This is a genomic window from Streptomyces sp. NPDC057854, assembly GCF_042797055.1.
Classification (GTDB): domain Bacteria; phylum Actinomycetota; class Actinomycetes; order Streptomycetales; family Streptomycetaceae; genus Streptomyces.
On the sequence record NZ_JBHVMF010000014.1, the window covers coordinates 13,196 to 70,866 of the forward strand.

The following is a 57,671-nucleotide window of genomic DNA, read 5'->3' on the forward strand; positions in this document are numbered from 1 at the left end:
GCCGGAAATCCGGCGGGTACGCCCCCGGCCGCCACGTCGCCCGCCCGGACCCCGGGCCGGGCCCCGCGGAAGCGGGCACGGGCCGGTGTGGCGCGCCCCGGACCGGTGTCCGGGGCGGGTGGTTCAGACGAGGGGCCGGTAGTCGAGGTTCGGGAAGTAGTCCTCCCGGCCGCCCTCGCGCCGCACGTCCCAGGTGGCGCAGTGCAGCGAGCCGCCGTACTCGAAGACGTTCCGGAACGGCACCGGGAAGACCTCGAAGCCGAGGCCGTCCAGCATGTCCTGGAGCGGCTTCTCCTGCGCCTCGCAGATCACCTTGGTCGGCGAGATGCTGAGCACGTTCATCGACAGCCACTTCGACGACTGGCAGTACTCCGGCATCTCCTCGTTGGTGAGGACCGGCTCCGGCACGTCGACCAGCTTCCAGTCGTTCTCCAGGAACATCCGCTCCTCGCCCTCGCGCAGCGGCCGGTCCGGGTTGGTCAGGATCAGGCCCGGGCGCAGCGGCACGAAGGTGCAGTCGATGTGCGAGGGGAAGAAGTCCAGCGGGAAGTGCACCGGGTGCACCCGGAAGCCCTTGGGCTCCAGGTGCCGCTTCAGCCAGCGGATGCCGGCCCGGTTGGTGGTCATCGACTCCTGCACGAGGACGTCGCGGCCGAACCGGCTCATGTCGGCCGCGTCGAAGATCACCTCGTCCTGGTTCACGCAGAACTCGAAGCTGTGCATCCGGGCGTGCCGCTCCTCCAGCGGCCAGTCCCAGAACTCCTCGCGGTACATGCCGTCCGCCATCGACGGCTTCGGCGCCGTCGTCCACTGCACGCGCGGGTCGGCGTTCCAGTACTCGTAGACCAGCGTGCGGTACGGCCGGTACTCGAAGTACCGGGCCCTGCGGGACATGGTGGCCTCGACGATCTCGTTGCCGAGGGTGATCATCACGTCGCGCGGGCAGACCGCGCAGTACTGGTTCTCCACCTCGAAGTCGGGCGTCGTCACCGGGGTGGAGAAGTCGTGGGTGTCGGGCCGGCGGACCGTGACGCCCTGCCCTTCGAGGACCTTCACCAGGCCCTCCAGTTCCTCGTTGGCCAGGTCGACGGCCTCCTTGGACTTCGGGCCGGTGGGGAAGGGCACTCCGGGACGGTTGCGGATGCCCGGTCGGCTGCCGGGCTCCACGGGCTCGAACTGGGCGTTGTCGGCCGAGCCGACCACGATCTCCTCGAGCGGGTCCCACTCGTTCCACGAGTTGACCTGGGGAACACTCTGCTGCATGGGTGGCTGCCTGTCTGTGGGGTGCTGACGGGGAGCAAGATGGGGGGTGTGCAGGAGTAGGTACGGGGGAGCGGGGCCCGCCGCGGGACGGCGCGCCGGTGGATCAGGACGGGCCGGCGGTCAGGAGGAGAGGTCCGAGCCGAGCTTCAGGGGACGGTTCTGCTCGTCGACGAAGACGACCTTCGGCTCCAGCTTCGCGGCCTCCGCGTCGTCGACGTGGGCGTAGCCGATGAGGATGACCAGGTCGCCGGGGGAGACCAGGCGGGCCGCCGCGCCGTTGAGGCAGATGACGCCGGAGCCGCGCTCGCCCTCGATGACGTACGTCTCCAGCCGGGCGCCGTTGTTGATGTTGACGATGTGGACCTGCTCGCCCACGAGGAGGTCGGCGGCGTCCATCAGGTCGGCGTCGACCGTCACGGAACCGATGTAGTTGAGGTTGGCCTCCGTGACGGTGGCGCGGTGGATCTTGGACTTGAGCATGATGCGCTGCATGGGGTGAGTGCTCTCCTTGACGGCGGGGTGGCCCCGGGGGTCGGTCAGACGGCGTCGGCGAGGCTCGCCGGGCGCATGTCGGTCCAGTGCGTCTCGATGTAGTCGAGGCAGCTCTTGCGGTCGGTCTCGGTGACGACGACGGTCCAGCCGGGCGGCACCACGGCGAAGGCGGGCCACAGGCAGTGCTGGCGCTCGTCGTTGACCAGCACCAGGAAGGTGCCGTCCTCGTTGTCGAACGGGTTGGTCATGGCGTTCTCGTCCTTGTCGTCCGTGTCGGTGTCGGTGGCGGGGTCGGTGGTGGGGTCGGTGGTGCTCAGGCGGTACGGGGGCGGGCCAGGGCCGCGGCCAGGGCGCGCGGGGTGCGGGCGCGGTAGACGGCGGCGACGTCCACGGGGCGGTCCAGCTCGGCCTCCAGCCGGCCGGCGAGCCGCAGCGCGGTCAGCGAGTCGCAGCCCAGGTCGAAGACGTCGTCGTCGGTGCCGACGGCGTCCCGGCCCAGCACCTCCGCGACCAGCCCCGCGACCCGCCCGCGCAGCGCGCCGTCCGGGTCCGGCTCCGGCGCCAGGAACCGCGCCACCGGCTCCGCCGCCGCCCCCGGCAGCGCGTGCAGCAGCTCCCGCAGCAGGCCGGCGACCTCCGCGGCGACCTCGTCGCCGACCAGGTCCGGGCGGTGGCCCAGCTCCAGCCGCAGCCGCTCGCCGGGCACCACCATCAGCTTCAGCGGGTAGTGGTACGCGTCGTGGCCCGACACCTCCACCACGCGCAGCGTGTCGTCGGGGTCACCCGGCAGCGCCTCGGCGTCCGGGAAGTTCTCGAAGACCACGCAGGTGTCGAAGAGCGGCCCGCGGCCCGCCACCCGCTGCACGTCCGGCAGCGGCACGTGGTGGTACGGCAGCAGCTCCGCGTGCTCCTCCTGGAGCCGGCCGAGGAGCGCGGCGACGGTCTCCTGCGGCTGGAGCCGCACCCGTACCGGCAGCGTGTTGATGAACTGGCCGACCATCGACTCGACGTCGGGCAGCTCCGCCGGACGCCCGGAGACGGTCGCGCCGAACACCACGTCGTGGCCGCCGGTCCGGCGGTGCAGGCACAGCGCCCACGCGGCCCGCACCAGGGTGTTGACGGTGACGCCGTGGGCGCGGGCCGCGCCGTGCAGGGCCGCGGTCCGCTCCTCGGAGAGCTCCACGACCGTCGTCCGGGGCAGCGCCCGCACCCGCGCGGTCTCGTCGGGCGCGGCGAGCAGCGTGGGCTCCCGCAGCCCGGCCAGCGCCGACGTCCACGCCGACAGGACCTCGGCCGGGTCCTGGCCGGCCAGCCACGCCAGGTAGCGGCGGTAGTCCGGCGGTTCGGGCAGGGCGGCGCCCTCGGGGTCGTCGTACAGGGCGAGCAGGTCGCGCAGGACCAGGGAGGTCGTCCAGCCGTCCACCAGCAGGTGGTGGAGGGTCAGCACGAGCTGCCGGCGGCGCGGGGCCAGGTCGATCAGGGTGCAGCGGATCAGCGGCGGCCGGGCCGGGTCGAAGCGGTGGTGCCGGTCCTCGTCGAGGAGCGCGGCCAGCCGGTCCTCCCGCTCCCCGGGGGCGAGGCCGGTCAGGTCGTGCCGGTGCCACGGCATCCGGGTCTCGGCCGGGATCGCCTGCACGGGTTCGCCGGACCGCAGCTGGACGAAGCCGGCCCGCAGCATGGGGTGGCGGCGCAGCAGCGCGTCGCAGGCCGCCCGCACCCGGTCCGGGTCCAGGTCGCCGTGGACCTCCAGCACCATCTGGACGGTGTACACGTCCAGGGCGCGGCTGTCGTAGCGGGCGTGGAAGAGCAGCCCCTCCTGGAGCGGGGTCATCGGCAGCACCTCGGTGACCGGCAGGCCGGTGCGGGCGGTGAGCCGCGCCAGTTCCACCGGGCCGGCGTCGACGGTGCCGGACGGCAGCCGCCGGGCGCGCACCGTCTCGGCGTGCCCGACGAGCGCGCGGAGCGCCGCCGACCACAGCCGGCCCAGCTCGGCGGTCTCGGCGTCGGTCAGGTGCAGCCGGGCCCACAGCCAGTGGGCGACGAGCCGGGGGCCGGTCGGGGAGTCGTCGATGGCCGCGTTCACCTCGACGACGTGCGTCATCGGCATCCGCGGATCGGCGCCGAGCGGCAGCGCGTCCGACTCGGGGGCCACGCTCCAGTCCTCGTCGCCGTCCTCCGAACCGCCCTGGCGGCCCAGGTAGTTGAAGCCGATCTGCGCGGCGGGGCAGGCGGCCAGCTCGGCGGCCGTCTCCCGGTTCAGGTGGCGCAGCAGCCCGAAGCCGAGGCCGCTCTCCGGCACCTCGGCCAGCTGGGCGGCGACCCGGCGCACGGCGGCGCCGAGCCGCGGGTCGGCCGGGTCGCCGTCCGCCGTCCAGCCGTCGGTCCCGGCGTCGACGCGCACCGGGTACATCGAGGTGAGCCAGCCGACGGTGGCCGACAGGTCGGTGGTGTCGTCGAGCGGTTCGCGCCCGTGCCCCTCGACGTCGACCAGGACGGCGGTGGTGCCGCCGGCGCCGGTCCCGCGCCACGCGGAGACCGCCAGGGCGAGACCGGTGAGCAGCACGTCGACGGTCCGCACGCCGAAGGCGGCGGGCACGGTCGTCAGCAGCGGCGACGTCAGCTCGGACGGCAGGGTGAGGACGAGCTCGCCGGCCGTCGCGTAGATGTCGTGGGCGGGGGACAGCCGGGCCTCGCTGAGCGGCACGGAGCCCGCGCCGAGCGTCCGCCGCCAGTACGGCAGCTCCCGCAGCACCTCCGGGCTGTGGGCCGCCGTCTCCAGCCGCCGGCTCCAGTCGCCCAGCGGGCACGGCACCGGGTCGAGGACGGGCGCGGCGCCCGAGGCGACGCTCCGCCACGCCGTGTACAGGTCGGTGAGCAGGATCCGCCAGGACACGGCGTCCACGGCCAGGTGGTGGATGGTGACGAGGAGCCGGCCGGGCCGGGCGGGGCCGAGGTCGAACCAGGTCGCCCGGACCATCGCCCCGCGCCGGGGCGCGAGGGCGGCGGCGTCCTGCCGGGCGTGCACCGTGAGGGTGGCGCGCAGCGCCTCCTCGGTGAGGCCGGAGGCGTCGACGCGGCGCACCGCCTCGCGGATCGCGGCCTCGTCCACGGGCTCCACGACCAGGTCGCCGGAGGCGTCGAGCCGGCCGCGCAGCGACTGGTGGCGTTCCGTCATGGCCTGGACGGCGGCGGTCAGGTGCTCGATGCCGAGGCCGGGCGGGACGCGCAGCAGCGTCGACTGGTGGAAGGCGTCGACGGCGCCGCCGGTCTCGTGCAGCCAGCGCATGATGGGCGTCGCGGGGACGGTCTCGGCGGGGGCGGTGCGGGCGGGCGGCGGCGTGCTCTGCGTGGTGTTCTGTGTCGTGCTCCGCGGCGCGTTCCGGGCGTGCTGCGCCCCCTGCGCCTTGTTCTGCGCGGGCTGCGCGTTCTGTGCGTTCTCGCGGAGGAAGTCGGCGAGGGCGGCGGCCGTGCGGTGGGTGAAGATGTGCTTCGGGGTGAGGCGGATGCCGGCCTTGCGGGCGCGGGCGACGAGCTGGATGGCGGTGATGGAGTCGCCGCCGAGGCTGAAGAAGTCGTCCCCGGCCTGGGCGCGCTCCAGGTTGAGCACCTGGCCGAACAGGTCGAGCAGGGTGGCGATGGTCGCGTCCACCTCGTCGGCCTCGGCCGGCCGGTCCGCCGCCTCCGGCTCCGGCTGCGCCTGCGCGGCCCCGTCCGCCTTCCCGGCGGCGGGCGCGGCGGGTTCGGCGGCCGGCGGCGGGGTGGGGGCGTTCTGCTGGAGGAAGGCCGCCAGCGCCGACACTGTGCGGTGGGTGAAGACGTGCTTGGGGGTGAGGCGGATGCCGGCCTTGCGGGCGCGGGCGACGAGCTGGATGGCGGTGATGGAGTCGCCGCCGAGGGTGAAGAAGTCGTCGCCGTCCTCGGCGCCGTCGCGGTTGAGCACCTGCCCGAACAGCCGGGCCAGGGTCTCCTTCACGGACGGGGCGGGTTCCGGCTCCGGCTCGGGAGCGGGCTGCGGCTCCGGCTCCGGTTCCGGAGCCGTCTCCGGCGCCGTCGCTTCCGGGGCTCCGGGGCGTACCGGGTCCTGCTCGTGCTCGGGGCCGGGGGCGGGCAGCGCCGCCCGGTCGACCTTGCCGTTACGGGTCACCGGCAGCTCGGCCAGCGGGACGAAGGCGGCCGGCACCATGTAGGCGGGCAGCCGCCGGGCCGTGCGCTCCGCCAGGCCGGTCAGCTCCGCGTCCCGGCCCGCCGCCGGCACCACGTACGCGACCAGCCGGGAGCGGCCGGTCCGGTCGGGGCGGACGGCGACGGCCGCGCGGGCGACCGCAGGGTCGGCGCCGAGGGCGCTCTCGACCTCGCCCAGCTCGATCCGGTAGCCGCGGACCTTCACCTGGTCGTCGACCCGGCCGCCGTACACCAGCACGCCGTCGGGCCGCCACCAGGCGACGTCCCCGGTGCGGTACATGCGGGCGCCCGGGGCGCCGAACGGGTCGGCGACGAAGCGGGTCGAGGTGAGGCCCGGCCGGTTGAGGTAGCCGCGGGCGAGGACGTCGCCGCCGATGTAGATCTCGCCGGGCACGCCGGCCGGCACGGGGCGCAGGAACGCGTCGAGGACGTGGATGCGGGCGTCCGGCACGGGCCCGCCGATCGGGACCGGCCCGGTGGGCAGCGGGTCGCCCGGTTCGAGGCGGTACTCCATGCAGCCGACGGTCGCCTCGGTCGGGCCGTACTCGTTGACCACCGTCACGCCGGGGTGCAGCGCCCGCCACGCGGCCAGCGCCTCGCCCGTCAGCTGCTCGCCGCCCAGCACGAGTTCACCGGTCGGCGAGTACCACTCCTCGGACGCCTCCAGGATCGGGAGGTGGCTCGGGGTGGCCTTCACGAAGGCCGGTGGGGTGCGCCGGCCGGCCGCGTCCTCCGGCTGCTCGTCCTCCAGGTCGATGACGCGCACCAGGCCGCCCGCGGTCAGCGGGCCGAGGATGCCGGTGACGGTGAGGTCGAAGGACGGCGGCGAGTGCACCAGCGCCTCGGCCGCGAGGCCCGGGTAGGCCGCGCGGGAGAACGCCAGGTAGCTCTGCACCGTCCGGTGCTCGACGGCCACGCCCTTCGGCAGGCCGGTGGACCCCGAGGTGTAGATGACGTACAGCAGGTCCTCGGGGCGCGTCGGACGGCCCCGCTCGGCGTCCGTCGGCGCGGTGTCCGGCATCAGCAGCAGCTCGGCCTGGACGGCCGGGTCGCCCAGCGGCAGCGGCGACGGGTGCCCGGCCAGTGCCGGGTGCGCGGTGTCGGCGCACAGCACGACCCGGGGCTCGACGTCCTCCAGCACGAAGGTGATCCGCTCCGCCGGGTGGGCCAGGTCGACCGGCACGTAGTACGCGCCCGTCTTCACCACCGCGAGGATCGAGACGATCAGCTCGGTGCCGCGCGGCAGGGCGACGGCGACCGGGTCGCCGGGCCGCACCCCCCGGTGCAGCAGCAGCCGGGCCAGCCGGTTGGCCGCCGCGTCGAGCTCCCGGTAGTCGAGCGTGCCGCGCGCGTCGGCGGCGGCCGGGGCGTCCGGGCGGAGCCGCACCTGCTCGCCGAAGCGGCCGAGGATCGTGGCCGCCGCGTCCGGGGCCGGCTCGCCCGGCTTCGCCCGGCGGCCCCAGGTCTCCAGGATCCGGTGCCGCTCCTCGCCGGTCAGCAGCGGGACCTGCGCGACCGGGGTGGCGGGGGCGTGCGTGAAGGTGTCGAGGAGCAGCCGCAGCCGCGAGGCCACCAGCTCGACGCGGTCGGCGCCGAACACGTCGGCCCGGTGGTTGAGTTCGAGACGCAGCCGGGCGCCGGGGACCGCGACCACGCTCAGCGGGTAGTGCGTCGAGCCGCTGATCCGCTGCTCGCCGCCCTCGTCGTCACCGCCGTCGCCGCCGAGGGCGGCGTCCTCGGCGAGCGGGCTGAGCCGCAGGCCGGGGGCGATCTCCGCGAGCGACGACCAGTCGGCGGGCGCGTTCCCGAAGCCGGTGGAGGTGTCGTACAGGTTGCCGAGGCCGGCCAGCCGCTGCACCTCGTCGAGACCCACGTGCTGGTGCGGGCCGAGGGCCAGCTGCTCGCCCTGCACCCGGGCGAAGAGCCCGGCCAGCGACTCGCCCGGCGCGACGCGCACCCGGACCGGCACGGCGTTCATCACGAGGCCCACCAGGGCGTCGGCGCCCGGCAGTTCGGCCGGGCGGCCGTGCACGGTCTGCCCGAAGACGACGTCGTCGCGGCCGGTGAGCAGCGACAGCACCAGCGCCCAGGCGCCCTGCACCACGGCGTTCAGCGTCAGCCCGTGGGCCCGCGCGGTCGCGGTGAGCGCCTCCGTCTCCTCCTCGGACAGCGTCACCGGCAGCATCGACGGCATCGCGCCCGCGCCCGCCGGGGCGGCACCCGGTGCCACCAGGGTCGGCTCCTCCAGGCCGTGCAGGGCCTCCTCCCACGCCTTGAGCGCGGTGGCCCGGTCCTGCCGGCCCAGCCAGCGCAGGTAGTCCGGGAAGGGAGTGGCCGGCGGCAGCGCGGCGCCCCCGGGATCGGCGTACAGCGCGCACAGGTCGCGGATGACGAGCGGCAGCGACCAGCCGTCCAGCAGGATGTGGTGGTACGTCAGGGCCAGCACGTGCCGCCGTTCGGCGAGCCGGATCAGCGTGAAGCGCATCAGCGGGGGCGCCGCCATGTCGAAGCGGCGCAGCCGGTCCTCCTCGAAGAACGCGAGCAGCGCCGTCCGGCGCGCCGGGCCGTCGTGGCCCGACAGGTCGAGCTCGGCCCACGGGGTCGCGACCGTACGCCGCACCAGCTGCACCGGCTGGCCGTTGGCCCGCACCCGGAAACCGGTCCGGAGCACCGGGTGCCGGGCCAGGGTGGCCGCGCAGGCGGCGCGCAGCCGCTCGGCCGAGACGTCGCCGTGCAGCTCGAACGCCGCCTGGATGGTGTAGACGTCCACCGCTTCGGTGTCGTACAGCGCGTGGAAGAGCATGCCCTGCTGCAGCGGAGTCAGAGGCAGGGCTGCCTCGATCGGCGACTGGTTCTCTTCGTTCACGGGAGGTCCTCCCCGGACGCGGGCGGGGCTCGGCTGCGCGCGGACGCGCAGGGCGGGTGACAGGGGGTCGGCGGGCGGGGGAGGGGGGAAGCCGCCGCCTCGGCACCGGTCATGCTGCTGCACGGCCCGCCCCCGGGCCAGGCACGCCACCGGCAACTTGCTGCACGCGGACGGTCGTTGCGGGCGGGCGGGCGGGCCGGGCCCGGGCGGGCGCGGGCGGTCAGGCGCGGGTGATCAGGTCCGTCATCGAGACGAGGATCCGGCGGTCGCCGGTGAACGCCTCACGGCCGTGCGACCAGCGCATGTTGTCGATCACCATCAGGTCGTGCAGCCGCCAGTCGAAGCGCTGCACGCGCCGGTCGAACGCCTCCCGGACCGCCGCCACCAGCTCGTCCGGGATCGGCTCCCCGTCCCCGAACAGCACGTCGTTCGGCAGCCCGTCGTCACCGAGGACCGCCAGCAGGTCCTCCCGCAGGGTGCCCGGCAGCGACGACTGGTGGAACAGCACCAGGTGGTTGAACCACAGCCGGCGGCCGGTCCGCGGGTGCACCGCGAGCGCCGGCGCCCGCCGCACGGTCCGCAGGCAGTCGTCCTCCCGCCACTCCCACTCCATGCCGGCCGCCGCGCAGAACCGGTCCACCTCGGCCGGGTCGTCGGTCTGGAAGGCGTCCCGCCAGTCGAGCCCGGCGCCGCTGCCGTAGTTGCGCACGTACCGCAGGCCGCGCCGGTCGACCTCCTCGACCACCTCCGCCGGGATGTCGTCGAGCACCCGCGTCACGTCGGTGACGGGCGTCGCGCCGCCGGTCAGCGCCGGGACGGCGCAGTAGAACGCGAGCCGGCCCGGCCACGCGCCCGCGTACGAGGACTCGCAGTGCTGCGGGATGACCTCCCGCGCCGGGTACTCCGTGGACGTGAACACGCCGTCCCCGACCTCACTGCGCGGGGTGGAGCGCTCCGTGTACGCCAGCGGCGCGAAGCCCAGCTCCTTCAGGGCCCGCCCGAACGCGTCCGCCCCGTCGGCCGACGCCCCGCGGACCAGGGCCGCGCCCGCGTCGGAGACGGCCGCGCCGATCTCCTCGGCGTGGTCGCGGGCGAAGGACTCCAGGCCCGCGCCGGCGGCGTCGAACACCGTGATGCCGGTCAGATCGTTGATGCCGGTCAGATCCTTCAACTCTCACAACTCCCTGGGAATGTACGGCGGAACCGGTGCCGTCACAGCAGCGTCGAGGCCAGCGCCGCGGTCATCGCCGCCGCGCCGGTGAACAGGTAGTCGTGCCCGCCGGGCAGCAGCCGCGACGTGAACGCGCCCCCGGCGCACTCCCGCCACCGCTCCAGCTGCTCCGGGCCGACCAGCGGGTCCCCGGCGCCGCCGAAGACGTGCAGCGGGCAGTCGACCGGTACGGCCGCCGCCGGCCGGTACGCCTCGACCAGGGCCAGGTCGCGGCGGACGGTGCGGAGCGCGTACGCCAGGTACGCCGGGTAGCGGGACAGCTCGGGCGGGAAGCCGCCGAAGCCCTCCAGCCACGCCAGCAGCTCGTCGTCCGCCAGGTGCGAGACGCGCCGCCGGACCTCGGCGTGCGGCGCCCGCGACGCGGACACCACCAGCGCGGACGGCGTCCGCAGGCCGCGCTCGGCGACCCGGACCGCGACCCGGTGGGCGAGGAGCGCGCCGAAGCTGTGGCCGAACAGCGCGTACGGCCGGTCCAGCTCGTCCCGCACCCCGTCGACGACGGCGTCGGCCAGCTCGTCCAGGGTGTCCGGCAGCGGCTCCGCGCTGCCCACGCCGCGGCCCGGCAGCTCCACGGTCGCCAGCTCGAAGCCGGGCGCGCCCATGGCCAGCCGCCACGGCGCGAACGACCCGGTGCTGCCGCCGGCCTGCGGCAGGCACAGCAGCCGCAGCCGGTCTCCGGGAGCGCCGACCCGGCCGACGACCCACGGACGTCCCGGCGCGCCGGCGGCGTCCCCGCCGGGCCGGTGCGGCGACGCGTCCGGGACCCCGTGCCCCGGGCCGCCCGCCGGGGCGGGCTCCGTGGCGAGTTCCGCCGCGTACGTACCCATCCGGTCCCCCGATTCCCTCGCGTACCCTCCGGCCGGCGCCCGCTGGGGGCGGCGGCCCGTTGCGCACATCGTGGGCAGCGGGCGGGCGCGGGACCAGGCACGGGGACCGGCAACCGGGCTGCCGCCTAGTTGCCTCGCCGGTTCCTGGAGGGGGGAGGAGCGCGCGCCGCAGACTCACTGCCATGACCACTGTTCCCGACGAGGCGTCCGACGCGACGTTCTTCACCCTGGACTCCGTAGCCGCCGAACTCATGGAGGTCGACGCGGTCTTCAAGGCGTGCATGAACTGGAACTACGGATCCCGAGACAGCCGTGTGTGGAGCCTCTACGAGAAGAACAAGGTCTCGCAGTGGAACGCCGCCACCGACATCGACTGGAACCACGACATCCAGTTCGGCGCCGAGCTGACGGAGGAGAACGGCGCCAAGCTCGCCACCTTCGTCATCGGCGAGGACAGCCCCGTGCCGCCCCAACTGCTGACCGAGTTCCGCTGGGAGTACCAGGCGTGGATGTGCAGCCAGTTCCTCCACGGTGAGCAGGGCGCGCTCGTCACCACCGCCCGCCTGGTGGAGACCGTGCCGGACCTCGACGCCAAGACCTACGCCGCCTCCCAGGTCGCCGACGAGGCCCGGCACGTCGAGGCGTTCGCCAAGTACGTCGACGAGAAGCTCGGCGTCGTCTACCCCATCAACCCCGGCCTGAAGACCCTCCTCCAGGACCTGCTGTCGGAGTCCCGCTGGGACATCGTCTACCTCGGCATGCAGGTGGTCGTGGAGGGCCTGGCCATCACCGCGCTGCGGCTCGCCAGCAGCAGCTTCGGCGACCCGATCATCCGGCAGATCACCCGCATGGTCGCCAAGGACGAGGCCCGGCACATCGCGTTCGGCGTCGCCGCCCTCAACGGCATGTACGCCGACGTGACCTCCGCGGAGCTGAAGGACCGCGAGGAGTTCCTGCTGGAGGGCATCCGGCTGATGTCCCGCCGGTTCATGCTCCGCGAGATCTGGGAGCGGATGGACCTGGACGTCGAGCACGGGCTGCGCTTCGCCCGCCACAACCCGATGATGGCGGCGTACCGGCAGATGCTGTTCCAGCAGATCATCCACGTGCTCCGGCAGCTGGGCATGCTGTCCGACAAGGTCAAGGACCTGCTCCTCGCGGAGAACCTGGTCCGCTCGGAGGAGATGCAGCTGCGCTGATCCGGCGCCGGCCCCCGACCACCGGGTGTCGCGCGGCCCCTTCCCGGAGGGCCGCGCGGCACCCCTTTCCCGTGCCCGGACACGACCACGGGCGACCCGGCCACGGGGACACGTCCGGGCACGCGGAAGGGGGCCGGCGCGGATCGCGCGCCGGCCCCCTGCGGGGCGGTTCCGGATCGTGTCCGGTCACCGCTCCGCGGTCAGCGGGGACAGGGACGTGTCGTACTGCCCCGCGCACAGCGCCTTCCACATCACGCGGCGGCGCGGCTTGCCGCTGGACGTGACCTCGATGCCGCCGCGGCCCACCTCGACGGCGAGCAGCCGGGCGTCGCCCAGCCACTCCGCCAGCACCTCGTGGGCCGCCTCGCGCCACCCCGGGCGCACGTTCCCGAAGACGACGACACCGGTCGGCTCGCCGTCGCGCACCCCGAGCAGCACCGCGACCTGCCGCTCCGGGACGCCCCGCTGGTGCAGCAGCGTCTCCAGGCTCTCGGCGAACACCATCTTGCCGCTGACCTTCAGCCCGTCGCCGAGCCGGCCGATCACGTACAGCTGCCCGTCCCGCAGGAAGCCCGCGTCGCCGGTGTGCAGCCCGGTCTCGCCCAGGGCCGTACCGGACGCGGAGCTGGTGTCGCCGACGTACCCGCTCGCGATCGACACGCCCGTGACGACGACCTCGCCGACCTGCCCGTCGGGCAGCTCCTCGCCGTCCTCCGAACGGATCGTGACCGTGCGCCCCTCCAGCGGCGTGCCGCAGCCGACGACCGCCGTGCCGGCCAGCGCCGACGCGTCGCCCTCGTCCGGCGCCGCCGTCGTCCAGCCCGCGCCCGGCGCGAGACCGGTCACCGCGAGCGTCGCCTCCGCGCCGCCGTACGCCGGCAGCAGCGCGCCCCGGTCCAGGCCGTGCGGGCCCAGCAGGGCGTGGAAGTCCTCCAGGACCTGCGGGTCCACCCGCTCGGCGCCGATGATGACGGCCCGCACCGCGTCGAACCGCATCCCCTCCAGGCGCTCCGGGCGGATCCGCCGCAGGATGTACGCCAGCCCGAAGTTCGGCATGCCGGTGACGGCCGCCCGGTTGTCGCTCATGCACTGCAGGTACCGCTGCGGGGAGCGGATGAAGTCGTCGGGCTGCATCATCCAGCCGTCGGCACCGGTGACGACCACGTTCAGCAGATAGCCGACCAGGCCCATGTCGTGGTGGACCGGCAGCCAGCAGATGCCCGGCAGGTCCGGCGTCCAGCCGATCCAGCGGCGCATCCCGGTCAGGTTGGCCCGCAGCGCCTCGGCGGAGATCAGCACCCCGCGCGAGTAGCCGCTCGACCCGGACGTGAACTGCATCAGCGCCGTCTCCGGCAGCGGCAGCGGCGCCTCCAGCGGCGCCACCCCGTCCACCAGGGCGTCGAAGACGACCGGCTCCGGCATCTCCAGGTGCGCCGCCAGCTTCAGGATCCGCTCCTGCGACTCGTCGTCGCAGATGATCAGCTTCGGGTCCGCCGTCTCGAACAGCCGCGCCACGTGCGTCTCGTACTCGTCCGCCCGCTGGAACGCGAACGGCGGCGCGATCGAGCACGGCGTCGCGCCGGCCGCCAGCGCGCCGAAGAACCCGGCCACGAAACCGGGGCTCGACCGCAGCACCAGCGCCACCACGTCACCGGGGCCGACGCCGTTCGCCCGCAGCGCCGCCGCGGTGCGCAGCACCAGGCCGGCAAGGTCGCGGTACGACCAGAAGTCCCACCGGTCGTCCTTCTCCGCGTAGTACAGGCCGCGCTCGGCGGACGCCTCGTCCAGCCAGTCGAGCAGACCTCGGTCCGGGATCGCCAACGTCCTCGTCCTCTCCGGGATTCCAGGGCAGGCCCGGCGTCCCCGAAAGGGGGCTCGGATACGCCGGGCCGTCGGCATCCTCACCCCGCCGGACGCCCGCCACCAGGCAAGCGGCCGGTAACTCGGCGGGCGCCGGGCGGCAGCTGACCGGGCACCCCGATTGCCGGTCGGTTGCCTGGTGACCGGCCCGCGGACCGGGGCAGCATCGACGCGCACCGTCCGCCCCCGGCCCGTCGCCACGCGCCCCGAACCGGCGCCCGCCGCGGCTTCCCCGGCCGGGGCCGCCCGACCGGGACGGCGCGCACCGAGAGCGGCTCACGAGAGAGCGGTTGACGATCCGAATGACTTCACGTGACGCGGAGACCACCGTCCGCCCCGAGACGTCCGGCCCCGACGCCGGCGGCGCGCTGCCGCTCACGGCCGCCCAGCGGGGCGTCTTCTACGCCCAGCGGCTCGCCCCCCACGACCCGGCCTTCAACACGGTCGTCGTGATGGAGGTCCGCGGGCCGGTGGACGGGCCGCTGCTCGCGCGGGCGGTGCGGGTCGCCGAGGGCGAGAGCGGAAGCTTCGACGTCGCGTTCGAGGAGACCGCCGACGGCCCCCGGCAGCGTCCCGTCGCCCCCGGCTGCTCGACCTGGCGGGAGCTGGACCTCACCGGCGAGCCGGACCCGTTCGCGGCGGCGCACGCCCTCATGGACGCGGACCGGCGCACCGCCAACGACCTGTTCACCGGCGTCCTCTCCGCGCACGTCCTCATGCGGGTCGGCGACGACCACTACCTCTGGTACCAGCGCAGCCACCACATCCTGTCCGACGGCTACGGCTCCGTGCTGCACTCCCGCCGCATCGAGGAGGTGTACGAGGCGCTGGTCGCCGGCGAGGAGCCGGCCGGCCGGCCGCTCGGCCCGCTCACCGACCTGCTCGCCGACGAGGCCGAGTACCGCGCCTCGGAGCAGTACACCGCCGACAAGGAGTACTGGACGCGGGCGTTCGAGGACCGCCCCGAGACCGTCAGCCCCGCCCCCGGAGTGCCGACCGGCGCCGCCGGCATCGCGCACGCCGCCGAGACCCGGCTCGGCGCCGACGACTACCGGGCCCTGCACGGCGCCGGCCGCGCCGCCCGCGCCCCGTGGAGCGTCGCCCTGCTCGCCGCCGTCGCCGCGTACCTGCACGGCGTCACCGGCGCCACCGACCTCACCCTCGGCGTGCCCGCCACCGCCCGTCTCGGGCCGCGCTCCCAGAACGTGCCCGGCATGCTCTCCAACACGCTGCCGCTGCGCCTCACCGTCGACCCGGCCGCGAGCCGCACCGAACTGATCCGGCACGTCGGCCGCCGCCTCGGCGAACTCCTCACCCACCAGCGGCACCCGTACGACGAACTCCGCCGCGACCTGCGCCTGCTCGGCACCAACGAGCAGCTGTTCGGCGTGCTCGTCAACATCATGCCCGCCGGCTCCGAGAGCAACTTCGCCGGCCGCGAGGCCACCCTGACCGCGCTGTCCGGCGGGCCCGTCATCGACCTCAACCTCACCTGCCACCCGGAACCCGACGGCACCGGCGTGCGGATCGCGTTCGAGGCCAACCCCGAGCGGTACACCGAGGCCGAACTCGCGGCCCACCAGGAGCGGTTCACCGCCTTCCTGGACCGCTTCCTCGCCGCCCCCGGCGACCGGCCGCTCGCCCGCGTCGACGTCGCCACCGACGCCGAGCGCGCCCGGCACCTCGCGGCCGGCCTGCCCGCCGCGCCCGCGGAGCCCGTCCGCACCTTCCCCGAGCTGTTCGCCGACCAGGTCCGGGCGACCCCGCACCGGCCCGCCGTCGTCTCCGCCGACGGCGACCTCGACTACGCCGGACTCGACGCCCGCTCCGGCCTGCTCGCCCGCGTGCTCGCCGCCTGCGGCGCCGGACCCGAGCGGGTCGTCGCCGTCGCCCTGCCGCGCGGCACCGCCGCCGTCGTCGCCGCCGTCGGCGTGCTGCGCTCCGGCGCCGTCCACCTGCCGATCGACCTCACCTACCAGCGGTCCCGCGTGACCGCCATGCTCGACGACACCGCGCCCGCGCTGCTGCTGACCTCCCGCGCCACCGACGACCCCGGCCTGGCCCCCGGCGTGCCCCGGCTCTACCTGGACGCCGACGGCACCCCCGAGCCCGGCGCCGCCCCCGCGCCGGAGGACCCCGCCGGCCCGCGCCCCGAGCACCCCGCGTACGTCATCTACACCTCCGGCTCCACCGGCCGTCCCAAGGGCGTCGTCGTCACCCACACCGGCCTCGCCGGACTCCTCGCCCACCAGCGGACCCTGCTGGAGATCACCCCGGAGCGGCGCGTCCTCCAGTTCGCGTCGCCCGGCTTCGACGCCTCCGTGTGGGAGATGTGCACGGCGCTGCTCACCGGCGCCGCCCTCGTCGTCGCCCCCGCCGAACGCCTCACGCCCGGCCCCGAACTCGCCGCGCTCGTCCGCGAACTGGGCGTCGACTGCCTGCTCATGGCCCCGTCCGCGCTGGCCGCCATGCCCGCCGGCGGACTGCCCGAGGGCATCGTCCTCGTCGTCGGCGCGGAGGCGTGCTCGCCCGAGCTGGTGGACCGCTGGTCGCCCGGCCGCCGCATGGTCAACGCGTACGGCCCCACCGAGTCCACCGTCATCGCCACCCAGACCGGCCCGCTGTCCGGCCGGATCGTGCCCCCCATGGGCGGCACCGTCCCCGGCACCCGGGTCCGGCTCCTCGACGACGCGCTGCGTCCCGTGCCGCCCGGCGTCCCCGGCGAGATCCACCTGGCCGGCGACGGCCTCGCCCGCGGCTACCTGAACCGGCCCGGGCTCACCGCCGAACGCTTCGTCGCCGACCCGTACGGCCCTCCCGGCAGCCGCATGTACCGCACCGGCGACCTGGCCCGGTGGACCGCCGACGGCGAACTGATCCACCTCGGCCGCACCGACCGGCAGGTCAAGGTGCGCGGCTTCCGCATCGAACCCGGCGAGATCGAGAGCGTCCTCGCGAGCGCGCCCGGCGTCGCCCGGGCCAGCGTCGTCGTCCGCGAGGACCGGCCCGGCGTCCGCCAGCTCGTCGCCTACGTCGTCCCGGCCGGCACCGCCGCCCCCGACGCCGCCGCGCTGAAGCAGCGGGTCCGCGACGCCCTGCCCCCGTACATGGTCCCCGCCGCCGTGGTCGTCCTCCCGGACCTGCCGCTCACCCCGAGCGGCAAGCTCGACCAGCGGGCGCTGCCCGCCCCCGCGTACGTCGGCACCGCCGCCGAACGCGCCCCGCGCGACGAACGCGAGGCCGTGCTGTGCGGGCTCTTCGCCGACCTGCTCGGCGCCACCGACGTCGGCGTCGACGACAGCTTCTTCGAGCTGGGCGGCGACTCCATCGTCGCCGTCCGGCTCGCCTCCCGGGCCGCCCGCGCCGGCCTCCCGCTCACCCCGCAGGCCGTCTTCGCGCACAAGACGGTCGCCGCGCTCGCCGCCCACGCCGGCGAGGAGCTGGAGCGCGGCGCCGGACGCACCGTCCGCCCCGTCGACCCGGACGCCGCACTGGTCACCCTCGCCGACGGCGAACGCGAACGGCTCGCGGCGGCCTGGCGCCACCTGGACGACGGCGGCGAGAGCGGCCTCGCGGACGTGCTGCCGCTGACCCCGCTCCAGGAGGGCATGCTCTTCCACGCCGAGTTCGGCGACGCCCCCGACGCGTACACCGTGCAGAAGGTCTTCGGGCTCGCCGGCCCGCTCGACCCCGCCGCCTTCCGCGACGCCTGCCAGGGCCTCGTCCGCCGGCACACCGCGCTCCGCGCCGGCTACGCCCGGTCCGCGTCCGGCGAAGCCCTCCAGCTCGTCGCCCGCACAGCCGAGGTCCCCGTCGACGAGCACGACCTGCGCGGACTGCCCGCCGCCGAACGGGACGCCCGCCTCGCCGCCCTGCTCGCCGCCGAGAAGCGGACCCGCTTCGACATGTCCCGGCCGCCGCTGCTGCGCTTCGCCCTGGTCCGCCTGGAGGACGAGCGGCACCTGATGGTCCTCACCGGCCACCACATCGTCTTCGACGGCTGGTCGGTGCCGCTGATCCTGCGCGACCTGCTCGCGCTCCACCGCGGCGACACCGCCGCGCTGCCCGCCCCGGTGCCGTTCCGCGCCTATCTGGCGTGGGCGGCCGGGCAGGACCGGGCGGCGGCCGAGGAGGACTGGGGCCGGGCCCTCGCGGGTCTGGACGGCCCCACCCTCGTGGCCCCCGCCGCCCCCGCTCCCGCAGCCACCGCAGACAGTGCAGACAGTGCCGACGCGCTGCCCGGCCTCCTCGTCGCCGAGCTGCCCGCCGGCCTCACCGCCGACGTCCAGAAGGCCGCCCGCGCCCGCGGCGTCACCCTCAACACCGTCGTCCAGGGCGCCTGGGCGCTGCTCCTGCACACCCTCACCGGCCGCGACGACGTCGTCTTCGGCGGCACCGTCTCCGGCCGCCCGCCCCGCCTGGACGGCGTCGACGAGATCGTCGGCCTGCTCATGAACACCGTCCCGGTCCGGGTCCGGCTGCGCCCGGAGGAGCCGCTGGCCGACCTGCTGGCCCGGGTGCAGGGCGAGCAGCTGGCCCTCGCCGACCACCACCACCTCGGCCTCGCCGACCTGCACCGGATCGCCGGACACAACGAACTCTTCGACACCTCCGTGGTGTTCGGCAACGCGCCGATCGACCGCGAGCAGATCCTCGCCCAGGCCGACGGCCTCACCATCACCGTCGAGGAGGCCGACCCCACCGGCGCCACCCACTACCCGCTCAGCCTCTCCGCCGGCCCCGGCGAGCGGCTGCGCCTCGAACTCACCCACCGCACCGCCCTGTTCGACGCCGAGGACGCCGCAAGCTGCCTCGCCCGGCTGCGGACCGTCCTGGAGACCTTCGCCACCGACCCCGAACTGCCGGTCGGGCGGCTTCCGTTGCTGACCGGGGCCGAGCTGGCGGCCCTGGAGCCCGCCGACCCCGGCGGCGACCCGGTCCCCGGCACGCTCCCCGCGCTGTTCGCCGCGCAGGCGCGCCGCACCCCGGACGCCGTCGCCGTCGTCTGCGAGGGCGAGCGGATCGCCTACGCCGAGCTCGACGCCCGCGCCGGCCGGCTCGCCACCGTCCTCGCGGCCCGGGGCGCCGCCCCCGGCGAGGTCGTCGGCGTCCGGATGCGCCGGTCGGCCGCGCTGATCACCGTCCTGCTCGCCGTCCACCGGGCCGGCGCCGCCTACCTGCCGCTCGACCCCGAGTACCCGGAGGAGCGGGTCCGGCACATGCTGGACCAGGCCCGGCCCGCCTTCGTCGTGGACGACGCCTTCCTCGCGGCCCACGCCGCCGAGGCCGACGCCGCCGCCGAGCACCCGGGGACAGCGGTGCTGCCGGCCCACCCGGCGTACGTCGTGTACACCTCGGGCTCCACCGGCCGCCCCAAGGGCATCGTGGTCACTCACGCCGGCATCACCAACTACCTGGCCGGCATGCAGCGCAGGCATCCGCTGACCGCCGCCGACCGGGTGCTCCAGCGCACCTCGCTCAGCTTCGACCCGTCGGTGTGGGAGATCTTCTGGCCGCTCCACCACGGCGCCGCCGTGGTCGTCTCCCGGCCCGACGGTGAGGACGCGCCCGGCTACCTGCCCGGCCTGATCCGCGACGAGGGCGTCACCGTCGCCCAGTTCGTCCCCTCGACCCTGGAGGTCTTCCTCCGCGAGCCCGGCAGCGACCGCTGCACCACGCTGCGGCAGGTCTTCGTCGGCGGCGAACAGCTCACCGGCGCCCTCGCCGACCGCTTCCACGCGGCCGTCCCGGCGGCGGAACTGCACAACCAGTACGGGCCCACCGAGGTGTCCGTCTACACCACCACCGGCCGCGCCGACGCCGGCCGCCACCCCACCGCCGTCCCCGTCGGCACCCCCCTCGCCGGCCTGCGCCTGCACGTCCTGGACGGGTTCCTGCGTCCGGTGCCGGTGGGTGTGGTGGGGGAGATCTACATCGCGGGCGCGGGTGTGGCGCGCGGGTATGTGGGGCGTCCGGGTCTGACGGCCGAGCGGTTCGTGGCGGACGTCGGGGGTGCGCCGGGTGCGCGGATGTACCGGACGGGTGACCTGGGGCGCCGGCGGGCGGATGGCTCGGTGGAGTACTGCGGCCGGGTGGACTTCCAGGTGAAGGTGCGGGGTCACCGGGTCGAGCTGGGGGAGATCGAGGCCGTTCTCGCGTCGGATCCCGGGGTGGCGCAGGCGGTGGTCGCCGTCGTGGCGGACGCGGCCGGGACGCGGCATGTGGTCGGGTACGTGCGGCCGGTGGCCGGTGCGAGCGTCGATGGTGACGTGCTGCGGGAGCGGGTGGCCGTGGTGCTTCCGGACTACATGGTGCCGGTGCGGGTGCTGGTGGTGGACGCGTTCGCGCTGACGCCGAACGGGAAGGTCGACCGGCGGGCGCTGCCGGCGCTGGAGCTGAAGGCGGTGCGGGAGTACCGGGCGCCGTCCACCGAGCGCGAGCGGGTCCTGCACGACGTGTTCGCGGAGGTCCTGGGCCGGGACCGGGTCGGTGTCGACGACAGCTTCTTCGACCTCGGGGGCGACTCCATCGTCTCGATGCGCCTCGCCGCCCGCGCCCACCGCGCGGGCCTGGTCCTGAGCGCGAAGGACGTCTTCGTCCACAAGACCATCGCCGCCCTCGCCCTCGTCGCCACCGACGCACCCGCCGACGACGACAACGACAACACCAAGCCAGCGAGCGCCGACGCCCTGATGAGCATCGACGCGGACGAATTCGACGAGCTCGAAGCCCAGTGGGAGGCAACGCCGTGAGGCAGACGACACTCGAAGCGGTCCTGCCGCTCACCCCGCTCCAGCAGGGCATGCTCTTCCACGCCCTCTTCGACGGCGACGGCGTCGACGCCGGTACCGGCGGCGTCGACTTCTACAACGTGCAGACACCTCTGGAACTGGTCGGTGCCCTCGACCCGGAGGTGCTGCGCGGCTCCTGCGCCGCTCTGCTGGCGCGCCACGGGAGCCTCCGCGCGGGGTTCCTCCGGCGCCGCTCGGGCGAGGCCGTCCAGGCCGTCGCCCGGGCGGTGGAGCCGCACTGGGAGGAGGCCGACCTCTCCGGCTTCGGCCCGGACGAGCGCACGGTCCGGCTGACCCGGCTGCTGACCGAGGACCGGGCCCGCCGCTTCGACATGGCCCGCCCGCCGCTGCTGCGCTGCACCCTCGTCAAGCTGGCGCCCGAGCACCACGTGCTGGTCGTCACCCACCACCACATCCTGCTCGACGGCTGGTCCGTGCCGCTGGTCCTCGGCGACCTCTTCCGCATCTACCGCGACGGCGGCTCCGCCGACGCGCTGGAGCCGGCCGTGCCGTTCGCCGACTACCTCGGCTGGCTCGGCGCGCAGGACCGCGAGCACGCCGAACGGGCCTGGCGCACCGCCCTGGCGGGCGTCGACGGCCCCACCCTGGTCGCCGGCGGTCACGGCACCCGGGACTCCGACCGAGGCCAGCGCCGCGTCGTCGCCGAACTGTCCGAGGCGGCCACGGCCCGCGTCGCGCAGGCCGCCCGGGCCCGCGAGGTCACCCTCAACACCGTCGTCCAGGCCGCCTGGGCGCTGCTGCTGACCTCGCTCACCGGCCGGCCCGACGTCGTCTTCGGCAACACCGTCGCCGGACGCCCCCCGGAGCTCGCCGGCGCCGACCGCATGGTCGGCCTGATGATCAACACCGTGCCGGCCCGGATCCGCGTCGACCCCGCCGAGACCGCCGCCGCGCTCCTCGGCCGCGTCCAGGCCGAGCAGACCGATCTCCTCGGCCACCAGTACCTCGGCCTCGCCGACATCCAGCGCGCCGTCGGCGTCACCGAACTCTTCGACACCACCCTCGCCTTCGAGAACTACCCGGTCGAGGAGGCCGTCCAGGGCGCGCAGGTCGCCGGGCTCACCGTCAGCGTGCTGCGTGACGCCGCCGAGGACACCCCGGAGGGCACCCACTACCCGCTGAGCCTCGCCGTCTACCCCGGCCCCCGGCTGCGCCTCGAACTCAACCACCGCGAGGACGTGTACGGCACCGAGGAGGCGACCGCGATCCTCGACCGGCTCGCCCCGCTCCTCGAAGCCCTCACCGGCCGCCCCGACGTGCCCGTCGCCCAGCTCCCGGTGTGGACCGAGGCCCAGCACGACGCCCTCCTGGCCGTCTCGCGCGGCCGCACCGCCGCCCACCCGCCGCAGACCCTCCACGCGCTGTTCGAGGAGCAGGCCCGCGCCACCCCGGACGCCGTCGCCGCCGTCGACGCCACCGGCCGTCTCACCTTCGCCGCGCTCGACGCGGACGCCGACCGGCTCGCCCGCCGGCTGACCGCGCGGGGCGCCGGGCCCGGCCACCTGGTGGCCGTCGCCCTTCCCCGTACCACCGCCGCCGTCTCCGCGATCCTCGCCGTGCTGAAGTCCGGCGCCGCCTACCTGCCGCTCGACGCCGACCAGCCCGCCGACCGGATCGCCGCGCTCTGCGCCGAGGCCGGGCCCGCGCTCGTCGTCGCCGACGCGACGACCCGGCACGCGCTGCCGGACGACGTGCCGGTGCTGCTCGCCGACGCCGGGGACGACTCCCCGGAGCCCGGCGCCGACGCGCCCCGGCCGGCGGGCCCCGCCGATCTCGCGTACGTCGTGTACACCTCGGGCTCCACCGGCCGCCCCAAGGGCGTCGCCGTCGAGCACCGCAACCTCGTCAACATGTTCCACAGCCACCGGGCGAACTTCTTCACCCCCGAGCGGGAGGCGGCCGGCGGCCGTCCGCTGCGCGCCGCCCTCACCAACTCCCTCGGCTTCGACGCCTCGTGGAGCCAGCTGCTGTGGATGGTCGCGGGCAACGAGCTCCACATCGTCGACGACACCGTCCGCAAGGACGCCCTGGCCCTCGTCGCCTACGCGGCCGACGCCGCCGTGGACGTCCTCGACACCACCCCGTCCGTCGCCCGCCAGCTCCTCGCCGCCGGCCTGCTCGACGGCAGCGGCGGCGGCCACCGCATCCGTACCCTCGCCCTCGGCGGCGAGGAGGTCGGCGACGACCTGTGGACCGAGCTGCGCGCCCTCCCGGGCCTGTCCGTCTACAACCTGTACGGCCCCGCCGAGTGCACCGTCGACGCGATGCTCTGCCGCGCCGCCGACAGCGACCGGCCCTCCCTCGGCGGCCCCGCCGACAACACCGACGTCCACGTCCTGGACGGGTTCCTGCGTCCGGTGCCGGTGGGTGTGGTGGGGGAGATCTACATCGCGGGCGCGGGTGTGGCGCGCGGCTATGTGGGGCGTCCGGGTCTGACGGCCGAGCGGTTCGTGGCGGACGTCGGGGGTGCGCCGGGTGCGCGGATGTACCGGACGGGTGACCTGGGGCGCCGGCGGGCCGATGGTGCGGTGGAGTACTGCGGCCGGGTCGACTTCCAGGTGAAGGTGCGGGGTCACCGGGTCGAGCTGGGGGAGATCGAGGCGGTGCTCGCGTCGGATCCCGGGGTGGCGCAGGCGGTGGTCGCCGTCGTGGCGGACGCGGCCGGGACGCGGCATGTGGTCGGGTACGTGCGTCCGGTCGCGGGTGCCGTCGTGGACGGTGACGTGCTGCGGGAGCGGGTGGCCGTGGTGCTTCCGGACTACATGGTGCCGGTGCGGGTGCTGGTGGTGGACGCGTTCGCGCTGACGCCGAACGGGAAGGTGGACCGGCGGGCGCTGCCGGCGCTGGAGCTGAAGGCGGTGCGGGAGTACCGGGCGCCGTCCACGGAGCGCGAGCGGGTCCTGCACGAGGTGTTCGCGGAGGTGCTGGGCCGGGACCGGGTCGGTGTCGACGACAGTTTCTTCGACCTCGGGGGCGACTCCATCGTCTCGATGCGCCTCGCCGCCCGTGCTCACCGCGCGGGTCTGGTCCTGAGCGCGAAGGACGTCTTCGTCCACAAGACCATCGCCGCCCTGGCCGAGGTCGCCCGCGACGTGCCGCAGGACGCGGGCGCCGACCTCACGGCCGCCGGCCCGCTGGTCGACCTGGACGACGCCGAGCGCGCCGAACTCGACGCCCTCGCCGGCCCCGTCGCCGACGTCTGGACGCTCACCCCGCTCCAGCAGGGCATGCACTTCCACGCCCTGCTCGCCACGGACGCCCTCGACGTCTACGTCACCCAGCGGCCCCTGCGGCTCACCGGCACCCTCGCGCCGGCCGTGCTCCGCGACGCCTTCGACGCGCTCCTCGCCCGCCACCCGGCGCTGCGCACCTCGTTCGTCACGCTCGGGTCCGGCCGCTCCGTGCAGGTCGTCCACGACGACGTGCGGGTGCCGTGGGAGGAGCGGGACCTGTCCGGCCTGGCGCCGGCCGAGCGGGAGGCGCGGCTCGCCGAACTCCTCGACGAGGACCGGGTACGGCGCTTCGCGACCGACCGGCCGCCGCTGCTGCGGGTCGCGCTCGTCAAGCTCGCCGCCGACGAGCACCTGCTGCTGGTGACCCACCACCACCTGCTGCTCGACGGCTGGTCGCTGCCGCTCGTCTTCCGCGACCTGTTCGCCTCGTACGCCCGCGGCGGCACCGGCACCGGCACCCCGCCCGTCCCGTTCGACCGCTTCCTGCGCTGGCTCGCCGCCCAGGACGAGCAGGCCGCCGTCGCGGCGTGGCGCGCCGAACTGGCCGGCCTGGACGAGCCCGCCCTGGTCGCGCCCGGCTCCGACGCCGCCACGGCCACCGTGCCCGAGCTCGTCGCGACCGCCCTCGACGCGGAGGCCACCGAGCGGCTGACCGACACCGCCCGCCAGGCCGGACTGACCCTGAACACGCTGGTCCAGGGCGCCTGGGCGATCGCCCTCGGGCAGTTCCTCGGCCGCGACGACGTCGTCTTCGGCGCCACCACGGCGGGCCGCCCGCCCGAGCTGCCCGGCGCCGAGGACATGGTCGGCCTGCTCATGAACACCGTCGCCGTCCGCGTCCGGCTCGACCCGGGCCGCCCGCTCCGCGACGCCCTGGCCGCCCTCCAGGAGACCCAGGCCGGGCTGCGGCCCTTCCACCACCTGGGTCTCGCCGAGGTGCAGCGCGCCGCCGGCATCGGCGAACTCTTCGACACCGTCGTCGGCTTCGAGAACACGCCCGTCGACGGCGACGCCGTCCAGGCCCAGGTGCCCGGCCTGCGGATCGGCGTGGACGACACCCCCGCGCCCGGCGCCTCGCACTACCCGTTCAGCCTGGTCGTGGTCCCGTCCGGGCGGCTCAGCCTCGAACTGACCTACCGCGCCGACCTGTTCACCGCCGCCGAGGCGGCGGCCGTGCTGCACCGGGTCCGCGCCGTCCTGGACGCCTTTGCCCAGGACCCGGCGGTCCCCGTCGGCCGGATCGACCTGCGGACCGACGCCGAGCGCGCCGAACCGGTCCGCGCCGGCGCCGCCACCCCGCCCCGGGCCACCTTCCCGGCGCTCTTCGAGGCCCACGCCGCCGCCCGCCCCGACGCCGTCGCCGTGTACGACGGCCCGCACGAGGTCACCTACGGCACCCTGGACGCCGAGGCCAACCGGCTCGCCCGCGTCCTCGCCGCCCGCGGCGTCGGACCCGGCAACGTCGTCGCGGTCGCCCTGCCCCGGTCCGCCCGCTCGGTCCTCGCCGTCCTGGCGGTCCTCAAGAGCGGAGCCGCGTACCTGCCGCTCGACCTCGGCTACCCGCCGGAGCGGCTGCGGTACATCATCGACGACGCCCGACCCGACCTGGTGCTCACCACCGCCGACGGCAGCGCCGTCACCGCCGCGGCCGGCGCCGGCGCGGGACGCACCCTCAGCCTCGACGGCGACGGCGGCGCGCTCACCGGCCCCGACGACCCGTTCGGCCTGGCGCTGGAGCTCACCACCGGCCTGTCCGGCGAGCCGCTGCGCGACGACGAGCGGTCCGCGCCGCTGACCGCCGGCTCCGCCGCGTACCTCATCTACACCTCCGGCTCGACCGGCCGCCCCAAGGGCGTCCTCGTCCCGCACACCGGCATCGCCGCGCTCGCCGCCCAGCAGCGCACCGGCCTCGCCCTGCGCGACGACGAGCGGGTGCTGATGTTCGCCTCGCCGAGCTTCGACGCCTCCGTGTGGGAGCTGGCGACCGCGCTGCTCAACGGCGCGAGCGTGGTCGCCGCCCCCGCCGACGACCTGCTGCCCGGGCCGTCGCTGGCCGCCACCGTCGCCCGGCACGGCGTCACCACGCTGCTGCTGCCGCCGTCGTCCCTCGCGGTGCTGCCCGAGGGCGCATTGCCGCCCGGCGTCACCCTCGTCGTCGGCGGCGAGGCGTGCACGCCCGACCTCGTCGAGCGCTGGTCCGCGGGGCGGCGGATGGTCAACGCGTACGGCCCGACCGAGGCGACCGTCATGGCCACCATGAGCGGCCCGCTCGCCGGCCGGACCCACCCGCCGCTCGGCGAGGCCGTCGCCGGCGCCCGCGTCCACCTCCTCGACAGCGCGCTGCGGCCGGTGCCGGTCGGCGCCCCCGGCGAGCTGTACCTGGCCGGCGAAGGACTCGCCCTCGGCTATCTGCGCCGGCCCGGGCAGACCGGCGAGCGCTTCGTCGCCGACCCGTACGGCCCGCCCGGGACGCGCATGTACCGCTCCGGCGACCTGGCGCGCCGCCGCCCCGACGGCACCCTCGAATACCTCGGCCGGGCCGACCGCCAGGTCAAGGTGCGCGGCTTCCGCATCGAGCCCGGCGAGATCGAGGCCGTGCTCGCCGAGGACGCCGCCGTCGCCGGCGCGGCCGTCGTCGTCCGCGAGGACCAGCCGGGCGTGCGCCGCCTCGTCGGGTACGTGTCCCCGGCCGGCGGCCTGCGGCCCGACCCGGCCGCCCTGCGCGACCGGGTCGCCGCCGCCCTGCCGCCGTACATGGTGCCCGCCGCCGTCGTCGTCCTCGACCGGCTGCCCGTCACCCCCGGCGGCAAGCTCGACCGGGACGCGCTGCCCGCGCCGGACTTCGCCGCCGCCGCGGACAGCCGGGCGCCGCGCAACGCCCGCGAGGAGCAGCTGTGCGCGCTGTTCGCCAAGGCGCTCGGCACCGGGAGCGTCGGCATCGACGACGGCTTCTTCGACCTCGGCGGCGACTCCATCGTCTCGATCAAGCTGGTCACCCTGGCGCGCGCCGAGGGCCTGGACATGACCCCGAAGGACGTCTTCACGCACAAGACGGTCGCCGCGCTGGCCACCGCCGTGAAGGAGATCGACCCGGCGGGCGGCGCGTCCGCCGGAGGCGACGGCGACGGCTCCGACGAGCCGCTCGTCACCCTCGACCAGGACGAGCTGGCCGAGTTCGCCGAGGAGTGGAGCGACCCGGTGTGATCCGCAGCCGGGGCGGGATCCGTACGCGCCCCCGCCCCGCGCCGGCCACCACCGGCGGCCCCCGCACGACCCCCGTACGGCCGCATCACGACGTACGCCCGCACCACCCCGTACGACCGACCGCACCACCCCGCACCACCGCTGGACCGTTCACGGCCGGGACCCTGCTCGGCCGGTCCGGCGGGCACCACCCCGCGCCGCCGCCCACGCCCGTGGGCCGGCGGCGCACAGGACCGAACGACCGCACCGACCCCCGAGGTCCCGACCAGGAGGACACCGACCATGACCACCACGACGCAGCACGCCGCCCCGCTTCCCCTGGACGGGACCGGCGACGGCGGGCTCGACACCCCGGTGGAGCTCCGGCTCGACGCCGACGAGGCCGCCGAGCTGGAGGCCGTCGCCGAGAAGCTCGGCGACCTCCACGGCGCGCCGTCGCTGCCGGAGTTCTACGACCGCGCGGCCGGCGCCGAGGACCTGCTGCCCGCCCGGCTCCGCTCCTTCCTCGCCGACTTCCGCCGCTCCGAGCGCTCCGCCGCCGCCCTCGTGCACGGCTTCCCGGTGGACGGGGACGCGCTCGGCGCCACGCCCGGGCACTGGCGGGAGGCCGTCCGCGGCGAGACGGCCCGCGCGCAGGAGCTGTGGCTGGCGCTCTGCGGCCTGGTCCTCGGCGACCCGTTCGGCTGGGTGACGCTCCAGGAGGGCCGGATCATCCAGAACATCCTGCCCATCCGCGGCGACGAGGAGCGGCAGAGCGGCTACGGCAGCGAGGCGCTGCTGGAGTTCCACACCGAGGACGGCTTCCACCCCAACCGCTGCGACTACCTGCTGCTGTTCGGGCTGCGGAACCCGGACCGGGTGCCGACCATCGTGGCCTCCGTGCGGGACGTGCGGCTCGACGACCACGACCGCACGGTCCTCGCGGAGAACCGCTTCCACATCCGGCCGGACACCGAGCACATCCGGCAGCTGGAGACCCACGACCCCGGCCACCCCGCCCTGCCCGGCCTGCGGGCCATGCGGGACCGGCCGGAGCCCACCGCCGTCCTGTCCGGCGACCGGCTCCACCCGTACCTGCGGATCGACCGCCCGTTCATGGACGTCCGGCCCGGCGACACCGAGGCGGAGGGCGCGCTCGACCGGCTGATGGCCGAGCTCCAGCGCGTCCAGCAGGACGTCGCCGTCGGCCCCGGCTCGCTGCTGCTCGTCGACAACTACCGCGCCGTGCACGGCCGCCGCCCCTTCACCGCCCGCTACGACGGCACCGACCGCTGGCTGAAGAAGCTCACCGTCAGCCGCAACCTCCGCCAGAACCTCAACGGCTACGCGCTCCGGCACCCGCGCGTCATCGTCTGAGCCCGGCCGGCCGAGCAGAGAGAGGGAGGCAGCCCACCCATGCGCACCGTCATCGTCTCCGGCGCGTCGAGCGGCATCGGCCACGCGACCGCCGAGCGCTTCGTCCGCTCCGGCGACCACGTCGTCAACCTCGACGTCCAGGCCCCGCCCGCCGACACCCCGCAGGGCCCCCGCGAGGGCGGCGGGCACCTGCGCTGGATCAAGACCGACGTCGCCGACTGGGAGGCGGTCCGGGCCGCCGTCGACGAGACGCAGGCCGAGCACGGCCGGCTCGACGTGGTGATCGCCAACGCCGGCATCAGCGTCCGGCACGGCATCCTCGACCTCACCGAGGCCGAGGCCCGCCGCACCCTGGACGTCAACCTGATGGGCGTCCTCGCCCTGTGGCGCCACGCGACCGGGCACATGCTGCGCCAGGGCGGCGGGGTGCTGCTCGCCACGGCGTCCGTCAACGGCACCCGCGGCTACCCGCTGTACGCCGACTACAACGCCTCCAAGGCGGGCGTCACCTCGCTGTGCCAGACGTTCGCGATCGAGCTGGCCCCGCTGATCCGCACCGCGTGCGTCGCGCCCGGCGCGGTCCTCACCCCGATGCAGCGCGCCGAGTACACCGACGCGATGCTCGACGAGACCAACGCCCGCATCCCGCTGCGGCGCCACGCGGCGCCCGAGGAGATCGCCGACGTCTTCCACTTCCTCGCGTCGGACCGGGCGTCGTTCGTCTCCGGCCAGGAGTTCGTGGTCGACGGCGCCGAGACGGCGGGCGCCACCACCGCCTTCTTCCCGGGCCCCACGGAACCCCTCCGCTGACCCGCCCGCCGACCCGGCCGCCGGGCGGGGCCCGCCGCCCCGCCCGGCGCCGTCACCTCCAGGAACACCCCGCCCCGCCCGCCCGCACCACCGCCGGAGAGTCCAGATGACCGCCATGACCAGCCGCCCCGCGCTCGCCACGAGCGCCCTGGAGGACGTCGACCTCGCCGACCCGCTGCTGCACGCCCGGCACGACCTGGGGGCGCACTGGAAGCGGCTGCGGGACGAGGAGCCGGTGCACTGGCAGCCGCCGCGCGCCGGGCGCCCCGGGTTCTGGGTGATCAGCCGCTACGACGACGTGGTGTCCGTCCTCGCCGACGGCGCCGCCTTCACCTCGGAGCACGGCAACGTCCTCGACACCCTCCTCGCCGGCGGCGACTCCGCCGCCGGCAAGATGCTCGCCGTCACCGACGGCCGCCCGCACAAGGCGCTCCGCAGCGCCCTGCTCAAGCCGTTCTCGCCGCGCGCCCTGGACGTCGTCGTCGACAGCGTGCGGCGCGGCACCCGCGCCCTGGTCGCGGAGGCCGTCGAGCGCGGCACCGTCGACTTCGCCACCGAGGTCGCCGCGCACATCCCGCTGGCCGCCATCTGCGACCTGCTCGGCGTCCCGGTCTCCGACCGTCAGCACATCATCGACCTGACCTCCTCGGCCCTGTCGTCGCCGGACGGCGTGCCGACCGAGGAGGCGACCTGGGCCTCGCGCAACGGCCTGCTGCTGTACTTCTCCGAACTGGCCGCCTCCCGCAAGGAGAAGCCGCTCGACGACGTCGTCAGCCTGCTGGTCACCAAGGAGATCGACGGACGGCCCCTCACCCACGAGGAGATCGTCTTCAACTGCTACAGCATCATCATGGGCGGCCACGAGACCACCCGCTTCGCGATGATCGGCGGCCTGCGCGCGCTCATGGAGCGGCCCGGGCAGTGGGACGCGCTCGTGTCGGGCCGGGCCGCGCTCGCCCCCGCCGTCGAGGAGGTGCTGCGCTGGACGACGCCGGCCCTGCACGCCGGCCGCACCGCCACCCAGGACGTGGTCCTGGGCGGGCAGTTCGTCGAGGAGGGTGACGTCGTCACCACCTGGATGGCGTCGGCCAACCGCGACGAGCGGATCTTCGACCGGCCCGAAGAGTTCGACCTCGCCCGCACCCCCAACAAGCACGTGTCGTTCGCCTACGGCCCGCACTTCTGCCTCGGCGCCTTCCTGGCCCGCCAGGAGCTGACCGCGCTCCTGGAGAGCCTGCGCGAGCTGGTCGGGCACGTCGCGCCGGCGGGGGAGGAGACGTACGTGTACTCCAGCTTCCTCAGCGGCCTGTCGTCCCTCCCGGTCGCCCTGGAGCCGCGCCGCTGACCCCGCCGGCCGCCGCGGCGGTGCCGGCTCACACCGCCGACACCGCCGCCAGCTCCGCGACCACCGCGGCGACCGTCTCCGCCGGGTGGCTCTGCGGGAAGTAGTGCCCGCCGGGCAGCACCCGCAGCCCGTGCCGGCCCGTCGTGTACCGCTCCCACGGCTCGACCTGCGCCACCGTGGACACCGTGTCGCCGGCCCCCGCGAACGCCGACAGCGGGCAGCCGACCGGCTCCGGCCCCGCCGCCAGGTACGCCTCGGCGAACGCCATGTCGCCGCGCACCGCCCGCAGCAGGTCCCGCAGGAACTCCGGGAACTCCAGCAGCTCCGGCGGCAGCCCCCCGGTGCCGCTCAGCCAGTCGATCAGCCCGGCGTCGTCGCCGGACGCCACCGAGCCGCGGCCCAGCGGCACGTGCGGCGCCCGCGACCCCGACACCAGCAGCGCGCCCGGCGTGCGCGGCCCGCCGGCGCGCGCCGCCTCCCGCTCGATCCTACGGGTCAGCTCGTACCCGAGGATCGCCCCGAAGCTGTGCCCGAACAGCGCGTACGGCACGTCGAGCTCCCCGCGCACGCCGTCGAACAGCGCGTCCACCAGCGCGTCCATCGTCGCCGGCATCGGCTCGTCGATCCGCGAGCCGCGGCCCGGCAGCTCCACCGGCGCCAGCTCGATGCCGTCCGGCAGATGGGCCCGCCACGCGTGGAAGACGCCGACGCCGCCGCCCGCGTGCGGCAGGCACAGCAGCCGCAGCCGCGGCACCCCGCGGGCGTACCGGGCGCTGATCCAGGAGGACGCGGCGAGGGGACCCGCCGCCGTGTGGTGAGTGGTCGTCATGGGCGCAAGACTGGGCGCCGGGGCGCCCGTCGGCCAGGCAGCTCGGGGGCAACTTCGCCGCATGTCCCGCGCGGGCGCGCGAAGTTGCCGCGTGGCTGCCGGGCGGGATGCCTGGGGGCGGCGGACCGCCGTGCCTAGCGTGAGCCGCATGACGAACACTCCTGCCGCCGTCGGCACCGACACCGTCTCCGCCATCGTGAGCGGGATGGTCCAACTGATCGCCCCCCGCAAGGTCGACACGGTCGGCCCGGAACTGCGGCTGATCGGCGACCTCGGCTTCCACTCCCTCGTGCTCGCCGAGCTCGGCTACAACCTGGAGGAGCTGTACGGCCTCCGGTCGCTCAACCCCGAGGAGGCCATGCGGCTCCAGAACGTCGGGGACGTGATCGAGCTGGTCCGCTCCGAGGTGGCCGCCGGGCAGGCCGAGCTGGCCGAGGCCGAGGTCGTCGAGGACGTCTTCGCCCGCTACGGCGTCGAAAGCCCCCTCGCGTGACCGGGCGCGCCTTCGACCGCCCGGCCTACGCGCTCGCCGAGGACCTGGACCGGGCGCTCGGCGACCCGGAGGCCCCGAGCGGGCCGTTCAGCTACGCCGAGACCGTCGCGCACGAGGAGGAGGGCGCGGTGCCGCCCGGCGCCGTCGACCTGGTCCGCGCGTGGGGCTTCGCCGACCACCTGGTGCCCGAGCCGTTCGGCGGCAAGCTCCGCAACCTGGAGCAGCTGTTCCTGCTGACCCGCTCGCTGTCCCGCCGCAACGTCACCGTCGCCGTGATGTTCGGCTCGGCGGTCCTCGGCATCAACCCGGTGTGGCTGTGGGGCACCGACGAGCAGCGCCGCCGCGTCGCCGAGGGCTTCCTCTCCGGCGACCTCGCCTGCTTCGCGGTCTCCGAGCCCGACCACGGCAGCGACCTCGGCACCAACGAGACCGTCGCCGCCGTCGACGGCGACGACTACGTGCTGACCGGCGAGAAGTGGCCCGTCGGCAACGCCACCCGGGGCCGCTTCGTCACCGTCTACGCCAAGGTCGAGGGCGCCGGCTCCTCCCTGCTGCTGCTCGACAAGAAGCAGCAGGAGGAGGTCACCTGGGACAACCACCCGTTCGTCCGCACGGTCGGCCTGCGCGGCCACGACCTCAGCGGCCTCACCTTCCGCGGCACCCGGGTGCCGTCCTCGGCGCTGCTCGGCCGGGCCGGCGCGGGCCTGCCGGAGGTCCTGCAGGTCCTCCAGATCACCCGGACCGCCATCGGCGCCCTGTCGATCGGCACCATGGACTCGGTGCTCCGGATCGGTCTGCGGCACTCCCGGGACCGGATCCTGTACGGCGAGCCGATCTACGCGATCCCCGTCATCCGGCGGCACCTGCTGGGCGGCTTCCTCGACCTGCTGATCGCCGAGTGCACCGCGCTGCCGGTGGCCCGGTCGCTCACGGTCGCGCCGTCCCGGCTCAGCCTCTGGTCGTCGGTGGTCAAGTACCTGGTGCCGACCCTCGGCGAGGAGGTCGTCCAGGAGATGGCCCGGGTGCTGGGCGCCCGCAGCTACCTGCGCGAGGGCGTGGCGCACGGCGCGTTCCAGAAGCTCCAGCGCGACCACGCGATCGCGAGCATCTTCGAGGGCACCACCCACGTCAACCTGCACGGCATCGCGGCGCAGCTGCGGGCCGTGGCCCGGGTGGCGGAGACGCCCGCCCGGAAGGGCGAGGAGGTGCTGCGCGGCCTGTTCGACTGGTCGGAGGAGGCGCCGCGCTGGGAGCCGTCGGGCCGGGCGCTGCGGCTCACCAACGCCGCCGAGGACGAGATCACCCGCGGCTGGGGTCCGGCGGTCGCCGAGGCGCGCCGGATCGCGGACGGCGAGCTGCCGGCGGCCGAGGCCGCGGCGCTGGTGAAGGTGCTGGACGCCTTCGACGAGCGCCGCCGGGCCTTCTACGCCCGGGTGGACACGGACGCGTTCGACGCGGTGTCCACCGAGGGGCAGGACCTGGCGGCGGAGCACTGCGTGCACCACGCGGCGGCGTCCTGCCTGTACACGTGGCTGTACTCGTTCGGTGCCGAGCGGTCCGCCGAGGGCGGTACCGGCTGGCTGGTGCTGGTGCTCCAGCGGCTGCTCCAGCGGCTCGACCCGTCGGCCGGGCTCGACGAGACGTTTCTGCCGTGGCTGGAGGAGCGGATCCTGGCCTCGCTCGACGGCCCGGAGCACTTCTCGCTCCGGACCGTCAAGGAGGCGGTCGGCGCCTGACCCCCGCGATCATGCGCCCTTCACGCCTGGTGCTCCGTCAGCCGACGGCGCACCAGGCGCTGTCGTCCGCGGGCCGCGCTCGGGCGGCTCCGGCGACCTCGGTGACGAAGTGCCGGACCAGCGAGTGGACCCGGTAGTGGTACTGGCGTTCCCGGTGGATCTGCACCAGGGAGGCGTCGGCCAGCTCGGCGAGCAGATGGGCGACGTGCGGGGCGCCGGCCGCGTCGCCGGGCCCGGGGATCGTCAGCGCGTCGTCCAGGGAGAACGTCCGGGGCAGCGCCGCCAGCCGGTGCAGCAGGTCCCGGTGGGGGGCGGGCAGCAGCTCGTAGCTCCAGCGGACGCTGCTCGACAGGGTGCGGTGGCGGGACAGGTCGCCCGCGTCGACCCGGGTCAGCAGGTGGAACAGCGTGTCGTCGTCCAGGAGCGAGGTGAGCGGCAGCGACCGCAGCCGGCCCGCCGCTAATTCGATGGCCAGCGGGAGCCCGTCGAGCAGCCCGCACAGCTCCCGGACGAGCGGCAGCCGGCTGCTCAGGTCGAGCGTCGGCAGGCTGGCCTGCACCCGCCGCAGGAAGAGCTCGACCGCGCTGGGCACGGCGGCCTCGCCGCGCGCCCGCGGCCCGGTGTCCAGCGGCTCGACCTCCCAGGTCTCCGCGGCGCTCACCGCCATGGTGCGGCGCGAGGTGACCAGCACGTGCAGCCCCGGGTGGGCGTCGAGCAGGCCGCGGACCACCCGGGCGGTCTGCTGGACGACGTGCTCGGCGCTGTCGAGGACCAGCAACTGCCTGCGCATTCCGGCGTCTTCGCGCGTAGAGATGTCGGAACGGACGAGGTCGCCCGTGATGCGGTGGAGTTCGCTGGCGGCCCGGACCGGGTCGATGTGCTCGGGCGGGCAGTCGTGCAGTTCGGCGACGGCCACCCCGTCCTGGAAGAGCGGCAGCAGCCGGGCCGCCGCCGCGAGTGCCAGCCGGGTCTTGCCGACGCCGCCGGGCCCGGTCAGCACGACGAGCCGGCCGCGCTGCACGGCGCCGAGGAGGTGCCGCAGGTCGGCCTGGCGGCCCACCAGCGGGGCCGGCAGCGGGCGGGGCCCGTACCACGGCGGGGGGCCGGAGTCGGCCGCCGGCCGCTCGGCCTCGGGGTGCGGGGCGGGCGCCGGCCAGCCGCCGCTCTCCGCCGGGGCGCCCTTGTCGAGCGCGGAGGCGGTCGCTCCGAACGCGCTGAGCAGCAGCGACACGGAGCTGCGGCGCGGATTGACGTTGCTGCCGGTCTCAAGATTGCGGATGGTCCGGACGCTGACGCCGGACCGCTCGGAGAGTTCTTCCTGGGTCCAGCCCGACATTCTGCGTTGGTGGAGCAGGAAGTCTCTCAGGCTGTGGATGTCCGTGGGTCGGAACGGGATCGTTTCGTTCGGGGTCTGCATGGGGAAGAACACCCTCCGGATCGTGTGCGGAATGCGTTGCAACGCGCAGGTGGATCGGCGGTGTTGTTCCGGCGACGACATGTCGGTGTCGCGGCCGCCTGTGCCGGGCCGATCCTCGGGAACGGGGACGTGGATGGTCCCGAATTCCCGTTGGTATATGCCTTTTCCCGAAGGTTTAATCCGTGGGGACGGTGAAAGACGACGGTTGCAAGCGGGAGGCGGCCGATCGGGATCAGCGTAACCGGGAAGTGCGGACGGGGCTGTGGCAGGAAGTGCTGGCTGGCAGCTTGGTGCCACTGATTCATAAACCCTTGAGGGGACGCCCGGATGAGGACCAGGTGAACTGACGTGGGGTCAGACTTCACTTTGTTGAACGAGTAAACCTGTCAGCAGAATCCCCGCCCCCGCCGACCAGCGCCCCCGCACCCCGCCCCGGGGAAGCGCGGGCAGCGGGACATCCGTTTCCGGCGGTATCACGAGAAAAGTGCCGTCCGGGTACGGTCGCACCGTGAAGTCCCGGAATCCGAACCGGGCCCCCAGCCACGGCGAGAACGCCTTGTACGCCGCCTCCTTGGCGCTGAACACCAGCCGGTCGCAGGGCAGCCCGCCCGGCGGGAAGTCCTCCCGCAGCCACGCCCGCTCCACCGCCCCCACCACCCGCGCCGCCACCACCGCCGGCAGCGGCTCCAGCGGCTCCGCGTCGATCCCCACCGACGCGTACGCCGCACCCCGCGCCACCACGGCCGCCCGGTAGCCCGCGCAGTGCGTCATGCTGCCCACCACCCCCGCCGGCCACTCCGGCGCCCCCAGCGGACCCGGGACCAGCGGCGCCGGCCCCACGTCCAGGGCGGCCAGCGCCGCCCGCGCGCAGCCCCGCACCGTCGTGAACTCCCGCAGCCGCTCCGGCGACACTCCCGCCACCGCCGCCCGCTCGGCCGGGAACAGCGCCACCCGCCCGGCCGGCCCGTCGTCCCCGAACGCCTCCGCCGACGCCACCCCGGCCGGCAGCAGACCGGCGATCACCGGCGGCCCGCCCCGCCGTCCGGCACGCGCTGTTCGCCCGGCGGAACCGGATTCCCCCCTTCGGGACTCTTGATCGCACAAGCGGGGGATCGGGTAGAAAGTGGAAGAGCCGGGAGCGCACGCGTTCGACCGACCGACCGACCGCGGGCGCTTCGAAGGTAACGGGGAACAGGGGGACGCGAGCACATGCTCGGAAGACTAGGACGGTTAGGGTTCGACCACCTGGCCGCGGCCGTGTACCGGGGCCTGATAGCGGGGAGTTCGAAGAGCGTCGACGACCTCGCGGAGGAGCTCGCCCTGCCGCCCGGCGAGGTGCGCTCCGCCATCGAGCGGCTGGAGAAGATGGACCTCCTGCTGCCCCAGCGCGAGGGCCGCAGCCGACTCGTCGACCCCAACCTCGGCCTGAAGTCGCTGCTGCTCCGGCAGATCTCCGGGATCGAGGACCGGATCAGGGAGTTCGAGGAGGACCGGGCCACCGTCCTCGACCTGCTGGCGCAGTTCGCCGAGCAGCACCCCGGCGGCATCGAGGCGGGCGGCGTCTACGTGTCCGGCCGCGAGGCCGTCACCGACCGGCTCTGGCAGCTCGCCGGCGACGTGGAGGCCGAATGGCTCGCCTTCGTCCCCGGCGGCGTCCGCAACACCGCGTGGCTGGAACTCGCCGCGGCACTCACCCTCCAGGTCCACCACCGGGAGGTCGCCAACCGCATCGTCTACACCGACGGCATCCGCACCGACGCCGCCGCACTCCGCCGCGCCACCCGCTGCGCGGAACTCGGCTGCCCGGTGCGCACCGTCCCCTCGCTGCCGGTGCACATGCTGGTCGTCGACCGCAGCCGGGTGCTGCTGCCGGTGGACCCCGGCGACCCGTGGTACGCGGTCATGGAGATCACCTCGCCGGGGGTGCTGGCCGCGCTCCAGGCGCTGTTCGAGCACGTGTGGGAGGGCGGCGTCCCGCTCGGCACCGACACCGGCACCGACGAGCACGGGCTCAGCCCGCAGGAGCGCGAGCTGGTACGGCTCCTCTCCCGCGGACTCACCGACGGCGCGGTCAGCCGCCGCCTGGGCGTCTCCCTCCGCACCGTCCGCCGCGTCGTGGCCGACCTCTCCGCCCGCCTGGGCGCGGAGAGCCGCTTCGAGATGGGCTACAAGGCGGCGGAACGCGGCTGGCTCTGACCACCCCGGGCGGGCGGCCCGGCCGGCCCGGCCTCCCGGCCCGGCCGGCCCCGCCCGCCCGGGCCGGGCCAGCCCCACCCGCGCCGCACCACCGGCCCGCCCCGCGCCGCGGCGGCAATTCCGGCCGGAAGTTGCCGGTGCGCTGCCTGGTCCGCCCGTCCCCGGGTGGACCAGCATCGGCGGGGAACGGGGAGCCGGCATCGGCCCCGCACCGCTGGGAGGAAGAGGGCGAATGGCCACGGCGCAGCCGCGCTCCGAGGGCGAGGAGCGGACCGACGAGGTCGACGCCCGCCCGCCGTCGCTGTGGCGCAATCTCGACTACATGTACTGGTGGACCGGCAACGGCGTGTCCACCCTCGGCACCAGCGTCTCCACCCTCGCCTTCCCGCTCCTCATGCTCGCCCACACCGGCTCCGTCGCCCAGGCCGGAGCCATCACCGCCTGCCACATGATCGGCACCCTGGTGATGCTGCCGGTCGGCGGCGTCCTCGCCGACCGGGTCTCCCGCCGCGCGCTGATGATCTCCGCCTCGCTCGGCCAGGCCCTCGCCATGGGCGCGGTCGCCCTGCTCGTGTACGGCGGCGACCCGGCGGTCCTCCTGCTCGACCTGCTCGCCCTGGCCGGCGGCCTCGCGGCCGGCCTGCGCAGCGGCGTGTCGATGTCCGCGCTGCGCCGCATCGTCCCCAAGGAGCAGGTGCCCACGGCCACCGCGCAGGGCATGGGCCGCGACATGGTCGCCCATCTGCTGGGCGCCCCGCTCGGCGGCCTGCTCTACTCGCTGTCCCGCTGGATGCCGTTCCTCTTCGACGCGCTGTCCTTCCTCTTCGTCACGCTCGCCTCGGCGCTGATCCGCCGCCCGCTGGGCCCCGACCGGCAGCCGGACGACGGCCCGCGGCCGGGCCTGTTCACCGAGATGGCCGATGGCCTGCGGATGGTCCGCGGCAGCCGGTACCTGGTGTTCACCATCGTCTGGGGCGCCCTGCTCAACGTCGTCGCCGAGGGCTTCACCCTGCTCTTCGTGGTCCTCGTGCAGCACCGCGGCGGCAGCCCCACCGACGTCGGCACCGCCACCTCGCTCGCGCTCGTCGGCGGTCTGCTCGGCGCCACCGCCGGCCCCGCCCTGATGCGGCGCCTGGGCGCCCGCCGGGTCATGCACGTGGCCGCCTGGCTGTTCGTCGCCTGCTTCGCCGCCGTCGTCTGGGTGCCGCGCCCCTGGCAGATCGGTCTCGTCCTGCTCGTGGCCATGACCAGCATGGTTCCGCTGAACGTGGTCATCGAGTCGTACCAGGTGCGGCTCGTCCCCGACGCGTACCTGGGCCGGCTGTCCGCCGTCGTCCGGTTCAGCATCCAGGCCGTGCAGTGGACCGGCCCGCTCGGCGCCGGCTTCCTCGCCGACGCGCTCGGCGTGCGCGCCGCCGTCCTGGTCCTGGCGGTGTGCATGGCCGCCCTCGCGCTCGCCCTGCACGTCGCCCGCGGCCGGCTGAGCGTCCTCGACGTTCCCCTGGCCGACGTCCGGGAGATCGCCGCCCCCGGCACGCCGGACCCGGCGCGGAAGGTTGACACCGCCGCCAACGACCGCTCGAAAGAGGACAGTTCAGAAGCGGAAGATCGCCGTGCGGAAGCAGGTGTGGAAGGGTTGACGACATGACTGAACACTCCGGACATCACGACCAGAACAAGCAGATCGACACCCCGAAGCCGCAGGCGGGCGACCTGCTGGCGTCCGACGACGACCGCAACCGCGTCGCCGAGAAGGTACGGGCGGCGGTCGCCGCCGGCCGGCTGGAGATCGGCGACCTCGACGCCCGGCTCGCCCAGGTCTACCAGGCCAGGACCCACGCCGAACTGGAGGTCGCAGGCCGCGGCCTGCCCGACATCGGCCCCCGCGACGCCCTCGTGGTGGACCGCGCGCCCACCTCGCGCTTCGCCCTCGGCATGTTCGGCGGCTTCGAGCGCCAGGGCGAGTGGGTGGTCCCGCCGCGCTTCACCGCCTGGTCGATGTGGGGCGGCGGCCGGCTCGACCTCAGCGAGGCGCGGTACGCCGAGCAGGAGACGGTCATCCGGGCCGTCGCCCTCTTCGGCGGCACCGAGATCATCCTCCCCGACGACATCGAGGTCGAGGTCCGCGGCTTCGGGCTCTTCGGCGTCTTCGGCAAGCGCGGCGCCCGCAAGCACAACAAGCCCGGCACCCCGCGCGTGCTCATCAAGGGCCTCGCGATGTTCGGCGGCGTCACCACCCGCACCAGGGAGATGAAGCGCTCCCGCGACTAGCCGCCCGGCCGTGACCCCGCGGCCTGCCCCCACCCGCCGTACCGGACCCCGCCCACCCCTCCGGGCGAGACACGAAGGACACCATGGAAGATCCCGTGCGGACCACGTCCCTGCTCCCCGTGGCCGAGAGCCTGCGCACCGGTGCCACCGGCGTGCGGGAGCACACCGACGCCACCCTCCGGCGCATCGCCGACGTGGACCGCGCGGTGCGCTCCTTCGTGGACGAGCCGGACCGGACGGAGCGGTTACGAGCGGCCGCACGGGACCTCGCGGACCGGCACCCGGCACCGGACGCCCGTCCGGCGCTGTACGGCGTGCCCGTCGGCGTGAAGGACATCCTGCACGTCGACGGGCTGCCCACCCGGGCCGGCTCCGCCGTGCCCCCGGGGGAACTGGCCGGCCCGCAGGCCGCCGCCGTCACCCGGCTCCTCGACGCGGGCGCGCTCGTCGCCGGCAAGACGGTGACCGCCGAGTTCGCCGTCGCCGCCCCCGGCCCCACCCGCAACCCCCACGACCTCGACCACACCCCGGGCGGCTCCAGCAGCGGCTCGGCCGCCGCCGTCGCCGCCGGGCTCGTCCCGCTCGCCCTCGGCACCCAGACCATCGCCTCGCTCATCCGCCCCGCCGCCTACTGCGGCGTCGTCGGCTACAAGCCCACCCACGGCCGCGTCCCGCTCGACGGCGTCCTCCCGACCTCCCCGTCGTACGACACCGTCGGCACCTTCACCGCCACCGCCGCCGACGCCGCCCTCGCCGCCTCCGTCCTCTGCGACGACTGGCGCCCCGAGCGCGCCGCCGCCCGCCGCCCCGTCCTCGCCGTCCCGCGCGGCCCGTACCTCGCCCTCGCCGAACCGGAGGCGCTCACCGCCTTCGAGCGGCAGCTCACCGCCCTCCGCGCGGCCGGGTACGAGATCCGCGAGGTCCCGCTCTTCGACGACTTCGAGCAGGACGCCTTCTCCCTCTTCGTCATCAACCTCTACGAACTCGCCCGCGCCCACGCCGGCCTGTTCGACCGCCACGCCGACCGCTACGACCCGCGCACCGCCGAGGCGATCCTCCAGGGCCGCACCGCCCAGGACTCCGACTACGCCGACGCCCGCAAGGCCCGCGACGCCTTCCGCGACCGCCTCGCGGACACGACCCACGAGCACGGCGTCGACCTGTGGATCAGCCCCGCCGCCACCGGCCCGGCCCCCCGCGGACTCGACCACGCCGGCGACTCGGTCATGTCCCTGCCCTGGAGCGGCGCCGGCCTGCCGATCGTCTCGGTCCCGGCCGGACGCTCCGCGGCGGGCCTCCCGCTCGGCCTCCAGTGCGCCGGCCGGACCGGCGAGGACGAACGACTGCTCGACTGGGCCCAGGGCCTGGAGAGCGCGCTGACGGTGTGACACCGCGCCGGCGGATCCGGCGCCCTTGGCAGAGACATGACGGAGAATCGGGGGACCGACCGTGGAGATGGGCATCGTCGCCGTCGGAACGGCGTTCGGCGAACTGTGCGACGTACGGGAGACCGCGGCCGACTACCTGGCCGACCCCGGCGTCGCCGAGAAGATGGGCTACGACACCTACTACCGGCTGCGCGACGGCGACACGCCCACCGCGCTCGCCGCCCGCGCCGCCCGCGAGGCCCTGGAGGACGCGGACCTCGACGTGGACGACCTCGACCTGCTGATCGTCGGCGTCTCCGACATCCCCGAGTACCTCGGCTGGGACACCTCCGCCGCCGTCGCCCGCGCCCTCGGCGCCCGGGCTGTCCCCACCGTCCAGTTCACCCAGTCCTGCGCCGCCTGGTCGCCCGCCCTCGACCACGCCGCCGGCGCCATGGCCCTGTCGCCCGACACCGACACCGTGCTGCTGGTCCTCGTCAACGCGCTCAGCGAGGCGCACGCCAACCGCATGGACTTCAACGCCACCATCGCCAGCGACGGAGCCGTCGCCGCCGTCCTCCGCCGCGACCACCCGCGGCTGCGCCGGCTCTCCTCCGCCCACCTCACCAACGCCGACTACGCCGACCTGTTCCGCATCGAGTACGGCGGCGCCGCCGCGCCCGTCGCCCCCGAAGGCGCCGGCAACCTCGACGTGGACCCCAAGATCGCGGTCTTCCGCCACTTCGACCGCGACCCGGCCCGCTTCGAGGAGTTCGAGCAGGAGATCCGCGCCCGCCTGGCCGGCGTCGTCGACACCGCCCTGGTCCGCGCCGGACGCGAGCGCCACGAGATCGCCCGGCTCGTCTTCATCAACGACAACCAGCGGGCGATCCAGGAGGCCGGCGAGGCCGTCGGCCTCCCCGTCGAACGCACCAACGCCGCCCTGGCCCGCGAACTGGGCCACATGGGCGCCGCCGACCAGCTCGTCTGCCTCTGGCGCCACGTCGAGGCCGGCGAACTGGCCAAGGGCGACCTGGTCGCCCTGGCCGGCATCTCGGCACCCGGAATGCACTGGTTCTGCACCCTCATCGAGGTGTGAGGACGCCACCCCGGCCGGCCGCCGAGCCCCGGCCGGCCGGGGACCCGCGAGAGGAGAGACCCCATGACCACCGAGCCCCGGACGCTCCTGGCCCCGGCCCGCGCCGTCACGGAGGAGGAGATAGCCCGCTTCGTCGTCGACCGCTTCCTCCCCTCCGTCGACGTCGCCGAACTCGACCCCGAGTACGACCTCCTGGCCACCGCCGTCCTCGACAGCCTCGGCCTCCTCCAGGTCGCCGCCTGGCTGGAGAAGACCCACGGCGTCGTCGTGCCCGACCGCGACCTCACCGGCCCCCGCTTCCGCAGCGTCCGCGCGATCCGCGAGACCGCCGAGCGGGCCGCCGCCGCCCCGGGCGGCCGGTCATGAGCCGCACCCTGGCCCAGGCGTTCACCGCGCACGCCGCCGCCCGCCCCGACGCACCGGCCCTCGTCTGGGAGGACCGCCCCGTCTCCTACGGCGAGCTGTACGCCATGGCGGCCCGCGCCCGCGCCCTCGTCGAGACCGCCGCCCCCGACCCCGCCCACCCGGTGGGACTCCTCGTCCGCAAGTCGCCCCAGGCCGTCGCCCTCGTCCTGGGCTGCCTCCTGGCCGGCCGCGGCTTCCTGCTGCCCTCCCGCGAACTGCCCGAGGAACCCCTCCGCTCCCTGTACGCCGAGGCCGGCTGCCGCACCGTCCTCGGCACCGAACCCCACCCGCTCGCCGACCACGTGACGGACCTCGCCGACGGCCCGGCGGACGGCCCCGCCACCGCCCCGCCGCCCGCGCCCGTCGCCGACGACGCCCCCGGCTTCCTGCTCACGACCTCCGGCTCCACCGGACTGCCGAAGATCGTCCCCGTCCCCACCGGCGCCGTCACCCGCTTCACCGCCTGGGCCGGCGCCGCCTTCCCCCTCGGCCCCGGCGCCCGGGTGCTGAACTACGCCCCGCTCAACTTCGACCTCTGCCTGCTGGACGTCTGGAGCACCCTCGCCCACGGCGGCACCGTCGTCCTCGCCGACCCCGACCGCGGCGCCTCCCCCTCGTACCTCCGCGACCTCGTCGCCGACCACCGCGTCACCCTGATCCAGGGCGTCCCGCTCCTCTTCCAGCTGCTCATCGAGGCCACCGAGGGCACCGGCCCGCTCACCACCCCCGAGCACATCGTCTTCGCCGGCGAGAGCACCCCCGGCCGCGTCCTCGGCGAACTCGCCCGGGTCTTCCCCGACGCCCGCTGGTACAACAACTACGGCTGCACCGAGACCAACAACAGCTTCCTCCACGCCATCGACCGCACCGCCCCGGTCCGCGCGCCGCTGCCCATCGGCCGCCCGCTCCCCGGCGTCGAGTGGCTGGTCACCGACGAGGACGGCAAGCCCGTCACCGGCGAGGGCCGCGGCGAACTCCTCGTCAGCACCCCCTTCCAGACCGCCGGCTACCTCAACGCCCCGAACGACCGCTTCGGCCCCCACCCGGACGGCGTGCCCGGCCGCGTCTACTACCGCACCGGCGACATCGTCACCCGCCACGAGGACGGCACCCTCAGCGTCCTCGGCCGCACCGACTTCATGGTGAAGGTCCGCGGCTTCCAGATCAGCACCCAGGCCGTCGAGCAGATCCTGCTCGACCACCCGGACGTCACCGAGGCCGCCGTGATCGCCCTGCCCGACCCGGTCGCCGGCAAGCGCCTCCACGCCGTCCTGCGCGTCACCGCCCCGGGCGCCGTCTCCACCCTGGCCCTGCGCAGCCACTGCGCCCGCCACACCGTCCGCGCCGCCGTCCCCACCGCCTTCGACCTCACCACCGACCCCCTGCCCAAGACCTCCACCGGCAAGGTCGACCGCACCCTCGTCCGCCGCACCCTCGAAACCCCCGCCACCGCCCCCTGACCGCCCCGCCCCCGCCCCGCCCGCGCGCCGCCCGGGTGGCGTGTGGGCGGGGCGGAGACGGGTGAGCGAGGATGGGTCCATGGCGAACCGACTGGCCCAAGAAACCTCCCCGTACCTCCTCCAGCACGCCGACAACCCGGTCGACTGGTGGCCCTGGTCCGCCGAGGCGTTCGAGGAGGCCCGCCGCCGCGACGTCCCGGTCCTCCTCAGCGTCGGCTACAGCTCCTGCCACTGGTGCCACGTGATGGCCCACGAGTCCTTCGAGGACGAGGCCACCGCCGCGCTGGTGAACGAGCACTTCGTCGCCGTCAAGGTCGACCGCGAGGAGCGGCCCGACGTCGACGCCGTCTACATGGAGGCCGTGCAGGCCGCCACCGGCCAGGGCGGCTGGCCCATGACCGTCTTCCTCACCCCCGACGCGGCGCCCTTCTACTTCGGCACCTACTTCCCGCCCGAGCCCCGGCACGGCATGCCGTCCTTCCCCGAGGTCCTGGAAGGCGTCCACGCCGCCTGGCGCGACCGCCGCGGCGAGGTCGCCGAGGTCGCCGGCCGGATCGTGAAGGACCTCTCCGGCCGCTCCCTCGCCGTCGCCGGCGACGGCCTCCCCGGCGACGAGGAGCAGGCCGCCGCGCTCCTCGGCCTCACCCGGGAGTACGACGCCACCCGCGGTGGCTTCGGCGGCGCCCCCAAGTTCCCGCCGTCCATGGTCCTGGAGTTCCTGCTCCGCCACCACGCCCGCACCGGCTCCGAGGGCGCCCTCCAGATGGCCGCCGACACCTGCGAGGCGATGGCCCGCGGCGGCATCTACGACCAGCTCGGCGGCGGCTTCGCCCGCTACGCCGTGGACCGCGCCTGGGTCGTCCCGCACTTCGAGAAGATGCTGTACGACAACGCCCTGCTCTGCCGCGTCTACGCCCACCTGTGGCGGACGACCGGCAGCGACCTCGCCCGCCGGGTCGCGCTGGAGACCGCCGACTTCATGGTCCGCGAGCTGCGCACCCCCGAAGGCGGCTTCGCCTCCGCGCTGGACGCCGACAGTGCCGACGGCAGCGGCCGGCACGTCGAGGGCGCCTACTACGTCTGGACCCCGGACCAGCTCGCCGAGGCCCTCGGCGCCGACGACGCCGCCCTCGCCGCCCGCCACTACGGCGTCACCGAGGACGGCACCTTCGAGCACGGCGCCTCGGTGCTCCAGCTCCCGCAGGACGCGGGCCCCGCCGACGCCGGCCGGCTCGCCTCCATCCGCACCCGGCTGCACGCGGCCCGCGAGCGGCGCGCCCGCCCCGGCCGCGACGACAAGATCGTCGCCGCGTGGAACGGCCTCGCGATCGCCGCCCTCGCCGAGACCGGCGCCCTCTTCGACCGCCCCGACCTGGTCGAGCGCGCCACCGAGGCCGCCGACCTGCTGGTCCGCCTCCACCTCGACGACGGCGGCCGGCTCACCCGCACCTCGAAGGACGGGCGGGCCGGCGCCCACGCGGGCGTCCTGGAGGACTACGCCGACGTCGCCGAAGGCTTCCTCGCCCTCGCCGCCGTCACCGGCGAGGGCGCCTGGCTGGACTTCGCCGGCCTCCTCCTGGACCACGTCCTCGACCGGTTCACCGGCGAGAGCGGGGCGCTGTACGACACGGCCCACGACGCCGAAGCCCTCATCCGGCGCCCCCAGGACCCCACCGACAACGCCACCCCGTCCGGCTGGACCGCCGCCGCCGGAGCACTGCTCTCGTACGCGGCCCACACCGGCTCCGAGGCCCACCGGACCGCCGCCGAGGGAGCCCTCGGCGTGGTCAAGGCGCTCGGCCCGCGCGCCCCCCGCTTCATCGGCTGGGGCCTCGCGGTGGCCGAGGCCCTGCTCGACGGCCCCCGGGAGGTCGCCGTCGTCGGCAACGCCGCCGACCCCGTCCTCCAGGAGCTGCGCCGTACGGCCCTGAGGGCGACCGCCCCCGGAGCGGTCGTCGCCGCCGGATCCCCCGGCAGCGAGGAGTTCCCGCTGCTGCGCGACCGCCCCCTGGTCGCCGGATCGGCCGCCGCGTACGTCTGCCGTCACTTCACCTGCGACGCACCCGTCACCGACCCGGAGGCCCTGGCCGCCCGGCTCCGCTGACCCCCGCGAACGGGCACGGCCCCGCCGCCCCTCCGGAGAGGGACGACGGGGCCGCGCCGTGGCCGAGCGGCGTGGCTCAGCTGTTGCCGGCGCCGTTGCCGGACAGGATCGGGATGTCGCTGAGGATGTGCGACAGCGGCTCGTCGCCCTTGGCCTGCGTCGAGTTCTCGACGCACTGCTGGTTCTGCGGGGAGGACAGCACGTTGATGTCCTGCACCGCGATCGGGACGAGACCGACGAGGGAGCCGGCGTTGACCTTGGCGGGGAGACCGATGCACGGCTTGTTCAGGGAACCCTGGACGAGCGCGAACTGCGGGCTCATGTCGCCGTAGGTGGCGGAGTTGCCGAACTCCTGGTGCGCGCCGTTGCCGGAGAGCGAGGTGGTGCCACCGTCGTCAGCGATCGCGAGCGCCTGCCCGGCCGTCGCGCCGACGACCGAAACAGCCACCGCAGCGGTCGCGAGGAGCTTCTTCATGTTCTGGCCTTTCGATGACTGGCCCGCGCAGAGTGCCGAGCCGTGCTGATCAACTGGTCGGAGGGGCGGAGGTTCCGGGATGTCCACCGGACGGCCTACGGGCAGATGAGCGAAGAACCGCGGGCCGGCGCGTAGTGGGCGACGGAGATCTCGCTCGGCGCGACCGCCTCGGCGGGCGGCAGCGGACGGTCGGCCCGGAGCCGGGCGAAGACCTTCGCGGCCCCCTCCTCGTCCCAGGCGACGACGGACCCGACGCCCTCGACCGTCGCGAAGCCGCGGACGGGCACGGTGGCGAACTCGGTACGGGACGGGCCGACGGCCTTCAGCCGGTCCGCGAGCTCCAGCAGCTCCGCCGCCGAGATCCCCCGCTCGGCCCGCGCGGTGCCGCGCAGGGTCGCGGCCAGCGCCCGCAGCTTCGCGGGGTCCGCGAGGATCCCGCTCGACCGGATCCGGTCCAGCGTGTTGACGACGAACTTCTGCTGCTTGCGCATGCGCCCGAAGTCCATCTCCCCGTCGGCCTTCCGCGACCGCACGTACTGGAGTCCCTCGCCGCCGCCGACCCGCCGGGTGCCGACCGGCAGGTCGAGCCCGGTCGCCGGGTCCTTCAGGGGCTTCGCCGTGCAGATCGGCACCCCGCCGTCGATCCGGTCGACGGTGTCCATGAACCGCCGGAAGTCGACCGCCAGGAAGCGGTGCACGTCCAGTCCGGTCGCCGCCTCGACGGTCTCGACGGCGAGCGGCGAACCGCCCTCAGCGTGGGCCGCGTTGATCTTCGCGCGGTGCGACGCGTGGACCTTGCCGGTGCGCAGGTCGGTGTGCGGGCCGGGGAGTTCGGCGAGCGAGTCGCGCGGCAGCGAGACCACGCTGACCCGGTCGTTCCCGGCGGAGACGTGCACGAGCATCATCACGTCGGCGCAGTCGCAGTCCTTGCCGCCGAGCCGGAAACGTTCCTTCTCGGCGGCGGTGATCCCGTCCCGGGAGTCCGTGCCGACGACGAGCAGGTTCAGTCCCCGGCCGGGGGAGGGGAGTTCGGCGGGGCCGAGGGCGGAGGCGAGGGCTCCGGGAGCGAGCGCGAGAAGCGCCGCCGGTACGAGCAGGAGCCGCCGCGGACGCGGAAATCTCATGTCCGCACGCTATTTCGAGTCCGTTCGCGCAGAGAGGCGCGACGCGTCGGGCGGTGGCTGAATCACTCCGTTGCGAGTTTGTGTAATGATGCGGGAATAGCAGCGGAGGGAGCGAGAATGGCGCCGCCTGAACCCGCGAGGCCCGGGAAATGGGAACGGATGGCCTTCATTCCGAAGAGCCGGTATGTGAGCGAGCCGCGGGCCGCCGAACGTTTCCGGTCGTCCGGCCAATTCCCCGTCTATTCCGCCCTGGTGGCCCAGTGGACCGAAGCGGGGAGAACGGTCCCGGGAATGCCCGACCGGGAATGGGAGCGGCTGGTCTCCACCCCCGTCTGGCCGCGCTGAGGCGGCCGGGGACAGCGCGAAGGGGCCGCCCCGGCGGGGCGGCCCCTCGACGCGCGGACGTCGCCGGGGAGGCGGTACGTCAGCTGTTGCCCACGCCGTTGCCCGAGAGGACCGGGATGTCCTCCAGGATGTGCGACAGCGGCTCGTCGCCCTTGGCCTGCGTCGAGTTCTCGACGCACTGCTGGTTCTGCGGGGAGGACAGCACGTTGACGTCCTGCACCGAGATCGGGACGAGGCCGACGAGCGAACCGGCGTTGAGCTTGGCCGGCAGGCCCACGCACGGCTTGTTCAGGGAGCCCTGGATGAGCGCGAACTGCGGGCTCATGTTCCCGTAGGTCGCCGAGTTGCCGTACGCCTGGTGGGCGAAGTTGCCGCTCTTGGAGGTGGTGCCACCGTCGTCGGCGATGGCGAGGGCGGGGGTGGCCGCGGCGGCGGAGGCGCCGACGATCGAGGCGGCGGCGGCCGCGGTGGCCATGACCTTCTTGATCACGGGATTTCCCTTCTAGAACCGGCTCCGTGCAGGGAGCCCCCTGATCAACTCGCTTCGGACCGGCGGGTTCCGCCTCGTCACCCCGTTGGCGGAGCGCACGCGGCAGCGCTCGCGGCGGCTCCCAGTCGATCGGGTGAAGCGCCGGAACCTCCACCGCCGGCCGCAGTTGATCCGGTCGCATCAATCAGGGCGATTGGTGGGAAGAGAAACGGAATCACCGTGATCAAGAAGATGATGACGGCCGCGGCCGTCACCGCTTCGGCCGTCGGCGTCGCCGCCGCGGCCGCCGCTCCCGCGATGGCCATCGCCAACGACGGCGGCACCACCTCCCTCTCCGGGAACGGCGCCCACCAGTCGTTCGGCAACGCGAAGACCAAGGGCGACATGAGCCCGCAGTTCGCGGCCGTCCAGGGCTCGCTGAACAAGCTGTGCCTCGGCGCCCCGGTCAAGGGCAACGTCGGCTCGGTCGTCGGCGTCCTCGTCCCGGTCGCCGTCCAGGACATCAACGTCCTCTCCTCCCCGCAGAACCAGCAGTGCGCGGAGAACTCGACCCAGGCGAAGGGCGACGAGCCGCTGTCACACCTCGTCGAGGACATCCCGGTCCTCTCCGGGAACGGCATCGGCAACAGCTGACCCGGAAAAGCGCCGCAGGGCCGGAGGAGTTCCTTCCTCCGGCCCTGTGTCGTGTGCGCAACGGAGTGAATGCCGGAGCCGGAGCCGGAATCCCGGTTTCCTTCGCGGCAGGCTGTCGTTGTCCGTATGTGCGGCGGAGGCCGATCTTCCGCCACGGAAAGGAACCAGACGAATATGAAGTGCAAGAAGGCTGCTGCCGTCATCGCCGGAGTCATCATGGCCATGGGTGCGGCCACGCCCGCCTTCGCCGACGCCGGAGCGCAGGGTGCCGCCGTCGGTTCGCCGGGTGTCCTCTCGGGCAACGTCGTCCAGATCCCGATCCACGTGCCGATCAACGCCTGCGGCAACAGCATCAACGTCATCGGTGCGCTGAACCCGGCCTTCGGCAACACCTGCGTCAACGCCTGAGCCGGGCCTCCGCGCACGCGGAAGGCCGAGTGAACGGCCCCGGGGAGAGCATCCGCTCCCCGGGGCCGTTCCGCGTCCGGCGGCACGAACCTTCGTGTCCGGTGCCCCAACCGGGCGATGAAATCCCCTAATGGACTAGGGACCGGACAGAAGCGGCGTTCACGATCAGCTCATTAGGAATACTTTCGGAACATCGGAATGACTGATCGTCAAATCGCATGCGTGCGAAGGAGCTGCCGTGGAACCTGTCGGAGGAACACCGAGAAGAAGAAACAGATGGCTGGGGGTGATCGCCGCGGGCCTCCTCGTCTCGGGCTCGGTCGTGCTGTCGGCACCCGCCCACGCCGCCGCGCCCCCCAGCGCCGAGAAACCCCGGCCGACTCTCCCCGCGACCAGCGCCATGGGCGCCTTCCTGGATTCCGGTTCGCTCGGGGTGACCCGGATCCGCCAGCTGGAGCGGTGGCTCGGAGGCCGGGAGCTCCGGGTGGGCCACACGTACCTCCCCGGCGACCTGTGGTCCAACATCGAGAGCCCGCCCGGCTTCCTCGACGCCTGGGCCGACTGGCGCAACGCCAAGACCGACCGGATCTTCGTCCTCAACGTCCCCATGCTGGAACGCAACGAGGCCGGGGTCTCCGACCAGGAGGTACGCCGCCAGCTCCAGCTCGGCGCGGCCGGCTACTTCGACCACCACTTCCGCACCCTCGCCCGCCGGCTCGTCGACGCCGGAGCCCTGGACACGGTCCTCGTCCTCGGCTGGGAGATGAACGGCACCACCTACACCCACCGCTGCGGCCCGGACCCGACGGCCTGGAAGAAGTACTGGAACCGCATCGTCACCACCATGCGGTCCGTCCCCGGCCAGCGGTTCCGCTTCGACTTCAACCCGAGCCGGGGCCGGGACGCGGTGCCGTGGACCGAGTGCTACCCGGGCGACGACGTCGTCGACATCATCGGCATGGACTCGTACGACCAGCCGGCCGGCGCGGACTTCGACCGGCACGTGAACGAACCGTACGGCCTCCAGAAACAGGTCGACTTCGCCGCCGAACACGGAAAGCAGATCTCCTATCCGGAATGGGGGCTCTTCCGGAACGGCGACAATCCGACGTACATGCGGCGGATGCTGGAATGGATCCGCGAGCACAAGCCGCTCTACCACACGATCACGGACTACTGCCCGCACGGCGTCTGGCAGTGCGACCGCAATCCGCAGTCCTCCCGCGTCTTCCGCGAAATGCTGTACGGGGCGGAGCCGTCGGTGCCGGTGGATCCGGTTGACCCGGTGGATCCGGTGGATCCGGTGGACCCGGTCGACCCGGTCGACCCGGTGGATCCGGTCGATCCTGTGGATCCGGTGGACCCGGTCGATCCTGTGGACCCTGTGGATCCGACCAAGCCGGAACCGAAGCCGGAGCCCAAGCCGGAGCCCAAGCCTGAGCCGAAGCCCGAGCCGAAGCCGGAGCCGAAGCCTGAGCCCAAGCCCGAGCCGAAGCCGGAGCCGAAGCCCGAGCCGAAGCCGGAGCCGAAGCCCGAGCCGAAGCCCGAGCCCAAGCCCGAGCCGAAGCCGGAACCGAAGCCGGAGCCCAAGCCTGAGCCGAAGCCGGAACCGAAGCCGGAGCCCAAGCCTGAGCCGAAGCCCGAACCCAAGCCGGAGCCGAAGCCGGAACCGAAGCCCGAACCGAAGCCCGAGCCTCGGCCCGAGTGCTGGAAGGTCGAGCTCGGGGGTTGGGTGGAGAGCTGGATCGGCGGGCCCGTGTGCGTGCCGAAGGACACCGGGTGGAAGGCCGACCTGGACGCCGCCCTCGACTGGAAGGGGGCGCTGAACGGCGTCTGGCCCTTCTGACGGTCAGCCGCCGGACGCGGGGGCGCGGCCGGGCAGGCGGGCGGCGAGCCGGCCGGCCCAGGCCCGCTCCCGCGCCTGCCGGGCCGCCCAGCGCCGCGCGTCCGCCGCGCCCGCGTGGAGCCACAGCAGCGGGGCCGCGGCGCGGCCGGCGAGCAGCAGCCGCCGGTTGCGGACCGGCTCCGGGCGCCAGTGGTGCTTGTACGGTTCGCTGCCCCGCAGCATGCTGAGCGTGGCCCGGCCGCCCGCGCTGGTCTCCCGGGCCCCGTGCCGCAGCAGCATCGCCGCGACGTCGACCTTGCGCTCGCGCAGCACCGGGTCGGCGCCGTACAGATAGCCGCCGGCGAGCCGCGGGGACATCAGGGTGAGGTCGGCGGCGACGACGTCGCCGCCGAGCCGGAACTCGGTGACCATCGCGTCGCCGCGCTCCACCATCGGCCGCACCGCCCGCGCCAGGTGCTGGGCGAACCGCTCGCTGGTGTGCTCGGCGGTGACCCCGCGGCCCCGCCACTGGAGCTGGTGGAGGGTGAGCAGCCGGTCGAGGGCGGCGGGCACGTCGGGACCGGTCACCACGTGCGCGTCGATGCCGAGCGCGTCGAGCTTGCGCAGCTTGGCGCGGACCCGCTGCGCCTTCCCGGACGGCATGCGTTCCAGCAGGCCCTCCATGGGGACGGCGGGCAGTTCCAGGCAGAGCGAGTCGGGGAGCCGGCGGCGCGGACCGGCCCACGCGGCGAAGACCCGTTCGGCGGCGGCGCCGGGCCGCACCTCCCGCAGGTCCACGACCGCGCCCCGGGCCGTGCGGGCGATCGCGGCGGCCAGCGCGCCGGCCGCCTCCGGGTGCGCGTCGTCGAGGAGGACGTCCGTGAAGTCGGTGATGGCGCCGCCGAGCTGGGTCAGCACCGGCAGCGGCCCGCGCGCCCGCATCAGGGGCGCCGCCGCCACCAGCGCGCCCGCCCCGTCGCGTACCAGCACCACCCGGAGGGCGCCGGGACGCCCGTACGAGAGCCACCAGGAGTGCAGCCAGGAGTGGGACTGGAACGGGGTCGCCGAGGAGCAGCGCCCGTACAGACCGGTCCACTCGGCCGCCAGCCGCCCGAAGCCCCCGGTGTCGCGGCAGACCTCGGTCCGCAGTGCGTCTGCCAAGGTCACACCGCCTCCGGTGCCGGCTGGTGGGCGGCGGGCGCGGGCACGGCCGGGCGGGAGTGGCGGCCCTCGGCGCGGCCGGCCGGCCGCTTCGGCCGGACCAGCAGCGCGAGGCCGCCGAGCAGCCCGCCGGCACAGGCGCCGACCAGCGCGGACAGCGGCGCGGACGGCGACACGGGGGCGGTCGGCTTCGTCGCCCGGGAGAACTGCACGACCTTCACGCCGGTGCTGCCGGCCACGTGCGAGGAGTTGACGACCAGGGAGCGGGCCACGCCGTCGGCGATCGACACCGCCTGCGCGGCCTTCGGGGCGCGCGCGGTGATCGAGATCATCGGCGCGTCCGGCGAGGTCTCCGCGGTCACGCTCTCGCGGAGGGCGGCGGCCGTGACGCCCGCCCACACCTGGGCGTCGCCGGTCACCGCGATGTCGGTGGCGACCCGCCCGTACGCCTGGGCGAAGCCGAGGGCCGCCGCCGGGTCGGACTTCTCGCCGGGGACGACGATGACGTAACTGGTCGCCGCGTACTCGGGCGTGGTGAGGACGCCGTAGCCGCCGCCGAGCGCGGCCCCGGCGACGGCGGCGGCGGGCAGCACCGCCCAGCGGCCGGGGGCGCGCAGTCGGGCGGGCAGGCGGACGGCGCGGGGTGGGGTGGTGGTCATGACGGGCTCTCTCGGTGGGACGGGCAGGGGTCGGGAGGACGGGTGTTCAGGGGCCGGGGCGGCTGTGGACGGCCCGGTCGTACAGGGCCATCAGCCGGTCGGCGCTGCGGGCGATGTCGTAGCGGCGGGCGGCGGCGGGCACCGGCAGCCGCGCCGGCCGGCCGGGCACGTGCGCGGCCCGCAGCTCGCGCAGCGCGCCGGCCAGCTCGGGCACCGACGTGCCGATCCGGCGGGCGCCCGGTGCCGTGTCCGCCGGCAGGTCCTCGATCGCCGGGCACGCCACGTATAGCACCGGCAGCCCGGCGGCGAGCGCCTCGACGACGGCGAGCCCGAACGTCTCGTCCGGCGACGTCGACACGAACACGTCCATGGCGGCGAGGAGTTCGGGCAGCATCGGTCCGGCCGGGCCGTGCGCCGGCGGGTCCTCGCAGGCGCCGAAGAAGTGGACGCGGCCGGCGGCGCCGCGGTCGCGGGCCAGCGCGCGCAGCTCCTCGCGCCGCTCGCCGTCGCCGACGAGCAGCAGCCGGGCGTCCGGGACCTCGGCCACGGCCCGGATCAGCCGGTCGAACCGCTTCCCGGGCGCCAGCCGCCCCACCCCGCCGACCACGAACGCGTCCTCGGGGATGCCGAGGACGCCCCGGGTGAGGCGGCGGGCGCGCGGGACGAAGGCGAAGCGGCCGGTCTCGATGCCGTTCGGCACCACCTCGATCCGGTCCGGCGCCACGCCCCAGTCGGCGAGCCGGCGGGCCACGCTCGCCGACACGGCGACCGTCGCGGTGCCGAGCCGCTCCGACGCCAGGTACAGGGCGCGGGTGCCCGCCGACAGCGGGCGGCCCTCGATCTGCGAGGTGCCGAGCGAGTGCTCGGTGGCGATCACCCGGCGGACCCCGCCCAGCCGGGCGGCGAGCCGGCCGTAGACGCACGCCCGGTAGAGGTGGGTGTGGACGAGGTCGTAGCCGCCGTCGCGGACCAGCCGGGCGAGCCGGGGCAGCGCGCCCAGGTCCCGGTTCCCGGCCATGCCGAGGTGGGTGACGGGCGTGCCGTCGGCCTCGATGCCGGCCGCGACCGGCCCCGGGTTGGTGAGCGTCACCACCCGCCCCTGGACGGGCAGATGGCGCAGCAGCAGCCGCAGCTGCTGCTCGGCGCCGCCGATGCCGAGCCCCGTGATGACGTGCAGCACCCTCATCCCAGCACCACCGCGGCCGGGCCCGAGCGGGCGGGGATCAGCTCGGCGGGGTGCCGGCGGCGCAGCGGGTGCAGGGCCCGCTTGGCGGTGAGCCGCCACGAGGTGTCGGTCTCGCCGATGTGGACGCGCGGCAGGGCGTGCGCGCTGGTGAGCGGGCCGGGGTCGATGCCGCAGGCGTAGCGGTAGCCGGCCTTGCGCACGGCCCGCACCACCCGCGGGTCGACCGCGCCGTACGGGTAGCAGAAGCCGTCCACCGGGCCGCCGGTGATCTCCTCCAGCAGGGCCCGGGAGCGCCGGGTCTCGTCGGCGAGCGTGGCGTCGTCGGCCTCCGTCAGCCGCCGGTGCGTCAGCCCGTGCGAGCCGATCTCCATGCCGGCGGCGGCGATCCGCTCGATGCCCTCCTCGGTGAGCAGCGGCTTGCGCGGGCCGTCGGCGTCCCAGTCGTTGACGCCGCCGAGCCGGCCCGGCAGCACGTACACGGTGGCGGTGAAGGAGTGCCGGCGCAGCAGCGGCAGCGCCGAGTCGAGGAAGTCGGCGTACCCGTCGTCGAAGGTGAGGCCGACCAGCCCCTTCGCCCGCCCCTCGGCCGTCGCGTCGAGCAGTTCGCGCACCGACACGCCGCGCAGCCCCCGGTCGCCCAGCCAGTGCAGCTGCCGGGCGAAGCGCACCGGGGAGACCGTCACCCCGTACGGGTCGTCAGCGGTGTCGGTGACCGAGTGGTACATCGCCACCCACAGGGGCGGCTTCGCCCACAGGGGCGGCTTCGGCAGCAGGCGGCGCAGCGCGGTGGGGGCGGGCATGGGCGGTCCTTCGGCGTCGGGTCGAGCGGTGGGGGAGGGGAGGGATCTCCGGCGCCTTGCCGGCGCAGGCGAGGAAGAGCAGGAACACGCCGGCGACGACCAGGCCGGCGACGGCGAGGGAGATCAGTGGCGGGCCGATCGCCACCGAGCACAGCCAGCCCGCGCCGGTCGCCCAGGCGGCGGCGGTGGCGAGCTGCAGCAGGCCCTCGCCGAGCCGGTCCGCGCGGACCGGGACGGTCTGCCGGTGGGCGCCGCGCAGCAGCAGCACGGCGGTCACGGTGATGCCGAGGGCGTTGGCGGCGGCCAGGCCCACGGCGCCCCAGGCGGCGGCGCCCGCCACCCCGGCGGCGGCGGTGACGGCGAGCCCGGCGCCCATCGCGGCGGCCGGGTACCAGAGCGGGCGGGCCGCGGAGAAGTAGCAGCGGACGAGGGCGCCGACCATGGTCTGGCCGAGCAGCCCGAGCGCGTACACCCGCATGACGGAGGCCGTGGCGACCGTGTCCGTACGGTCGAACTCGCCGCGCTGAAAGAGCAGTTCGACGATCTTCGGGGCGGCGGCGATCACCACGGAGGCGCCCACCAGGACCACCACGGCCGCCAGCAGCAGATCCCGCTCGACCCGCCGCCGCGCCCCCTCCGGGTCACCGGCGGCCAGCGCCCGCGCGACCACCGGGAAGCTGACCGTGCACAGCATCAGCGACAGCATCATCGGCATCTGCGCGATCTTCTGCGCGTAGTTCAGGTGCGAGATCGCCCCCGACGGCAGCGGCGCCGCCAGGAACCGCTCGACCAGCGTCTGCGACTGGCGGGTCAGCGAGAAGGCGACCACCGGGGCGATCAGCCCGAACACCACGAGCCGCCCCTCCGCGCCGAGCCCCGGCGCCAGGGCCTCCGGCTCCGGTGCCGGCACCGGACGCGCCCGCAGCGCCCGCACCAGCGACGGCGCCTGCACCAGCACCATCAGCACCCCGCCGGCCGCGACCCCGGCGGCGGCCGACCGCACCCCCCACGGCTCGCGCAGCAGCACCATCGTGCCGATGATCCCGACGTTGTACGCCACGTAGATCGCGGCCGGTGGCAGGAACACGTGGTGCGCCCGCAGCGCCGCCGAGCAGTAGCCGACCAGCGCGAACGTCAGCACGCAGGTCGCCGTCAGCCGCGTGCAGTCCACCGCGAGCCCCGGGTCGGACAGCCCCGGCGCCAGCAGCCCCACGACCGCCGGGGCGGCCACGACCAGCGCGGCGGCGACCGCCCCGACGCCGAGCGTCAGCCGCGGCAGCGTCCCCCGGACGAGCTCCCGCACCGGATCCGCCCCGGACAGCGCGCCCGGCCGCCGGGCCAGCGCCCGCGCGAACGCCGGCACCAGGATCAGTGCCATCGCGTCCTCGATCAGCAGCGTCGACGCGAACTCCGGCACCGTCCACGCCACCAGGAACGCGTCCGTCTCCGCGCCCGCGCCGAAGTACCCGGCGAGGATCTGGTCCCGGACCAGACCGAGCACCGCCCCGACGGCCGTCAGCCCCGCCGTCACCGCCGCCGCCTTCGCGAGGAACCCCCGGCCCTGGCCGCCGGCCGCCGGCGCCTTCGCCCGGGCGTGCGCCCGCCGCCCGGCCCGCGGCGGCGTGAGCGTGGCGGTCGCCGCCCCCGTCGCCGTCCCGGCGGGCGGCTCCGCCGCGCCGCCGGCCGGTCCGGGCGCGGACGCCCACACGTCGGCGGCGGGCGCCGCGGGCCCGGCCCCCGGCAGCACGGCGGCCCCCGGGGCGCACGGGGAGTCCGTGGCGTCCGGGGGCATCGGGGTCCAGGGGTCGGTCAGGGGTTCGCCGGGCTGCGGGCCCGGCGGACACGGCGGTACGGCACCGGCGCCGCCGCTCCCCGGGGGCGCGGCGCACGCGTCCGTGGGATCCGGCGGACCGGCCCACGGGTCACGCACCGCGCACCTCCGCGGCGCCCTCGCGGCCCGGCGCCAGCGCCCACCAGGCGGCCAGCCCGAACACCACCGACATCAGCACCGTCGACGGGCCGCCGATGTCCGCGTAGCAGAAGTCGATCAGCTGCCAGGCGAGCAGCCCGGTCGCGACCAGCGCGCAGTCCGCGCCCGACCGGCGCCGCCGCAGCGCGCCCGCCAGCAGCGCCAGCCAGCTCCCCGCCAGCGCCACCAGCCCGATCAGCCCCTGCTCGCTGAGGACCAGCAGGTACATGTTGTGCGGCGACAGCAGTGGCTGCCTGCGGAAGCCCGCGCCCGCGCCGGCGGTGTCGCTGCCGGAGGACAGCGCCACGGACGCGTGCGCGTCCCGGTACTGCGGGAAGCCCTTCAGTCCCACCCCGGTCAGCGGCTCCGCCGCCCACATCCGCCCGGCCGCCGCCCACATCGTGTACCGGTCCGTCACCGACTGGTCCGGCGCCGCCGTCACCCGCGTGATGCTGGCGACCCGCTCCTTCACCATCGCCGAGCCGATCCCCAGCCCGCCGACCAGCACCACCGCCAGCGCGCCCACCGCGAGCGCCACC

At 75.1% G+C, this 57,671-nt stretch carries 37 protein-coding genes and 1 pseudogene (1 of these 38 cut by a window edge); 19 read left to right on the plus strand and 19 right to left on the minus strand.

Features of this window, described 5'->3' with window-relative positions; genetic code table 11:
• Positions 1–123: 123 nt before the first annotated feature.
• The 6 genes from ACFVQZ_RS20690 to ACFVQZ_RS20715 all read right to left on the minus strand — a co-directional run bounded on the left by ACFVQZ_RS20690 (position 124) and on the right by ACFVQZ_RS20715 (position 10,861).
• On the minus strand, positions 124–1,263 hold the full coding sequence (locus ACFVQZ_RS20690; RefSeq protein ID WP_030497208.1) for a glycine amidinotransferase: 1,140 nt from the start codon (positions 1,261–1,263) through the stop codon (positions 124–126).
• Positions 1,264–1,383: 120 nt separating this feature from the next.
• Positions 1,384–1,755 carry an aspartate 1-decarboxylase gene (gene panD, locus ACFVQZ_RS20695; protein ID WP_030497209.1) on the minus strand — a complete coding sequence of 124 codons (372 nt, stop codon included), beginning with the start codon at positions 1,753–1,755 and terminating at the stop codon, positions 1,384–1,386.
• A 44-nt stretch (positions 1,756–1,799) separates the two neighbouring features.
• Positions 1,800–2,003 carry an MbtH family protein gene (locus ACFVQZ_RS20700; RefSeq protein WP_030497210.1) on the minus strand — a complete coding sequence of 68 codons (204 nt, stop codon included), beginning with the start codon at positions 2,001–2,003 and terminating at the stop codon, positions 1,800–1,802.
• A 65-nt stretch (positions 2,004–2,068) separates the two neighbouring features.
• Positions 2,069–8,803, minus strand: coding sequence for an amino acid adenylation domain-containing protein (locus ACFVQZ_RS20705; protein ID WP_383624633.1), 6,735 nt, complete (start codon positions 8,801–8,803; stop codon positions 2,069–2,071).
• A 220-nt stretch (positions 8,804–9,023) separates the two neighbouring features.
• Complete coding sequence (locus tag ACFVQZ_RS20710; protein ID WP_321193336.1) at positions 9,024–9,974, minus strand: TauD/TfdA family dioxygenase; 951 nt, start codon at positions 9,972–9,974, stop codon at positions 9,024–9,026.
• A gap of 41 nt (positions 9,975–10,015) precedes the next feature.
• Positions 10,016–10,861: a thioesterase II family protein gene (locus ACFVQZ_RS20715; RefSeq protein WP_081959528.1), complete on the minus strand. Its 846-nt coding sequence runs from the start codon at positions 10,859–10,861 to the stop codon at positions 10,016–10,018.
• Between the two features lie 182 nt (positions 10,862–11,043).
• Between ACFVQZ_RS20715 and ACFVQZ_RS20720 the strand changes: the two genes are divergently transcribed.
• Positions 11,044–12,060, plus strand: a complete 1,017-nt coding sequence (locus ACFVQZ_RS20720; RefSeq protein ID WP_030497213.1) for a diiron oxygenase — start codon at positions 11,044–11,046, stop codon at positions 12,058–12,060.
• Between the two features lie 186 nt (positions 12,061–12,246).
• Here ACFVQZ_RS20720 and ACFVQZ_RS20725 read toward each other — a convergent pair whose 3' ends face one another.
• The gene (locus tag ACFVQZ_RS20725) at positions 12,247–13,881 is read right to left on the minus strand and encodes an AMP-binding protein (RefSeq protein ID WP_383624639.1); all 1,635 of its coding nucleotides are present in this window, start codon (positions 13,879–13,881) and stop codon (positions 12,247–12,249) included.
• A 341-nt stretch (positions 13,882–14,222) separates the two neighbouring features.
• Here ACFVQZ_RS20725 and ACFVQZ_RS20730 point away from each other — a divergent pair, with 341 nt between their 5' ends.
• The 5 genes from ACFVQZ_RS20730 to ACFVQZ_RS20750 all read left to right on the plus strand — a co-directional run bounded on the left by ACFVQZ_RS20730 (position 14,223) and on the right by ACFVQZ_RS20750 (position 30,680).
• The gene (locus ACFVQZ_RS20730; RefSeq protein WP_383624643.1) at positions 14,223–20,672 is read left to right on the plus strand and encodes an amino acid adenylation domain-containing protein; all 6,450 of its coding nucleotides are present in this window, start codon (positions 14,223–14,225) and stop codon (positions 20,670–20,672) included.
• Positions 20,669–27,169, plus strand: coding sequence for an amino acid adenylation domain-containing protein (locus tag ACFVQZ_RS20735; protein WP_383624646.1), 6,501 nt, complete (start codon positions 20,669–20,671; stop codon positions 27,167–27,169). The genes ACFVQZ_RS20730 and ACFVQZ_RS20735 overlap by 4 nt, the downstream gene beginning before the upstream one ends.
• A gap of 282 nt (positions 27,170–27,451) precedes the next feature.
• The gene (gene gntD, locus ACFVQZ_RS20740; RefSeq protein ID WP_030498330.1) at positions 27,452–28,525 is read left to right on the plus strand and encodes a guanitoxin biosynthesis L-enduracididine beta-hydroxylase GntD; all 1,074 of its coding nucleotides are present in this window, start codon (positions 27,452–27,454) and stop codon (positions 28,523–28,525) included.
• Positions 28,526–28,564: 39 nt separating this feature from the next.
• Positions 28,565–29,335 carry an SDR family NAD(P)-dependent oxidoreductase gene (locus ACFVQZ_RS20745; protein WP_383624650.1) on the plus strand — a complete coding sequence of 257 codons (771 nt, stop codon included), beginning with the start codon at positions 28,565–28,567 and terminating at the stop codon, positions 29,333–29,335.
• Positions 29,336–29,450: 115 nt separating this feature from the next.
• Positions 29,451–30,680, plus strand: coding sequence for a cytochrome P450 (locus ACFVQZ_RS20750; protein WP_030498328.1), 1,230 nt, complete (start codon positions 29,451–29,453; stop codon positions 30,678–30,680).
• A 28-nt stretch (positions 30,681–30,708) separates the two neighbouring features.
• On the opposite strand, the gene ACFVQZ_RS20755 is transcribed toward ACFVQZ_RS20750, so the two are convergent.
• Complete coding sequence (locus tag ACFVQZ_RS20755) at positions 30,709–31,509, minus strand: thioesterase II family protein (protein ID WP_030498327.1); 801 nt, start codon at positions 31,507–31,509, stop codon at positions 30,709–30,711.
• Positions 31,510–31,657: 148 nt separating this feature from the next.
• Between ACFVQZ_RS20755 and ACFVQZ_RS20760 the strand changes: the two genes are divergently transcribed.
• On the plus strand, positions 31,658–32,002 hold the full coding sequence (locus tag ACFVQZ_RS20760; RefSeq protein WP_051788470.1) for an acyl carrier protein: 345 nt from the start codon (positions 31,658–31,660) through the stop codon (positions 32,000–32,002).
• A complete protein-coding gene (locus ACFVQZ_RS20765; RefSeq protein ID WP_030498325.1) occupies positions 31,999–33,738 on the plus strand; it encodes an acyl-CoA dehydrogenase family protein in 1,740 nt (579 codons plus the stop codon). Before ACFVQZ_RS20760 ends, ACFVQZ_RS20765 begins: the two co-directional genes overlap by 4 nt.
• A 37-nt stretch (positions 33,739–33,775) precedes the next feature.
• Here ACFVQZ_RS20765 and ACFVQZ_RS20770 read toward each other — a convergent pair whose 3' ends face one another.
• Together ACFVQZ_RS20770 and ACFVQZ_RS20775 are read right to left on the minus strand one after the other, a co-directional pair.
• Complete coding sequence (locus ACFVQZ_RS20770; protein WP_081959700.1) at positions 33,776–35,155, minus strand: XRE family transcriptional regulator; 1,380 nt, start codon at positions 35,153–35,155, stop codon at positions 33,776–33,778.
• Between the two features lie 354 nt (positions 35,156–35,509).
• On the minus strand, positions 35,510–36,178 hold the full coding sequence (locus ACFVQZ_RS20775) for a 4'-phosphopantetheinyl transferase (protein WP_383624656.1): 669 nt from the start codon (positions 36,176–36,178) through the stop codon (positions 35,510–35,512).
• Positions 36,179–36,364: 186 nt separating this feature from the next.
• Between ACFVQZ_RS20775 and ACFVQZ_RS20780 the strand changes: the two genes are divergently transcribed.
• From ACFVQZ_RS20780 to ACFVQZ_RS20815, 8 genes are all read left to right on the plus strand, one after another.
• Entirely contained in the window at positions 36,365–37,351 is a 987-nt protein-coding gene (locus ACFVQZ_RS20780) for a LuxR family transcriptional regulator (RefSeq protein WP_051788468.1), read from the plus strand.
• 232 nt (positions 37,352–37,583) lie between these two features.
• A complete protein-coding gene (locus ACFVQZ_RS20785; RefSeq protein ID WP_081959698.1) occupies positions 37,584–38,999 on the plus strand; it encodes an MFS transporter in 1,416 nt (471 codons plus the stop codon).
• Positions 38,996–39,622, plus strand: coding sequence for a DUF1707 domain-containing protein (locus ACFVQZ_RS20790; protein WP_383624660.1), 627 nt, complete (start codon positions 38,996–38,998; stop codon positions 39,620–39,622). Before ACFVQZ_RS20785 ends, ACFVQZ_RS20790 begins: the two co-directional genes overlap by 4 nt.
• 95 nt (positions 39,623–39,717) lie before the next feature.
• Complete coding sequence (locus tag ACFVQZ_RS20795) at positions 39,718–41,010, plus strand: amidase (protein WP_383624663.1); 1,293 nt, start codon at positions 39,718–39,720, stop codon at positions 41,008–41,010.
• Positions 41,011–41,077: 67 nt separating this feature from the next.
• Entirely contained in the window at positions 41,078–42,088 is a 1,011-nt protein-coding gene (locus ACFVQZ_RS20800) for a 3-oxoacyl-[acyl-carrier-protein] synthase III C-terminal domain-containing protein (protein WP_383624929.1), read from the plus strand.
• 63 nt (positions 42,089–42,151) lie between these two features.
• Positions 42,152–42,454 carry an acyl carrier protein gene (locus ACFVQZ_RS20805; protein WP_051788466.1) on the plus strand — a complete coding sequence of 101 codons (303 nt, stop codon included), beginning with the start codon at positions 42,152–42,154 and terminating at the stop codon, positions 42,452–42,454.
• Positions 42,451–43,953 (plus strand): AMP-binding protein, encoded by a 1,503-nt coding sequence (locus tag ACFVQZ_RS20810; RefSeq protein ID WP_383624668.1) that lies wholly within the window; start codon positions 42,451–42,453, stop codon positions 43,951–43,953. Before ACFVQZ_RS20805 ends, ACFVQZ_RS20810 begins: the two co-directional genes overlap by 4 nt.
• Before the next feature lie 79 nt (positions 43,954–44,032).
• Positions 44,033–46,057 carry a thioredoxin domain-containing protein gene (locus tag ACFVQZ_RS20815; protein ID WP_383624671.1) on the plus strand — a complete coding sequence of 675 codons (2,025 nt, stop codon included), beginning with the start codon at positions 44,033–44,035 and terminating at the stop codon, positions 46,055–46,057.
• 76 nt (positions 46,058–46,133) lie between these two features.
• Here the strand turns inward: ACFVQZ_RS20815 and ACFVQZ_RS20820 are convergent, their stop codons facing one another.
• The 3 genes from ACFVQZ_RS20820 to ACFVQZ_RS20830 form a co-directional block, all read right to left on the minus strand.
• On the minus strand, positions 46,134–46,532 hold the full coding sequence (locus tag ACFVQZ_RS20820; RefSeq protein ID WP_030497689.1) for a rodlin: 399 nt from the start codon (positions 46,530–46,532) through the stop codon (positions 46,134–46,136).
• A gap of 95 nt (positions 46,533–46,627) precedes the next feature.
• Positions 46,628–47,656, minus strand: coding sequence for an LCP family protein (locus ACFVQZ_RS20825; protein ID WP_383624675.1), 1,029 nt, complete (start codon positions 47,654–47,656; stop codon positions 46,628–46,630).
• A 424-nt stretch (positions 47,657–48,080) separates the two neighbouring features.
• On the minus strand, positions 48,081–48,491 hold the full coding sequence (locus ACFVQZ_RS20830) for a rodlin (RefSeq protein WP_383624678.1): 411 nt from the start codon (positions 48,489–48,491) through the stop codon (positions 48,081–48,083).
• A gap of 222 nt (positions 48,492–48,713) precedes the next feature.
• On the opposite strand from ACFVQZ_RS20830, the gene ACFVQZ_RS20835 reads away from it, so the two are divergent.
• The 3 genes and pseudogenes from ACFVQZ_RS20835 to ACFVQZ_RS20845 all read left to right on the plus strand — a co-directional run.
• The gene (locus ACFVQZ_RS20835) at positions 48,714–49,124 is read left to right on the plus strand and encodes a rodlin (RefSeq protein WP_383624932.1); all 411 of its coding nucleotides are present in this window, start codon (positions 48,714–48,716) and stop codon (positions 49,122–49,124) included.
• Between the two features lie 174 nt (positions 49,125–49,298).
• Positions 49,299–49,532 carry a chaplin gene (locus ACFVQZ_RS20840; protein ID WP_030497685.1) on the plus strand — a complete coding sequence of 78 codons (234 nt, stop codon included), beginning with the start codon at positions 49,299–49,301 and terminating at the stop codon, positions 49,530–49,532.
• 286 nt (positions 49,533–49,818) lie between these two features.
• Positions 49,819–51,000: pseudogene (locus ACFVQZ_RS20845) on the plus strand (glycoside hydrolase family 26 protein); the annotation flags it as partial.
• Between the two features lie 381 nt (positions 51,001–51,381).
• Here the strand turns inward: ACFVQZ_RS20845 and ACFVQZ_RS20850 are convergent.
• The 6 genes from ACFVQZ_RS20850 to ACFVQZ_RS20875 form a co-directional block, all read right to left on the minus strand.
• Positions 51,382–52,524: a GNAT family N-acetyltransferase gene (locus ACFVQZ_RS20850; RefSeq protein ID WP_081959612.1), complete on the minus strand. Its 1,143-nt coding sequence runs from the start codon at positions 52,522–52,524 to the stop codon at positions 51,382–51,384.
• Entirely contained in the window at positions 52,521–53,177 is a 657-nt protein-coding gene (locus ACFVQZ_RS20855) for a lipopolysaccharide biosynthesis protein (RefSeq protein WP_383624682.1), read from the minus strand. The genes ACFVQZ_RS20850 and ACFVQZ_RS20855 overlap by 4 nt, the downstream gene beginning before the upstream one ends.
• A gap of 46 nt (positions 53,178–53,223) precedes the next feature.
• Positions 53,224–54,363 (minus strand): glycosyltransferase, encoded by a 1,140-nt coding sequence (locus ACFVQZ_RS20860; RefSeq protein WP_383624685.1) that lies wholly within the window; start codon positions 54,361–54,363, stop codon positions 53,224–53,226.
• Positions 54,360–55,163 carry a polysaccharide deacetylase family protein gene (locus ACFVQZ_RS20865; protein ID WP_383624688.1) on the minus strand — a complete coding sequence of 268 codons (804 nt, stop codon included), beginning with the start codon at positions 55,161–55,163 and terminating at the stop codon, positions 54,360–54,362. Before ACFVQZ_RS20865 ends, ACFVQZ_RS20860 begins: the two co-directional genes overlap by 4 nt.
• A complete protein-coding gene (gene murJ, locus ACFVQZ_RS20870) occupies positions 55,060–56,955 on the minus strand; it encodes a murein biosynthesis integral membrane protein MurJ (RefSeq protein WP_383624691.1) in 1,896 nt (631 codons plus the stop codon). Before murJ ends, ACFVQZ_RS20865 begins: the two co-directional genes overlap by 104 nt.
• Before the next feature lie 130 nt (positions 56,956–57,085).
• On the minus strand, positions 57,086–57,671 hold the end of the coding sequence (locus ACFVQZ_RS20875; protein ID WP_051788351.1) for an O-antigen ligase. Its footprint extends 755 nt past the window's final position; only the last 586 of its 1,341 coding nucleotides appear in the window; its start codon lies beyond the right edge, outside the window — the gene reads right to left on this strand; its stop codon occupies positions 57,086–57,088.

What these genes read in the sequence shown, in the direction of transcription:
- ACFVQZ_RS20690 (WP_030497208.1), bottom strand. Translation starts at nt 1,263, where the DNA reads ATGCAGCAGAGTGTTCCCCAGGTCAACTCGTGGAACGAGTGGGACCCG.
- panD (WP_030497209.1), bottom strand. Translation starts at nt 1,755, where the DNA reads ATGCAGCGCATCATGCTCAAGTCCAAGATCCACCGCGCCACCGTCACG.
- ACFVQZ_RS20700 (WP_030497210.1), bottom strand. Translation starts at nt 2,003, where the DNA reads ATGACCAACCCGTTCGACAACGAGGACGGCACCTTCCTGGTGCTGGTC.
- ACFVQZ_RS20715 (WP_081959528.1), bottom strand. Translation starts at nt 10,861, where the DNA reads ATGGGTACGTACGCGGCGGAACTCGCCACGGAGCCCGCCCCGGCGGGC.
- ACFVQZ_RS20720 (WP_030497213.1), top strand. Translation starts at nt 11,044, where the DNA reads ATGACCACTGTTCCCGACGAGGCGTCCGACGCGACGTTCTTCACCCTG.
- ACFVQZ_RS20730 (WP_383624643.1), top strand. Translation starts at nt 14,223, where the DNA reads ATGACTTCACGTGACGCGGAGACCACCGTCCGCCCCGAGACGTCCGGC.
- gntD (WP_030498330.1), top strand. Translation starts at nt 27,452, where the DNA reads ATGACCACCACGACGCAGCACGCCGCCCCGCTTCCCCTGGACGGGACC.
- ACFVQZ_RS20745 (WP_383624650.1), top strand. Translation starts at nt 28,565, where the DNA reads ATGCGCACCGTCATCGTCTCCGGCGCGTCGAGCGGCATCGGCCACGCG.
- ACFVQZ_RS20750 (WP_030498328.1), top strand. Translation starts at nt 29,451, where the DNA reads ATGACCAGCCGCCCCGCGCTCGCCACGAGCGCCCTGGAGGACGTCGAC.
- ACFVQZ_RS20755 (WP_030498327.1), bottom strand. Translation starts at nt 31,509, where the DNA reads ATGACGACCACTCACCACACGGCGGCGGGTCCCCTCGCCGCGTCCTCC.
- ACFVQZ_RS20760 (WP_051788470.1), top strand. Translation starts at nt 31,658, where the DNA reads ATGACGAACACTCCTGCCGCCGTCGGCACCGACACCGTCTCCGCCATC.
- ACFVQZ_RS20770 (WP_081959700.1), bottom strand. Translation starts at nt 35,155, where the DNA reads ATGCAGACCCCGAACGAAACGATCCCGTTCCGACCCACGGACATCCAC.
- ACFVQZ_RS20780 (WP_051788468.1), top strand. Translation starts at nt 36,365, where the DNA reads ATGCTCGGAAGACTAGGACGGTTAGGGTTCGACCACCTGGCCGCGGCC.
- ACFVQZ_RS20785 (WP_081959698.1), top strand. Translation starts at nt 37,584, where the DNA reads ATGGCCACGGCGCAGCCGCGCTCCGAGGGCGAGGAGCGGACCGACGAG.
- ACFVQZ_RS20790 (WP_383624660.1), top strand. Translation starts at nt 38,996, where the DNA reads ATGACTGAACACTCCGGACATCACGACCAGAACAAGCAGATCGACACC.
- ACFVQZ_RS20800 (WP_383624929.1), top strand. Translation starts at nt 41,078, where the DNA reads ATGGGCATCGTCGCCGTCGGAACGGCGTTCGGCGAACTGTGCGACGTA.
- ACFVQZ_RS20805 (WP_051788466.1), top strand. Translation starts at nt 42,152, where the DNA reads ATGACCACCGAGCCCCGGACGCTCCTGGCCCCGGCCCGCGCCGTCACG.
- ACFVQZ_RS20810 (WP_383624668.1), top strand. Translation starts at nt 42,451, where the DNA reads ATGAGCCGCACCCTGGCCCAGGCGTTCACCGCGCACGCCGCCGCCCGC.
- ACFVQZ_RS20815 (WP_383624671.1), top strand. Translation starts at nt 44,033, where the DNA reads ATGGCGAACCGACTGGCCCAAGAAACCTCCCCGTACCTCCTCCAGCAC.
- ACFVQZ_RS20820 (WP_030497689.1), bottom strand. Translation starts at nt 46,532, where the DNA reads ATGAAGAAGCTCCTCGCGACCGCTGCGGTGGCTGTTTCGGTCGTCGGC.
- ACFVQZ_RS20825 (WP_383624675.1), bottom strand. Translation starts at nt 47,656, where the DNA reads ATGAGATTTCCGCGTCCGCGGCGGCTCCTGCTCGTACCGGCGGCGCTT.
- ACFVQZ_RS20840 (WP_030497685.1), top strand. Translation starts at nt 49,299, where the DNA reads ATGAAGTGCAAGAAGGCTGCTGCCGTCATCGCCGGAGTCATCATGGCC.
- ACFVQZ_RS20855 (WP_383624682.1), bottom strand. Translation starts at nt 53,177, where the DNA reads ATGACCACCACCCCACCCCGCGCCGTCCGCCTGCCCGCCCGACTGCGC.
- ACFVQZ_RS20860 (WP_383624685.1), bottom strand. Translation starts at nt 54,363, where the DNA reads ATGAGGGTGCTGCACGTCATCACGGGGCTCGGCATCGGCGGCGCCGAG.
- ACFVQZ_RS20865 (WP_383624688.1), bottom strand. Translation starts at nt 55,163, where the DNA reads ATGCCCGCCCCCACCGCGCTGCGCCGCCTGCTGCCGAAGCCGCCCCTG.
- murJ (WP_383624691.1), bottom strand. Translation starts at nt 56,955, where the DNA reads ATGCCCCCGGACGCCACGGACTCCCCGTGCGCCCCGGGGGCCGCCGTG.